Source organism: Comamonas aquatica NBRC 14918 (genome assembly GCF_000739875.1).
GTDB classification, from domain to species: Bacteria; Pseudomonadota; Gammaproteobacteria; order Burkholderiales; family Burkholderiaceae_C; genus Comamonas; species Comamonas aquatica.
In genome coordinates this window covers 111,842-162,423 of sequence record NZ_BBJR01000025.1, presented here as the reverse complement: position 1 = coordinate 162,423, position 50,582 = coordinate 111,842, and the positions used below count along the sequence as shown (strand labels likewise).

The window sequence follows — 50,582 nt, the reverse complement described above, 5'->3', positions numbered from 1 at the left end:
TTTGGGTGGCTGTCACAAGCTTCCAGGTCAGGCGCGATAGCAAAGCGGTTATGCAACGGATTGCAAATCCGTCTAGTCCGGTTCGACTCCGGATCGCGCCTCCAAAATGCGGGAATAGCTCAGTTGGTAGAGCGATACCTTGCCAAGGTATAGGTCGTCGGTTCGAACCCGATTTCCCGCTCCAATTTTAAAAGGGAAGCAGTAGCTTCCCTTTTTTTCATGTGTGTGCAGTCCGAAGCATGGCTGGAAGATCGGTTATGCTCGCGGGCTTGTAGCAGTGCCCCGGTGGTGAAATTGGTAGACACATCGGACTTAAAATCCGCCGCCTCTTAAAACGGCATGCCGGTTCGATTCCGGCCCGGGGCACCACGAACAATCAAGGCTGAAAAAGCCTGAACAGCACTCAAGCCCGCTTTCTCCTCTGAAAGCGGGCTTTTTTCTTGCCTAAACTGTCCTCTCTGTTCGTACCGAACGGCACCTAAAAACGGCGTAAATTACCCAATCGTTACGCAGGTTTTACGCATCGCATTACGCACGATGCTCTTGGAGAGGGGGGGCAGTGGCCTACTACAGAAAGCTCAAGACTGGTTGGCGCGCAGAGGTTGTGCGCGAAGGTGTGCGCAAGTCCGCCGTGCGGCCTACCAAGGCAGAGGCACAGGCCTGGGCTGTGGCCGAAGAAGCCGCCATCCTGGCAGGTGCACGCGGTCAATACCCCAAGCGCACTCTGGAAGAAGCAATCGATAAGTACCGGCAAGAGGTTGTCAGCAAGAAACCTGCTGATCGACAGCGCGCAGATAACCTGCGTTTGGATGCTTTGGTGCGTGATTTTCCCTGGCTCACAGGCAAAACATTCCATGAAATCAGCGGTGCCGACTTGGCCAAGTGGCGTGACACCCGCTTGAAAACGGTGCTTCCCAACACCGTGCTGCGTGAGGCACAGCTTTTCCGCCCTATCTGGACGATTGCTATCCGAGAGTGGAAGTGGGCCGGAGAGAGCCCGTGGAAGTCCATCAAGCTGCCGGCGAAGGGGTTTGCCCGAAAACGCACCAGCGCATGGACAGAGATCCGCTTGATGCTGCGTTCTGCTGGTGTGACGCGTGACACTGCACCACTGGCGCCAACACAAGAAACGGCATGGGCGATGTGGGTCTCCTTGCACACAGCCCTGCGCAGCGGTGAAATTCTGCGCATGAGCCGCAGCACAGTCGACTTGAAGCGAAAGATCTACACGCTTACCGAGCACAAGACCGCAGGGGTGGTTGGCGCTCGCAAGGTCCCGTTGACCACACGTAGCTTACGTCTGCTTCGCGTGCTGGATCAGGCAGCAGCAGCAGCCGGCCGTGACAACTATTTCACGATCAGCGATGACAGCAGGGACGTGCTTTATCGCAAGCTGCGTGATCGGGTCATGATCGATGGCCTTCACTTTCACGACCTGCGTGCCACGGCATTGACTTGGCTTGCTAAACGGGTGGACGTGATGACCTTGGCACGGATCAGTGGGCACAAGGACATCAATCTACTCTTCAACACCTACTATCGGGAAACTGAAGAGGACATAGCTGCCCGACTGTAATCGCGTCCAAGAGAAAGCCCGCGTTTGCGGGCTTTGCTGCTGCACTTATTCGATCGTCTAAATTTTGGCCATTAATGCACTGATTACATCTCTGGCCACTGGGGGGCATACAGCGTTGCCCAGCAAATGCACAGCTTGGTGGTGCTGCGGTGGCAGTTGGTAGTCGGCCGGAAAGCCCATGGCGGCTCGGCACTCGCAGGCCGTCAGCATTCGCATGCGCTCGCCATCAATAACGGACCATCGGTCCTTGGTAGTTATGGTTCCTATGGGACGCTGCAAGCTGCGGCCGGTGGCTCCGCTGCCACTGCCGTAATAGGGGGCTAGGAAGCGGTGTCCATGGGCTGCGCGTCCAGCGGCTACACGGGCCAAGGTGCGCGGCGACCTTCCTGGCTTGTCGATCACGCTCCAGCGGCCTGCGCCAAAGTCCACAAAGGTGCTGGCAGGCACCGGATCGCGCCGTTGAAGCTGCAGCTGCAGCGCTGCCTTGCTGCGCGTGGCCACGATGAACAGGCGCTCTCGGTGCTGCGGTACACCGTGGTCGGCAGCGTCAAGCACATGCGGGGCCAGCGTGTAGCCCAGCGCTTCCATGGCCGATTTCCACGCCGGATACAAGGCCCAGCCCATGAACTCTGGAACATTCTCTATGACTGCGCCTGCCGGTCGATGTTGTTCTGCGGCACTGACCACGGCCCAGGCCGTGCTGCGGCTTGCGTCGTGTTGTGGATTTCCATGGGCTTTGCCACGCGCAGGGCTGTGTCCCTGACAGCATGGGCTGGCCAGCAGCAGGTCGTGGGCTGGCACCTGGCTCCAGTCCGCTTGCTGCAGATCCTGACAGGCGTGGTCAGTCCCTGGGTGATTGGCTGCGTGGTACTTCACTGCCAGAGGCCAGTGATTTGCCGCCCAGACCACCTGGGCGCCAGCCATGGTGGCACCGGTACTGAAACCACCGGCGCCGGCGAAAAGGTCAACACAGCGCATCACTTACCCCCCATCCACTTCAGCACATCACTGGTGCGCCAGTAGCGCGTGCGGCGGCTGACGTTGATATAGGGCCTGGGAAAGTCCACCCGCTTGGTGACGCGGCTGGTGACGTGCTGGCGTGTGCAGCCCAGCAGCGCGGCAATGCCCGCGGTGTCCAGGCGCGGCACGCTGCTGGCCATGGTGCTGTGGGTGGTGGTTGCGGGTGTGGTGGTGCAGTTCATTGTTTTTACTCCTAACTTTATAGCTTTAAGCGCTTGATCAGCAGGCGCTCAGGCACTCTTCATCCAGTTTTTCACGGCGTGGCAGCGCTGGCTGTGCGGCCGCCAGCTGCTGCAGCTGCTCCTGCAGTACGTCTTCTTGCCGGGCGTGCTCATGCACTTGCAGGCCCAGGCGCTGGGCGATCAGGTATTCCAGGCTGGCGCCCTTGGATTGCTGCCAGCCGGGCAGCAGGTAGATGGCGTGGCAGGTCATGAGCTGGCTGACGCCCATGCGCATGTAGGCGTTCCAGGCGCAACTGGCATCCACGTGGGGCGGTGGGTTCTCGGCCGGGTTCTCTACGTGCCAGCCGCGGTTGCGCAGGCGCTCGGCCGCGTCGTTGAAGGCAGCGTGGTTGTTGTCTGGCAGCCCGGTCATGGGGCCGGCGATGTAGATGCGCTGGTGCGCGCATTCGTGCATCAGCCACATCTGCATGGTGCTGATGCAGCGGAATTCCTTGCCGCCGGCCAGAAAGCCGCCGAAGCGCTGGCACTCGTCCACCACCATGCGCTTGGCCATGCGCCAGCCGGTGAAGAAGCTCAGGAACAGCATGGCGGGCATCAGCACCGCGCGAAAAATCATCATGTACATGGCGGGCGCTCCGGGTCAGTGGGTGGGCTCTGTGATCTGGGCAGGCTGCTGCGTCAGGCGCTGCAGCACGTCCAGGGTGATGTGCAGCTCCTGCTCGCGGTTGGCCAGCGCGCGGCCGCGCACGTTCAGCCAGGCGTCGGGCGGCATCGTGGCCAGCTCGGCGGTCACCTGTGCGTGCTCAGCGGCCAGGCGCTGGATGACGGCGGGCAGCGTGGGTGCTTGGCATTCAGTTTTGATAGCTGTTGTCGCTTGCATATTCTTGGGTTTCACAGTTTTTGATATTGAATTCATTGCGTGGCGTGCGCTGATTGCTCTGTTTTCTGAATCAGTCCGGTGAACACCGCCTGCAATCCCTGCGTCAGTCGCCCCTGGCGGCGTCTGGCCGTTCCGTTGCGCTGGCGTTCGTAGCCGGCGCGGCAGGCTTTGCACCTGCACGACAGGCCGTCGCTGTTGCCGGGCTCACGGTGAAAAAATTCCGTATCGGCTGGCCAGGCTTCGCCGCAGGCGTTGCAGACCTTCTCCGGGGTGGCGATGGCGGTGGTCATTGCGCGCAGGCCTTGCGGTGGATGGGCAGCACCACGGCGGCTGGTGCCAGCTCCAGCTGGGCCTGGGCTTCGGCTTCCTGCGCCTTGACCGCGTCGCGTGCGGCTTTGGCCTGGGCGCGGCGGATCTCGGCAAAGCGCTTGGCCAAGTTGGTGCTGTTGGACGGCGTGTACTTGAAACCGTGCGCCGGATTGAGTGCGCTTCGGCTGGGTTCGGTGCGTTTTGCAGGCATCGGTCAGTCCTCCTGGGGGCTTCAGGTCAATAAAAAGGGATGGGGGAGGGGCCGATGGAGCGCCATTCGGCGTCTGTTCGGCCAGGGAAACCGGGTATGCAGTCCTCGGCCTCGTGGCGGCCGCGGCCTAAAGCGGCCCTGCGCAGCTCGCCTGTCAGACGGGCTCTACAGTTATTGAAACCAGTCCAAGCGCGCGGCATGGCCGCGCGTGCCTCGCCGATGGCGAGGGAACGCCCCGCATCGCTATCGGTGCAGGCTTCCGGGTCGAATGTCTCGGTCTCTGCGGCCACCGGCGTCCATGCCATGCGGCGGCTCACCAGCCACTGGCCACGGCGGGTTTGCAGACCCACCACGCGGCCCACGGTCAGGGCCTCGCCGTACTTGTTCACCTGGCCAGGGGCCACCGGGCGGTGCGCCATCTTCAGGTGCCACTGGCCACGGCCCAGGCAGTGCCCGCCCATGGCTTCCATGTACACGCGCCAGTTGGCCTGTGCGTTGCCTTGCTTGTGGCAGGCCACCCAGGCGCGTTGCGTGGTCTGGTCGCCGTCACGGTGCAGGCCGTCGATCTGGTCCTGGCCCACGCGGCGCAGCTCACGCCACACGCACACGCTGGGCATGCCGATGGCCTGGAACTGGCGGATGCCCCAGCACGCGGCCCAGGCGTCCACGCGGCGGTGGCCGGGCATGTCGTTTTGCTCCACATCCCACAGCTGGCCCTGCACCACGTCCAGGTGGTCGGCCAGGGCGGCATGGCCCACGCTCTTGGCGATGTACTTGGCCACATAGCCCGCAGCGCCGCCGCCCACCATGCGCTTGATGTTCACGCGGTTCTTTTCTGCGCCGCGTTCCTCGCCGTCCTCACTCAGCCACCAGGCGCGAATCGCCATTTCGATGTACTGGGCCTCCATCTCGGATTCGGCCCACACCAGGGCGTGCCAGTGCGGCGTGGCATCGTGGTGGGGCTCGGCCACGCGGATGCCGTACATGTTCACCTTCTGGGTGTTCAGGTGCGAACGCACCCGCGCCCACATCGTGCGCAGCCACATCTGCGCATCGCGCGGCGTGCTCACGCCGTCATATTTCGGGTTGGGGCGGGGGCGGCCACCGCTGCCCAGCGTCACCGGGTGGAAGCGGCTGGGCGCCGTCAGCGTCAGGAACAGGCCCACATGGTTGCGCGTATCGGCGTACTCTTCGGCGCCGCGGATGCGCGTCATCAGCTCCCCGCCGCGAATCACCGGGTTGGACGGCGACAGGGCGGCCAGCTCGGACAGGGTCCACACCTGGCCCGCCTCGTTCTTGAACAGGCTGCGCTTCAACGCATTGGCGTTGCGCTCGATCTGCGCTTCGCGGCGGCGCACCGTGTGGTCACTGGCGTAGCCGCCTTGCTGGCGGTTCACCACGCCCAGGCGCACGGCCCCGGCTTCCACCACGCGGGTCACATGCTTGCGCAGCAGGCGCCGCCACCAGCTTTCATCGTGGGCGCGCAGCACATCGGGCTCACCCTTCAGCGCATGGGGCTCACGCACACCCAGCATGCGCAGCAGCAGGCGCACCACATCCAGGCGGGCCGACACCTCCACGGATTCCGCCTGCACGGCGGCGTCCAGCTCCTGCGCTTCCTGCACCATGCGCTTGGCCATGGCGCAGATTTCCCAGTCGCTCAGGTTCCAGCTGCTGGCCTTGCCAAAGCGTTCATCAAACTCCCGGATGGCCTGGATGGCGTCCCACGACTGCAGCCACAGCGGTGGCGGGTCTTGGGCATCGCCCAGCAGGCGGCCCAGGCCGGCCGACTTGATCGGCTGGCACCACTGTGGCGGCACCGCGCGCATCAGCGCATCCAGGGCACGCTTGACCATCCAGGGCGCAGGCTTGGCGCGCTGCCAATCCTTGAGCGATGCCGTGGGCAGCGTGCGGGCTGGGGAGATGGGCTTGCGGGCCATGGTCACTGCACCCGGCTGCACAGCGCAGCCAGGCCCACAAAGGCGCGCTTGGCCGCGCGGATTTCCGACTTGATGGCGCTGCGCTCGGGCGGCGTGAACTCGCGCCAGGCACGGGTGGCCAGGGTCTGCAGATCACCGTCCAGGCCCGCCAACAGCATCAGCATCACGCGCTGCTCATGGGCAATGCGCGACCATTCCTTGGCCTCACCGTCATGCCAGCGGCCTGCGCTGGCGTTGCGCAGCAGCTCGTTGCGCAACTGCACCAGGTAGGCACGGTTTTCTTCCACGGTGTGTTCGATGGCTGGCTTGTTGCGCTTGGCCGCGCAGGCCACAGGCGGCTTGGCAGCTTTCAGCGCCTTGCCCGCTTGGCGCAGCGCAGCCATGCGGGAGGCCTGTGGGTTGACGGCCTGGGCCTTGTCAGCCATGGGCCACCCCCATGCACACCACGGTCATGCACCAGCCGGCACCAAAGGCGGTTTCCACCTCGGCCACCGCCTGGGCGCGGCTGGTGGCCAGCACGCGCATGCGGCGGAGGCGACGCCCGGCGTCGATGTGGGTAATGCGGTACAGGCTCATGCTGCACCGCCTTGCTTGTCGTACACCGCGCGCAGGTAACCGGCGTACTCGACCATGTTTTCCAAAAGCAGGACGCGGCTGTCATCAGCGCCTTTGAATGGCAGTCCTGCATCACGGCAGGCGCAGCTGTAGGCATTCAACGCATCGCAAGCCTTATCCAAGGCATCAGCCAAGCGGATGGCTTTCTTTTGCACGGCGATCATCTTCTTGCTCATGCTGCACCCCCAGCCTTCCACACCAGCTTCAGCGGCTCCACGGGGTGCAGGAATTCCTTCTTGCACTTGTCCCACTTGGCCTTGCGCGCCCACATGTGTGCCAGGTGCTCAAAGCGCATACCGAAGTCGTTGCGCCCGAACAGGTGGTTCAACCAGTCATGCACCTCCTTTTGCAGGTTGGCGTCGAACTCCAGCAGCACCAGGGCGTCGGCCAGGTGCTGGCTATCGAGGCACCGCAGCTCGTCCAGCTCAAAGGGAAAGCGGCGCGAGTTGTACAGGCTCAGCAGTAAGCGGGCCGCCACGCGTGCACCGCCGTGGCTGTGGCACCAGGCCAGATTGAAGAACTCGCAAAGCACCTGCAGCGGCTCTTTGTGGTGGGTGGCAAGCGTCATGGTCAAACCTCCGTGGGCAAAAAATGGCGTAAGCAATCCCGCAGGGCCTGCAAACAGGCTCTGTCGGTGGGGGTGTGAAAAAGGGAGAGGTCAGCGCGCTAGGCGCTGGTGGGGTCAGTCAGCGGGCGGCGCGCCCTGCATGAACAGGTCGCCCGTCACCGGGGCGGTGCTGCGGGTCACATGCTCAGAGGTGCCTGCATGGTCCAGCTGGGCGCGCAGCATGTCGCGGCGCACGTGGCTGGACAGGGGCAGGTTCACGCTGGGGTCTGGCGTGGCAGAGGGGGACAGGGTGCGGGAAATTTCCAGCGTGCCCACAAAGGTGTGGCCGCACTCTGGGTTCACGCAGCAAAACACGTACTGGCGCATCAGGGCCGTCATCTGCTCGCTGGTGCGGATCACGCTGGGGTGCCTGCAATGCGGGCAAGGCAGGCGCATGGCTTCCTTGTTGATCCCCTTGAATTGGTGCTTGGCCTGTGCTGTTTGGTTACAGCCATGCACGCCCCGGCCTTCAAGGGCACGCGCCTTGTCGGCGGCCTCGTTCAGGTGCCTGCTGGCAACCAGCGCGGCCTTGGCCCGCTGAGAATTGCTGTCAATGAAGTTGATGCGCCCGCCCATGGCCTGCTCCTGCTCAGCCCTGGCCGGCAATGTCGGCGGCGCCCAGCTCCACGCGGCCCAGTTCACGGTAGCGGGCCATGCCCATCAGGTGGATCAGCCGGCAGAAGTTGCTGGAGCTGCGGCCCTCTGCCCGGGCCTTGTCGTGGGCCTCGGCCAGCTCGTTCTTGGCCAGGCGCAGGGGGATGGGTTTTTCATGCACCAGGCGTTCGACCGAACCGGAGTGCTTGCGTGTGAGTTGCGCAGAGGTAGTCATGTACTATTGGGCATAGATTGTTACAACGTACTCGCATCATTGCTGGAAATTTCCAGCATGTCAATAAATGTCTGCTGGAAATTTACAACAAATAGGCGAAAGACTGAAATCTGAGCGCGCACGCGTTGGCCTCTCTCAGGTCGCCTTGGCTGATGCCTGTGGTGTAAACCGTGGCACGTTGGCTACATGGGAGAAGGGCGAGCAAGGCGCATCAGCTCAAATTCTTTTCGCCATGGCTGAGCAAGGCATTGATGTCCTGTTCGTTGTGACCGGCAAGCGATCTAACGAGTCCGAGGCAACGCTGGCGCCTGCTGAGCGCGCACTGTTGCAGGCATGGCGTGAAAGTGGCGACAAGGGCAGAGCCCTGCTGTCAGCCGCTGCCGAAGTTTTGAAGCCGGAGTAAGTCACCGGTGATTGATGACAACTGACGGCGCATAGATGCCGTGTTGGGGGGGGCTTTTAATGGATGCGTTGCTTGTTCTTCTCAGCATGGCTGGTGCTTGGTGGTTGGCATGGCGCACCATGGCAAGGCTTGCCAGGCTGAAGAGCTGGGGTGCGTTTGCTCGTAAAGCCGCGTGCACGGCGACGGGGTGTTTGGCTAGCTTCTCAGCCTTTTGCATCAGCGGAGGCTTGCTACTTCCCGATCCGACAAATGGGGGGCCAGCTGTAGCAGGACTTGGCGTTTTGCTGTCTGCATCCTTGGTTTTTGCACTTTGGCGAGCTTCTCGACCAGCGAAACAGATCGCAAACACAACAGCCGTTGCTCAGCGTCCAGACGACCAAGTAGCGCCAGTGCCTCAATCGATTGGCAGTACCTCAGAGGTACCGCTATTGCCCCGCGAGTTCTTGTTTTCGTATACCGACCATGAAGGGCAATCCTCACGCCGCCGGGTGCGTGTGATGGGGATTGCCAGCAACGATGGTCGGCAGTACCTCGATGGTTACTGCCTGGACAGAAATGCCATGCGCACGTTTCGAGTCGATCGCATCCAGGGTGAGATGACCGATGCTGAAACCGGTGAGCTGGTCAATGTTTATCGGTTGCTGGCTGGGACCGACAAACGTCGGCACATGGATTACACCCCTGCCAAGCCTGATTTCTCATCGCCAGAAACCGGGGAAGAGTTTGACGCCGAAGAACCGCCGATCACCGTTCTTTTCACCGGCTTTGCCAAAGCACGCAAGGCAGAACTGGAAGCTGCCGCAGAAGCTGCAGGCTTGGAAGTGCGCTCCACCGTCAGCAAGTCTTTGGACTATTTAGTTTGTGGCCCCAAGGCTGGGCCAGCGAAAGTGACCAAGGCAGAGGGGCTAGGGGTTGAGGTGATTGATGAATACGTGTTTGAGGCAATTACTGAGCAACGCCCAGAACGACACCATCAGCGGCAGCAAGCAGGTTCGCCACCAAGGTAGCCCGCAGTCAGCCCACATCTTCAGCGGCGTCGGCCGCGTCGCCGCCTCTCTCCATCTGCACCTTGCTGGTCCAGCCACTGCCTTCGTTCAGGCTGTGCATTACTTCCTTGACCAGCCAGCCCTGGCCGTCGATGTCTTCTTTCCAGCCGCTCACGGTCACAGGTGACTGGGGCGTGACCTCTGGGCGGCCCACCGCCAGCGTCAGCTCAAACGTGGCCAGGCCGCGCTCCAGGCGCTGGCGCTCGGCCCGGGCAGCGGCCAGGGCGTCCTGCTCGCTGGCATAGGTTTCCTTCAAAGTTTTGACGTTGCCGGTTTTCTTGCCGGCCACCACGCCGCTGCGCTTGCCGTTCACGCTGTCGGACCAATAGGCCTTCACACCATCAAACGCATCGCGGGTGCTGCTGCTCCAGCGGTGCTGGTCGCCGTCCTGGCGGGTGATATGGATGGCCGGCAGGCTTTGCCCCTTGCTGTTGCGGGTGCCGTTGATGGGCATGAACAGCAGGTGCTTTTTCTTGACCGTGGCCACGGCGTCGTGCTTGCGGGCCAGCCGGGTCAGCAGGTGCATGTCGCTTTCGTTGGTCTGGGTCAGGTGGTCGATGGCGATCTGGGCCAGGCGCTCGTCCACCTTGTGGGTCAGCTGGCTGCGCCGGGCCAGGTCGGCAATGATGGCGCCCAGGGTGGTGGTGCGCCAGCTTTTCTCGGCCCGGGTGCGGATCTGGCCGCCCAGGTCAGCGGCCCGGGCGCGAATGGTGACTTTGTCCGGGGCGCCGGTGTGTTCCACCTCGTCCACCACGAACAGGCCTTTGTCGATCAGGGGCTGGCCCACCCAGCCGATGTGCAGCTCAATATCGGCTTCTTTGCGGGGCAGCTCCAGGCGGCCGTCATGGTCGCTCAGCTCGATGTCCAGCTGGTCGGCGGTGTTCTCGCGGCCTTCGGTCAGGGTCAGGCTGACCAGGCGCGGCGCGATCTTGGGGGCAATGTCCTGGCCGGCCACTTTCAGTGCGTAGGTGGGGGCAGGGTGGGTGCGTGCGGTGTCCATGTGCTCACTCTTCCCCGGGGGCCACAAACTGGCCTTGTTCGTTGACGTGGACTTGCTGGCCGCCGGCGTCGTCGTCGGTGCGCACCAGCTGGATGTCAAAGCTGACCCGCGTGGGGTTGCCCCAGCGGTCGTGCAGGGTGCCGGTTTCTTCCAGCCGCTCGATCGCGTACTGGCCAAACACTTCCCCGTTGCCACTGACCAGGGCGAAGGCCTGGCCGCTGTCGCCCATGGCGCGCAGCTCGGCCAGGCTGGTGTATTCGCCGATCTGGCCGGGGGCAATCCAGCCGTTGAGCGAGAAGGTTTCATCACCCACGCCCACAAACTGGCGGGCAGGGCGGGCGCCCACCCGGCTGGTGCTGGGGTGGCGCCAGCTGTTGCTGCGCTTGAGTTCCTGGAACGCCAGGGTGTCCAGCGAGAAGATGAATTGCCCAAGGGCCATGAGCATGGAGCCTTGCATTGCGGTGCTGCCTCTGTCTGTTAGCTGCGGTCGTACATGCCACTGTGGGAGCGGCTGGACTTTTGGCGCTCGCGCTTGTCCAGCTCGGCCGCCACGGCGCGGGCCACGGCCTGGGCGTCCATTCCCGGGGCCGCGTGGATGGTGATGCTGATGCCACCGCCGCCGGCGGGCGCAGCCCCTGCGGCCGATGCGCTGGGGGCGATGGCCGCGCCAGGTGCCACCACCTGCGCAGGGCCTGCCGCCGTGCCGGTACCGGCCGATGCCACTGGGGCCAGTGCCGCCCCGGCCATGGCCAGCGCCGCGGCGCGCACGCCGGCCTGGCCGGCCTCGATGCCCACGGCCGCGCCTTCGCTGATCCAGCCGCCAAACTGGGTGAAGACCTTGGAGGGGCTGGCGATGCCCAGCTTTTCTTTGAACCAGCTGGCGGCCGACGTGGCGGCCCCCACCACGGCGTCCTTGAGGGCGGCCAGCTTGCCGGTGATGCCGCCGATCAGCCCATCCATGATGAAGCTGCCAAAGTTGCGGAATTGCTCGGGCACCTGGATGCCCAGCGCACCCAGCGCCGCGGTGATGGCGTTCCACAGCACGCCGAAGGGCGAGAAGTTGAGCAAGGCCGTGATCCATGTGCCCACGCCGCCTTCCAGGACGCTGCGCACGCTGTCCACAAAGGTGCGGATGGCGCCGCCCACGGTGCTGGTGATGCCGTTCCAGGCGCTGAGTGCCGCGTTGGTGATACCGGTCCACACCCCGGACAGGAAGGTGGACAGGTCTTGCCACAGCAGCTTGCCACCCGCTGCGATGTTCTCCCAGTTGCGCCAGAGCATGTAGCCAGCGGTCGTCAGCGCGACGATGCCCAGGATCAGCAGGCCAATAGGGTTGGCGCCGATGGCGGCGTTGAACAGCCACTGCGCCGCGGTTAGCGCTTTGCTGACCACCACGGCGGTGCGGCTGGCGGCCGTGCCCGCCACCAGGGTGCCTGTGTGCAGCATCCAGGCGGTGCGCAGGGTCAGCAGCACGGCCTGGCCGGACAACCAGGCCCCCTTCAAGAAAGTGAAGGCATAGGCCCCGGCAATCGCTGCAATCTTGAATGCCATGATGGCGGCAATGATGGCCACCACGGTGGTGACCAGCCCCTGGTTGGCTTGCATCCACTGGCCCACGCCCAGCGCCATGGGCGCGAACGCGGCCAGGCTGGCATTGATGGAGGGCAGCAGGCCGGCGCCCAGGGCGGTGGTGACCACCTTGACGCCTTCGCCCGCTTTCTTCATCTGCTGCTGGGTGGTGTTGCCCATGCTGTCGAACTCGGCCTGCAGGCTACCCATGGTCTTGGCGGTGTCGCCGGCCATCTCAAACGCGGCCACCAGGCCGTCCACGCTCTTGACGATCTGCGCGGCCGGGCCGATGGATTCATCACCAAACAGCATCTTCATGGCCGGGGCCAGTTGGTCGGGCGCCAGCTTTTGCAGGCGCTGCATCACGTCCACGATGGCCTGCTCCGGTGCCTTTTGCATTTGCTTGGCCAGCTTTTCGGGGTTGAGCTTGAGCATGTCAAACACTTCCAGCTGGCTTTTGCTGGCGGCAAAGCCCACGGTCAGGGCCTTCATGAAGTTCTTGCTGGCCGTGGCGGCGATCTCTTCGGTGGCGCCACCGGACAGCATGGTGGCGGCCAGGGCGGCGGACTGGGTTTGCGTCAGCCCCATGGCGGACAGGTAGGCGCCCTGGCGCTGCAGCACGCCGCCAATGTCCAGGGCGGTGGCGTTCATGCTGTTGGCGATGTGGTTGACCGTGCCGGCCAAGGCGGCGGCCTGGTCCATGCTCAGCCCCATGCCACTGCGCCAGGCCTTGAGCATCTCGCCCGCCTTCTCGCCCGTGGTGTCAAAGGCCACGCCCATCTTGGCGGAGACCTCGGCAAACTGCGCCCACTCGCTTTCGGCAAAACCAGCCTGGCTGGCGGCGATGTAGGCGCCAATGATTTCCTCGCGGGCCACACCAGTTTCCACGGCCAGCTGCTGGGCGGCGGCCGCAATCGCGTTCAGCTCATGCGGGGTTTTGTTGGCCACCTTGTTCAGCTCGGCCATGCGCTGTTCCCAGTCCATGGCCATCTTGATGGGGGCGCCCAGGGTGGCGGCCAGGGCCACGCCATCCAGCAAGGCGCCGCGGGCTTGGGCACGGTTGCCCACGTTGGTGTTTTGGGCGGCCTTCAGGCTGGACGCTCGGCGCTGCATGTCGCCCTGGGCTTTGAGGGCCTGGGTTTGCTGGACGATGTCCAGGGTGGTGGCGGCAATGCTGGCGCGCAGTTGCTTGTCGTGGGTCGCCAGGTTGCTGGTGCTGATGCCGGCGGCGCTGAGCTTGTCGCGCATGCGCTGCAGGCTTTGCTGTTGGCCGTTGAACTTGGCACCCAGCTGCGCCGCTTCATTGCGGGCGGCAGCCATGGCCGCAGCCATTTGTTTGGTGGGTGGGCCTGCTTGGGCATGGCTGGCCGCCAGTTGGCGCACGCTGTCGCGGGCCGACTTGAGCTTGGCCTCGGTTTCGCCCAGCTGGGTGTGCATGGTGCGAAACGAAGCCACATCCCCCTGGACCGCCTGCAGCTGCTTGAGCTGGTCACGGGCGGCCTTGAGGGTGTTGACGGTTTCGTTGCTGCCCTGGCTGATGCGCTTGAGCGGGCCCAGCGCCTTGTCTGCCAACTCCAGCATGACGCGCAAGCGCAAGTTTTTATCAGCCATGGGGGATCAGCTTTCCGGGGCGTTGATGCGGTTGTGGATGCCTACGGCACGTTCGCGCCAGTCCAGCAGTTCTTCCAGGGGCATGGCATCCATGCTGCAGAGGGACCAGTGGAAGAAATAGGCCACCTCTGCCATCACCTGGGTGATGTCTACTGAGGGATGAAGGCCTTTTGTTCCTTGGTCAACAAAAAACCCACCACCTCGCCGCCCAGCTTGAACAGATCTGCCGGGTCCATGCTCTCGATGTCCTGCTTGAACAGCGTGGGGGTGGACACGCGGGGCAGCACCTGGGCGACGGCGTCGTACTTGCAGGCCACCAGGTCACCCATGGCCACGCCGCGCAGGGCGCCGGCCAGGGGTTTGCGCAGGGTGACTTCGGTGATCTGCTTGCCGCCAGCGCGGGCGATGGGGGTATCCAGTGTGACGGTGACGATGTCGCCGGTGGGCTTGTCGGTGGTGGTGTGTTCGGTGTCGGGTGTTTGCATAGCGGGAAGGGGGGTTGAGGTGAATGGATGGGAGGGCCAGGGGCGCCAGCCCCTGGGCGGTCGGAGGGCGGGCGCTTAGATGCCCAGGATCTGGCGCACCTTCTCAGTCAGGTCGACGCCGCCAATCTTTTCAATCAGGCCGGTCGCGTCGATCTCAATCAGGTCTTCGTCGTCCCAGACCAGGCGGTAGTAGCTCAGCGTGGCCTTGGCTTTGAACTCGGTGTCGTCGCCAGCCTTGGCGGAGCCCATGTCCAGCTCTTCCCAGCGGCCACGCATGAAGATCTCGACCTTGCTCCATTCGCCGGTGTCGTCGTTCTGCACAGCGCCGGCAAAGCGCAAGGGCACGGCGCCGATACCGTTGGCCCCCCACTGCTTGAGGGCGTCTTTCATCCAGCCGCCGGCGGTGACCTCCAGTTCCAGGGCTTCGGTGCCCAGATCCACCTTGACCGGGGTGCGCATGCCGCCGGCGCGGAATTCCTCCATCTTGCGGGTGAGCTTGGGCGGTGTGAGCTCGGGCACTTCACCGGCCCAGCTGACGCCGTCGACGAAGACGGCAAAGTTTTTGAGTTTGGATGGCATACCCATGTGGTTGCTCCTGAGATTGAATGCCAGGGCTTAGCCGCCGCTTTGCACGCGGGTGGCGAAGTCTGCGAAGTAGCGGTCGGTGATGCGCTGGCGGAAATTGATGTTTTCCAGCGGGGGCACGGGGGTGTAGTCGTAGTCGATGAAGGACTGGCCTTCCTTGAGCGTGGCCGCTTCGTTGGCTGCTGCATCGAACCAGGCCTGGCCGCCCAGCAGGTAGCCGCCAGCGGTCAGCTCGCGCATCTTGGCGTTGACGCCTTCCAGGATGTCCTTGATCAGGCTGGGGTGCAGGGGCTTGTCGACGGCCCACATGTGGGCATCGGCAATGCTGTCGGCCAGCACATGGGCGGTGCGCACGGCCGATTCAAAGCTGAACAGGGGCTCGTCGCTGCAGGTGCGGCTGCCCCAGAAGCGGTAGCCGTCCTTGTTGATCAGGGTGGTGACGTCGGCCGCGTTGAGCAGGCCGGCATCGGTGGCGGGGTTCTGCAGATCCCAGTAGATGTCCTTGTTGATGCCGGTCACGCCGTTGACGGCCACGTTGGACAGGGTCTTGTGCCAGCCTTGGTCCAGGTCGATCTTGGCGCGCAGGCCCAGGGCATAGGCCTCGGACCAGGCGTCCACGGTGGCGTTGGCCACGGTGTCCCAGCGCCGGAAGTCGCCGTGGATCAGCATCAACTCACGCTTGCCGAACTCGCCGCGGTACAGGATGGCATCGCCCACGGTGTCCTTGTAGGTGCCGCAGTAGGCCATGGCGCGCAGTTGCTCGCCCAGCGTGGCCAGGGCGGTGGCCACAGGTTGGGTGGACAGGCCGGGGGCACCCAGGATGCGGGGCTTGACGCCCAGCTTGCCCTGGGCTGCCAGCAGGGCCTTCATGCCGGTGTAGCTGCCGTCCTCGGCCACACCGCCGATCACATGGCTGGTCAGGCTGGCGGCTTTTTCTTCGTTGGTGGCGCCTTCGCCATCGGGCACCCGGACCACCACGCAGATGGGCAGGCATTGCTCGGCAATCGCGTCCAGCGAGGTGGCCAGGGTGCCCAGCTTGCCCGCCTTGGCGATGGCATTGCGGGCATGGGTGATCAGCACGGGCTTGTTCAGCGGGAAGGTGGCCGCATCGGCGTCAGATGCGGTGGCAACCAAGCCGATGATCGCCGTGGAGACGGTGCGGATGGTGCGCATGCCCTCGGTCAATTCGAGGACGCGCACACCATGGTGGTATTCGGTAGACATGGGCGCTGGGTGGGTGAAGTTGGCGACCCCTCAAGGGTGCCAAGCCCCCCTCGCGCACGCCAGCGCGCGCACATGTAGCGGCGGTGGCTACAGCAAAAAGCCCGCGCGAGGCGCGCTTGGGCCGACCATGTGACCGGGTTAGGTGGCCAGTTGCTCTTCAGTCCGCTCCCATCCCTGCAGGTGGTCGTAGGCTTGCAGCTCGTCGCGCGCCTCTTCGCCCCGCGTCAGCAGCAGGTCAATGCAGTCCTCATGCCACTGGCGCACCCCACTCAGGAAACCAGAAGCTGTGCGGTAGCCTTCGTCCTTGGCAACGATGCGTGCTGCCAGCTCCATGCGATCCATCCCGCGCTGGTGCGCGCACTGATCGATCCATGGGGTCTTGACTGTCTCTGGAATAGGCGCCACATCAGCATACGAAAGCAGCAGGTTTGCCTCTTGGAGCTGTACCGGCCAGCTTTCGCGCTCATGCAGCGGGTACACCTCGGCAATCGCACCCATGCGCTTTGTGTACTCGGCATTCACTTGCGCCATTGCTTCGATTGCAAGCTCTTGCAGGGTCTTTGGCGGATTTAAAAGCGCTTGCTTTTCTGCTTCGGTTAGCTCTTGCAATCCCTCTGCAAAACCCTCTGCGATTTGCAGCGGGTTAAACGCAACCACACTACCGAGATGGTGAAAGTATCTGTTTTGCATCTTTTATTCCCAGTTATCTCATCTCAGAAATAGTTTCGATGGCGCTCGATCCCGTCGCCACGATCTTGTAGGAGCTGCCGTTAGCCACCATCGAACTCGCACCAGCGCCCGAGAATGCAGGCCCTGTAAAGTATCCGGCGACGTCTATCCCGCCCACCTCCAGCAAAACATCCGCTTCTGCAGCCGTGGCATAGCCAAGCACTGCGACACCAATACATCTTTGGGTGGTGTTCGGGTGCAGCGTGCTCAGCGCACGGAACGCTTTTACTTTTACCCAATCCTGCCCAAGCCCCAAAGGGGCGTTGTACCACTTTGCAATTCTCTTAATCGTCACAGGGCCTGTGAAGTCTTCCAGCTTTAGCGAGCCATTACCGCGCGCTCCGCAGTGCTCGTAATTCACCTGCACTTCATTGCCGTTTGTGTGCAGGCTTTCAATCGTTCGTAGCTTGGCATTTTGTGCTCCTGCGCCTTCGATTTGAATTACGTCGCCTTTTTCCAGTGCAATCGCCGGGACGACCCCCGTCATCACAATTTTGTTATCTGTGGCGGTCAGTGTTGCGTTCCCTGAGAAGACCAACTGACCGAAGCCGCCCTCCAAAACGGAAACTCGATCGCCAATCCCGTCCAATGCCGCATCCAGTCCTTCAGGCGTCACGGCCACATCACCGCGCAGGCCTTCCTTGGCTTCATCCACGGTGGCCAGCTTGACCAGGCCCGCCTTGGCCGGGGTGGCCACCAGGCTTTCCACCCACTTGCGGCTGGCAATGGCCACGGCGGGGTCGATCACCAGCTTGACCGTGGCCACGCTGCTGACCTCGATCACCATGCGCATGACCATTTCACGGGCGGCACCTTCGGCCAGCACAGGCTTGTAGGTGGCCGGGTAGTTGCCCACGGCGATGCAGCTGCCGCCACCGGCGCCGCCGTACAGCGCCGTTTCGCGCACGGTCCAGCCGCCGACATCGCTGGGCACCACGGCTTCCACCACGATCCAGTTGGGGTTGTCCGGGTGCTGCTCCAGGCTGGTGATGGGCAGGCGGTGGACTTCACGCACCAGGCCGGCTTGCGTTTGCTGGGGCACCACGGGATTGCCGTTGCCGTCCCCCAGGGCCATGTGGGTCCAGGCGACAGTGGTTTGCTGCACCTGGGCGTTGGCGTGCAGCGCGGCGCCAATGTTGGTGAGGATGGTGTAGAAGTTACTCATGGCATGGGGTAAACGGTGGTGGTGATGGCGTCATGGGCCGCGAATGCCCAGGCGGTGGCCGCAGCCGGGGGCTGGATGTCCTGGGGCTGCAGCGGGTAAACGGTGGTGGTGTCGCCGGCCAGCAGCTGGATACCGATGTGCAGAGCGCCTCGGCTTTGCAGCGAAGTGCGCAGGGTGCGCATCACGCTGCGTACAGGCTTGTTCTCTTCAATCAAGGCCGCGGCACGATCCATGGCCGATTGCGTCAAGGGCCGGTCCACCACGGCCACGTCCACATCGAACTCGGCCCAGTGGCCGGCGCCGGCGGGGCGCTCGATCACGCGCACGTTTTCCAGGCCGCTGCGCAGCAGTGCATTGCGCACGGCCCAGGCGGTGCCCTTCTTGCGGTGCAGGCGCCGGGCATCGGCCACCATGGCGCGCTGCTGGCGTTCGGTCCAGGCGGGGTCCCACTCGTCCATGCTCCAGGCCCAAGCCAGCCACGGCAGCAAAGGCAGGGGGCAGGTGGTGGGGTTCCACAGCTGGCGGATGACTTCCGGGCGGTGCGGCAGGTGGGCAGCCTTGGCCATGGCGCGTTCCAGCGGCGTGGCGTTGGGGGGCAGCAGGTGAGCCTCAGACATAGGTGCCTTCGGCCAGGGTCACATTCATGGCGGTGCAGTGGGCCACCTGGTGCGGCGCCACGGCAATGTCGGCGGCGGGGGTGGCGATCTCCACCCGTTGCACACCCTGGACATGCAGCGCGGCCGTGATGCCGCTGCGCGTGACGTCATAGCCCAGACGGCGGCAGCGGGCCAGGTACTCGGCCAGGGCCATCTGCGCACGCTCCAGCACGGTGGCCACCACAGGCCCCGGGTAGGGGTAGAGCACCGCATCCACCGCAAACGGCAGCACCTCGGCAGAGGCCACCTCCACGGTGTCGTTCATCGGGCGCATGTCGTCGGGGCTCAGGACGGCCTTGACGGTGTCCAGCAGATCTTGCGGGGCGGTGCCATCGCCCTCGGTGCTGAGCACCACCACCCGCACGGTGCCCGCGGTGGGTGTCAGTGGCATGGCGTCCAGCACACGGGCATCGGCGCTCAGCGCGTGAAAAATGTAGCTGCCCTTGCTGCCGGCGACTGTCAGCCCCTCAAAAGCCATCTGGGCGCGGCGGCGCAGCTGGGCATCGGTCTCGCCCGCCAGGCGCTGCACGCCGTTGTTGGCCGCGGCGTTGTCCAGGTCTTCCTCCACGGCATAGGCCAGCATGCAGGCTTGGGCACTGTCGTTGATGCGGGCCTGCATGGCGACGTTCTCATAAGCCCAGCGTTGCAGCAGCTTGGTGGCGGGCTCGGATTCCAGCTCCAGGACTTCGGCCAGCTCTGGCATGTCTTGCACCACCAGGGCCTTGAGGCGGCCAAACTCGGCCTCAAAGTCCAGGGGCTGGACGACGTTGGGGGCGGGCAGCTGCGAGAAGTCCACACTCATGCCGAACCCCGCATCTGTAATGCCGCGGACAGGCTCACGGCCTGGCCCAGGTAGTCGCCTTGCAGATCCACGGTGGCCTGGCCGGGTCGGTCGCCGGCGGTCATGCCCACGCGGGTGACGCGCAGGCGGGGCTCCCACTTCATCAGTGCGCTGGCGATGGCGGCATAGCAGCGCAAGCGGGTGTGGGCGTTGTCAGGCTGGTCGATCAGGCTGGGCAGCAGGCTGCCGTAGTTGCGCCGCTCCAGCCGGCTGCCCAGCGGGGTGGTCAGGATGTCGGCCACGGATTGCCGGACATGGTCAATCCCGGAGATGCGCCGGCCAGTGGTGCGGTCCATCAGTTGGGCACTCCCGTATTGCCGCCATGCGGGTCGGGATGGGTGTGACCATCGTCGATGCGCTTGCCGTTGTGCGTGATCTGGCCGTCCTCGAACTGCATGCCACCCTGAACGACATTGCTGCCGCCGGCGCCGGCTTTACCGGCGATGCCGCCGTTGAAGCTGAGCAGCTTTTGAATAGTCACTGCGCCGGTGAACTCGGTGTTTGGGCTGTCCACCTTGTAGTCTGAGGTGGTCAGCGTGGTGCCTTCGGGGGTGATGCGCAGCATTGAGGCACCCACTTGCAGCTCGATCGCGGAGGTGATTTCAAACCGCAGGGTGCCCGTGGGGCGGTGGTGTTCCCAGAAGTCGGTGCTGCTGAAGTCGTGGCGTTCCACGTCAGTACTGGCGGCGCCCTGGGGCATGTCGATGCTGAACAGGCCAGGGAAGGCGATGGCCTGGTTGAGGTCGCCTTCGGGAGAGAACAGTACGCAGGGTTCGCCCTGGGCTGGGGTGCGCCAGTGCCGTGTCTGTCCGGCGCCGCCCGCGGCCAGTGCGTACCAGGGCACCCAGGTGGTGACCAGCTCTTCGCCCAGCCGCACGGTGCAGCGCGCGGGGCTTCCGGCACGCACGTCTTGCACGCGGCCGGTGCGGATCATGTTGGCAATCAGGCGGTACAGCTCAACCGGGCTGAGTTCGGGGGGCGTGAACATGCCAGGGATGGTGCCCAAGCGCTCACACACGCGCCAGCGCGCGCGCATGTAGCGGCGCGTGCTACACAAACTGATGCTAGAAGTCGGTCAGGCGCTGCAAGATCAGGTCACACAGCGCATCCATCTGCTGGTCGTTGATGCCCAGCAGCTCGCGCACGGGGTATTGGTATTCGGCGCCTGTCTCGGTCACCCGGTCCCGCAGGCCATAGTGGTGCACACGGGCAATGCGGGCGGCGCGGCCCACAAACTCCACCACGGCTTCGCTGGGCGTGGCCGCCAGGCGCAGGTGGCGGGCCAGACGCAGCTTGCGGAACATAGGGCCTTGGCGCAGCCGGCCCCTGGCGTCGCGGCTGCGGTGCTTGCGGGGCTCCCAGGCCTGGCCGTCCGGGCTTTGCTGGGCGGCCATGTGCTTTTGGTTGGCCGCGCGGGCATGGCGTGCCACTTCGCGGGCCAGCTTGCGCTGCTCTCCGGGCTGCAGCTTGGCCAGCAGCGGGGACAGCCAGGATTCCAGCCGGGTCAGATCATCCATGGCTTACTGGCCCACTACGTTCACGGGCGGCCACGCGGCCAGCTGCTGGCCGTTGAGGTACAGAGCGGTCACGGCATCGTGCGGTGAGCCATCCAGGGAGGGCGGCTCCAGCCGGTGCACCAGCTCAAAGGCACCGGCCGGCCCTTGTGGCACGGGGCGGGCGCTGACGCTTTCGGACAGCTGCAGGTCCAGCACCAGATCCATGGCCTGGGTGTTGAGGTATTCGGCCTGGATCTGGATGGCCTGTTTCCGCCGCTCGGGGTGGTGCAGAAGGTCTGGCTGGTGGGCGCGCAGCCACACCAGCGTGGGGCCGATCACCGCATCCGGGTGGCCGGTGAAGTCGCAGAACACCAGGCGCAGCTGGTATTGCCACTGCCAGCCCAAGGCGGCGGTGCCGGTGGTGGCCACATGCCCGCCGGTCACAAACATCAGCAGGTTTTCCGGGTTGCGCCGGTACTCGGGCAGGGCGGCGGTCAGGTGGTCACGCAGGCTAGGGGGTTTGCGCATGGGCCATGCCCTCCAGCTTCAGCCGCCAGGCGTCGTGGGTGTCTTTGACGGCGTTGTACTGGGCGATGCAGTAGTTGAGGTCACGGATGGAGGCATCACCTTCGTGGGGGATGGTTGCAAGATCTGCTGCTGCCGCTGGGTCAAGTTGGGCGTGCGCGGCTGCAGGTTCAGCGCTGGAAACGCCGGTGCCTGGTAGTCCGCTGGGCTGACAGCTGGCGGGCACGATGGGGACGCGCACGCTGACAGTGCCAGCACGCACGCCAGCGACATGGGTGTGGTGTTTTTCATTGGCTTGGCCTTGCTCTTGGCTCAACTGGGATTGCAGCGCGCTGATCTGCGCCTGCATGCTGGTTTCGCTGGCGGTGCGCTCGCCGCGCAGCCAGGCGGTGGTGATGGCGGTGCGCCGCTGCAGGTCTTGCAGCTCTTGCTGGGCAGCCGCCGCGGCGTTGCGAGATTCGTAGAAGATGCCGGTAAAGCCACCGGCGGCCAGCAGCACGGTGTACAGCAGTGCATCGGCCAGCAGTTCCTTGGCTTGGGTTTTCATATGGGCACCCCCTGGCGGCAAAAGCTGGTTTCGGCCTGGCGGCGGTTGGCCAGGCCCTGGACGAAGGTGAAAACCTTGGCGCCCGTGGCGGGATCGATGTGGCTGACGAAGCTCCAGACCGGGCGGCCTGCATCGGACATGGACAGGCGACGGCAACCGGTGGCCCAGTCGCCCCGGTTGAAGCTGGCCATGGCCTGGCTGGTGCAGGTGCTGGGGTGCCCAAAATTCCAGGCATGGCTGCTGGCCCCGTCGAACACGTACTGCGGCGGCAGCACCTTGAAGCACTGGGCCAGCGCGGTCTGCACGCGCTGCAGGGCGGCAGTTTCTTCGCGCTCGCACTGCTCGGGGCTCCAGCGCTGGCCCACGATGATGGGGGTGGTGGTGACATGGCGGGTCAGCCCCTTGCACACGGTGGGCAGGCCACCGGCCAGCTTGTCGGCGTACACGGTGTACTGGGTCTTGCCTTCCCAGGTACCCAGGAAGCCCAGCAGCGCAGCGCTGGCCAGGACCAGGGTGCCACCCAGGTGCGGGAAGTACTGCTTCATGGCTGCACCTGCCCGGTCTTGGCGGACTTCCACCAACGCCACAGCAGCCACAGGATCTGCAGGACCAGATACACGATGGTCAGCATGGTGATGGTGTCGGCGCTGGACCACGCCTGGCTTTGCGCCGTGGTGGCAACGATGACGGGTGGTGTGCCCTTGGCGGCTTCGACGGCCGCCGACTGCAGTAGTTCTTGCTTACTCATGCTCACTCCCAGAGCGTGACGGTGGTTTTGGTGGGGGCGGCCACCAGATCCGGCATCAGCACCAGCAGCCCCTGGGGCAGCACCAGCCCATGGCGGGCGAGGCCGGGGTTGGCTTGCAGCACGGCTTCCACGGCACCCAGGGTGCGGCCGTAGTGGCGCCAGCACAGGGCATCGACGGTTTCGCCTTGCTGGGTGCGGATCTGGGTGGCCATGGCTTACAGCAGCTCGACGGTGCAGCGGGCAACACCCAGCAGATCCGAGATGGCCCAGCGCTGCTTGCGCCGGTGATCCCCCAGCTGGACGACCAGTTCTTCCATCACGCGATCGGCCTTGCCGCTGCCCGATGGGGTGCTGGAAATGTTGCGGTACATCTCGGCCAAGTCGGCCATCAGGCAGTAGTGCACGGCGCGCTGGTAGTACAGGACCTTGGCGCTGGTGCCGCCGACCTGGGGCGCGGGCACTTCGTCCAAGGTGGCATAGCCCCAGCGGCTGCGCTGCTCGTCGGCCCATGCCTGCAACTCGGCATTGACGCTCAGCATCGCGTCCTGCAGGGCTGGCAGCAAGCGTTCCTTGGTCACGGTGCCGTCCAGGCGGCAGGCATCGCGTACGGCCTGGGGGCTCATGTCGGGGAAGAAGCCGTCATTGCTGACAGTGCCTTCTTGCGGGGCGGCTGGCGGGTTGGCGGTGACGATGAAAGACATGGCGGGCTGGCTTTGTGAATAAGGGGACGGTGGTCAGGGGCGTTGGCCGGTGCGCAGTGAAACTGGCGGGCCGCAGCCCCTGAGCCGTCCGGGTGCGGGGTACGCTCAGTTGGGAGCCTGGTTGCCGCTGTCTTGCGGCTGCAGCTCTTTCAAGCGGCGCTCCAGGCGTTCCACGTCTTTTTTCACACCCACTTGGGCGTGCAGTTCGATGGCGCGCTGCAGGTGGGGCAGGGCGATGCGCACCCGGTCCAGCTGCAGGGCCTTGATTTCTTCGGCATTCAGATCGTGCGTGGCGTGCTTGCCCATGGCAGCCCAGCCGATGGCCTTGTGCAGCTTGGCGCGTGCCTGGTCGTGGGCGTCGTGGTCTTTGGTGAGCTCGTCCACCTTGGCCAGCACGGTCAGGGCGTCCACCCCAGCCAGCTGGCCCTTGATGGCGGCTTCGCTGACCTCGTCCAGCAGCAAGGTGGGCACGTTGCGGTTGAAGCGGTCGGGCAGCACCAGGCCATGGCGCAGGCAGTACTCGCTCACCTGCAGGGCCTGCACCCACTCGCCCACATCCAGCAGCCAGACCAGCAAGGTGGTCACCACGGGGTCTTGCACGCCGGCGTCAGCCTCCAGCACGCCATCCAGGTACTCGAAGTACTCGGGCAGCAGCTTGCGCTTGGCCTCGATCTTCTTTTCCGTGGCCTGGATGTCCTTGAGCCGGCGCATGTGGGCGTGCAGCTGGGCCAGCATCAGCTCATGCTGGCTGCCGGAGGCTCCACCAAACGGGTCTTGCGCTGCGGCGCGGGTGGCTTCTTGCGCCGCCAGAATGCGTGCGCGATGGCGTTGGGCCGGGGTCATGGGCATAGCGGGTGCTCGCTGTAGGTTGGGGATGCCGGCCGCAGGCAGCGGCGGCCGGGTTCAGCCACGGTCAGGGGGCGGTGAATTCCTGGACGTTTTCCACCAGTGCGCAGCGGTCGTAGTCCTCGATCACGAAGGCGTCATTGCTGGACTCGAAGGTTTCGACGCCATTGCGCTCGGGGCGCTCCAGCACGGCACGGCGGCGGGCGCCTTCCTGGTAGTAGATGGACAGGTTGTCCAGGCTGGTGATCAGCACCTTGCCGGCCGGGAAGTAGGGCACCACCATGGCCTGCATGCCGCCCAGGCGGCGCTGGCTGATGACGATGTCGGCCGCCAGCTGTTCCGTGGGGGCGTCGTTGTTGTCCACCAGGGGGAACAGCTTGTCGTGCATCAGGTCGCTGCCCACGATGACCACCATGTCGGGGTCTTCGCGGTGCGCCTCACCCACCAGCGTCATGCGGGCGTCGTAGACCAGGGCGTCCAGGTTCTTGTAGTCGGCATCGGCATGGCCAAAGGTGATCTTGCCGGCGACTTCGCCTTCGGCCATGACACGATCGGGCGCCTTGGTGCGGATCTTTTCCAGCCAGCCGATGTTCACGTCCTGCAGCAGTGGGTAGGCTTCACGGTCGGTGTCTGCTGCAGCGTGGGTGCCGTTCCAGCCGATCATGATGCGGTCCAGCGCGCAGCGGTCCACGATGACCTTGCTGATGCGGGTCTGGAAGTCGGGGAACTTGGCCCAGGCGTCCAGCTTGGCATAGGGCATGTAGGTGTCGTAGTCGGTCTGCTTGCAGACGTACTCGTTCTTCTCCAGGCCGGTCACATCACGGCCAGAGCGGCGGCCGTTGCCGCTGGTGTTGGTGCGGCCTGCGATGGTGCTCGATGCCACCAGGCCCAGGGCTTCGCCCAGTTGCTCGGTCACGCCGATGATGTTGATGCGGCCCAGGAAGGCGCTGGACTGCTGCAGCTTGACTTCCAGCTTTTGCTGGGCGGTGGGGGTGACGTTGAATTTGTTGCAGACATCGCTGACCGCGATGCCGTTGAGGGCAGCAATCTGGCCCAGGTAGCCGTTGAAGGCTTTGCGGGTTTCGTTACGCATGGTGCGTTCCTTCAAAAAATAGGTTGCGTGTGTGGGTGGGGCGTTGGCTTAGAACTCGGCCAGCTGTTGACCGTGGCCACCGGAGGCAGGAGGGCGCGCGGGGTCTGCGGGCTGCTGGCTGAGCTTGGTGACCAGCTCGGAGTGCTTGGCACTGAGGGCGCTGAAATCGCCTCGAAGCGCATCCATGGCGGCGATCTGCTGCTGGCCGAAGGCTTTGAGCCCTTCCAGTGCCTGGGCGATGGCCGCCTGCTGCTCGGCCGTGAAAGCCGCAGGAGTCGTTGCGGTCGGCGCGGCGGGTGTGGACGCTGCAGGGGCTGCAGACAAGCCCAGCGCCTTGGCAAACGCGGCCACGACGGTGTTGAACACACTGGGGTCCGCCGGGACGGAGGTGGGGGCCGTGGCGTCCTCCAGCTCCAGCGTGAATTCCTGGCCCGCCGTGAAGAGGGTGTTGGCATTGGTCTTGCGGTGGGCCAGCGGGCTGGCGGCGGGATGCTGCTGGGCAAACTGCAGCAGCTCGGTGCCCAGGCTGGCGGGACTGTCGGTGACGGCCAGGCCGACCAGGTAGGCTTCGCCAGTGCCGGCAAAGTTAGGGTCCACCTCGATGGAGGTGTAGAGCTTTTGACCGGCCTTGTTCATGGCGATCAGCGATTCCAGGGGCTTGATCTGGGCAAACAAGGCCAGCTTGCCGTCTTCGACCGCTTCGGCCTTGACGGCGACCACATCGCCCTGGGCCGCGAAGGCGCTGTCGGGCAGCAGACCGCGCATGTGTTCGATCCACACACGGGCACCGTACTTGGCCTGGCTGAAGTTTTTGGCCATTTGCTCGATCCAGCTGCGCTCGATGGCGCGGCCGTCGGTGGTGGCGCCTTCGGTGGCCACGCGGAACCATTTGGACTTTTGGGGCATGTTCGTTCGGGGTTGGTTGCAGGGGGCTTTGCAGCGGTAGCCTCTATGGTCTGACCGACCCCCTGTCAGCGGCAAACGCTTTGCCATGTAGCGCCGCGTGCTACATAAACGCGTAGGTGCACGCGCGCGAATGCATGCCCAAACTGGCGGGTATGCCAGCCACTGAAGGCCGCAAGGCGCGTTTGCGCCAAGGCCAGCACAACCCTTTTCCCTTCCCCACCACCGAAGCTGCAGCCCCGGAAACGGCGCAGCTGGATGTTCTGCACGCGCTGACCGACCCCACCCAGGACAAGCGCCGCAAAGCCCGGGCGCTGTACTGGATGGGCTGGCGGGTGACGCACATTGCCGAACACATCGACGTGCCGCGCACCACGGTGCACGAGTGGAAGCAGGCCGATGGCTGGGACAAAGCCAAGGCGGTGGAGCGGGTGGAGGGCACGCTGGAGATGCGGCTGTGCACCTTGATCAACAAGGAGAACAAGACCGGCGGCGACTTCAAGGAAATTGACCTGCTGGGCCGCCAGATGGAGCGCTTGGCCCGGGTGCACAAGTACGCGGAGACGGGCAAGGAAAGCGACCTGAACCCCAACATCAACGCCCGCAACGCCGGTCCGAAGCGGCAACCGGACCGCAGCAACCAGCTGGGCGGCGAAGAGGGGCTGGAGAAACTGAAGACGGCCTTCATCGACAGCCTGTTCCAGTACCAGCTGACCTGGTGGCGCAACAGCCAGGAGCGAACCCGCGCCATCCTCAAAAGCCGCCAGATCGGTGCGACCTGGTACTTTGCCCGCGAGGCGCTGATTGATGCGCTGGAAACCGGGCGCAACCAGATCTTCCTGTCGGCTTCCAAAGCGCAGGCGCACATCTTTCGCGGCTACATCCTGGCCTTTGTCAAAGAGGTGCTGGGCATTGAGCTCAAAGGCGACCCCATCGTGCTGCCCAACGGGGCGACGCTGTACTTTTTGGGGACCAATGCCCGCACTGCGCAGGGCTACCACGGCAATTTCTACTTCGACGAATTCTTCTGGACGCAGTCGTTCGACCAGCTCAACAAGGTGGCCAGCGGCATGGCCATGCACAAGAAGTGGCGCAAGACCTACTTCAGCACGCCCAGCAGCCTGCAGCACCAAGCCTATGCCTTCTGGAGCGGCAGTCGCATCAACAAGAAGCGGGCCAAGGCCGACCGCATTGAGCTGGACCTGAGCCACGACCGCCTGGCGGGCGGCTTCACGGGCGAAGACAAGATCTGGCGCCAGATCGTGACGGTGCTGGACGCGGCCGCCGGCGGGTGCGACCTGTTTGACCTGGACGAACTGCGGTTTGAGTACAGCGACGACGAATGGGACAACCTGCTGATGTGCGGGTTTGTGGACGAATCGTTCGCCGTCTTCCCGCTGACCGAGCTGATGCGCTGCCATGTGGACAGCTGGGAGGCCTGGGCGGCCGACTGGAAACCGTTTTCGCTGCGGCCGTTCGCGTTCAAGCGGGTGTGGATCGGCTACGACCCCAGCCACACGGGCGATGCGGCCGGCCTGGTGGTGCTGGCACCGCCCGACAAACCCGGCGGCGCGTTCCGGGTGCTGGAGCGCATGCAGTTCAAGGGCGCGGACTTTGAGGCCCAGGCGGAGGTGATCCGCAAGCTGACCGAGAAGTACCACGTGGAGCACATCACGATCGACACCACGGGCCTGGGCACCGGGGTGTTCCAGATCGTGCAGAAGTTCTTCCCCGCGGCACGGGCGCTGCAGTACAGCGTGGAGGTCAAGACCCGCTTGGTGCTGAAGGCGCAAAGCGTGATCCGCGGCGGGCGGCTGCAGTTTGATGCGGGCGATGTGGACCTGCAACGCAGCTTCATGGCCATCAAGCGCGAGATGACCGCCAGCGGGCGCAGCGTGACCTACGCCAGCGGCCGCAGCGACGAGACCGGCCACGCCGACCTGGCCTGGGCCTGCATGAATGCACTGGACAACGAGCCCCTGGAGGCGGCCGCAGTGGGCGGCATGACCGATGGCGGCGTGATTTTGGAGATTTTCTGATGACCGATTCGGCGACCGTAGCAACGCCCCAGGCGATCGAGGCATTCACTTTTGGCGATCCGGAGGCCGTGCTGGACCGCCGGGAGCTGTTCGATTACTTCGAATGCAACCTGATCCACAACGAGTGGTACGAGATGCCCATCAGCGCTGACGGCCTGTCGCGCATGCTGCGGGCGGGAGTCCACCACGCCAGTGCCATCCAGTTCAAGGCCCAGGTGCTGGCCAGCACCTTCAAGCCGCACCCCATGCTCAGCCGCAGCACCATGCTGAAGGTGTGCAAAGACTACCTGGTGTTTGCCAACGCCTACCTGGAGCAGCCGCGCAACGTGCTGGGCAGCGGCATGCAGCTGACACATAGCCTGGCCAAGTACACGCGGCGGCACCGGGATCTGCAGCGCTTTGGCTTCATGCCCAAGTGGAACGAGGTGCACACCTTCCGCCGCGGCAGCATCTGCCACATCATGGATCCGGACGTGGACCAGGAAGTCTATGGGGTGCCGCAGTATCTGGCCTCGCTGCAGTCCAGCCTGCTCAACGAATCGGCCACGCTGTTCCGCCGGCGCTATTACACCAACGGCAGCCACGCGGGTTTCATCCTGTACATGACGGACCCCAGCCCCAACCAGGCCGACGTGGACAGCCTGCGCGCCGCCCTCAAAAGCAGCAAGGGGATCGGCAACTTCCGCAACCTGTTTTTTCACAGCCCGAAAGGGGAGAAGGACGGCATCAAACTGATCCCCATCGGAGAGGCGACGGCCAAAGACGAATTCCTGAACATCAAGAACGTCAGCCGCGATGACCAACTGGCCGCGCACCGGGTACCGCCGGAGTTGATCGGTGTGGTGCCCGGCAATGCTGCGGGCTTTGGCAACGTGGTCAACGCGGCGCGGGTGTTTGCCCGCAACGAGATCCAGCCCCTGCAGACCCACCTTGCCGCAGCGATCAACGATTTTGCGGGGGAAGAGATCTGCCGGTTTGACACCTACAGGTTGCCCGGAGTGGACGAACCCCAGGCGCAAGAGTTGAAGTAAGCAGCAGCCCCCGCCAAAACAAAAGCCCCGCAGTGCGGGGCTTTTTTTTGTATGGGCCCGGCTACTGGTGGTTCAGCGATGCGTCGGCAATCGCGCCTGCAGCGTGGTCCAGCTGTCGCGCGATCGGTTTAAGGATGGAGTGGATACAGGACGCACTCACCTTGTTGTGCTGCGCTGCTTCTAGAAGCTCGCACAACGCGCCAACGCGCTCACTGGCCTGATCAATCTCTTTCTGGATCTTGTGCTTGCTCTCTGTAGGCATGGTCACCTGCTCAATACTGTATGCGCATACAGTATATGCCCTGTAACACACTGTGTGCAAGACATATCGCGGCACCTGCTCAGCCCCCTCAGCGCGCGCTCGAGACCCCGCCTCGCCCGCCCGCTTCGTGTGTCGCTTTCGACGGCACTGTCGGCAGTTCCTACAACCAAGCCCATCAGTACTTGCCGCGCAAGTTTTGGGATCTAGCAACCGACGGGATTCGACGGATTTATATCTAATTAATAGCTTCCACGAGATGAATATAATCAGCGGTGATATTCGGTATTAATCAGCATGCTTCGGTATTGTTTGAATTGCTGATTCCGGTTACGCATTTATTACGCATATTGATGTCAAGATATTGATTTTATTTGTGTGTAGATCCCGGCCCGGGGCACCACGCACATGCAAAGCTGTGCGGCAATTTGCACAAGCCAAACCAGCCAAGGCCCCAGTAGGGGCCTTTTTTTGCGTCAACGGTCGCTGCAGACGCTGGTGTGCGTCCCCATTTCCCATTTGACCTTCTCAATTTAGGGCTGCCTTAACAAATGGTGGCGAGAAACTGGTGTATTTGAAGGAGGTGGCGCTCACCGAGTGGTGCCGACACGCTGGCCGCATCGCCATGAGGCCTTGCTGCTTCCATGCGAGATGGGAGCGTTTTGCGTGTCACGGCATCTTGACCATGTGGTGGCTCGTGGTGTGCAGGTGGAAATTGCGGGCAATCTGCAGATCGCTCGGTGAGGGTGGGTAGGCGTGCGACAATCCTCCACAGATTATTTTGTGCGTCCGCGTCTTGCAGGCGCACGCTCGTGTGAAGAAAACAATGCCAAGCTATAACGCGCCCTTTGAAATCCATGTGCATGGACAGGTGCAACTGCGTGCAGATGTGACGTTTGACCAGTTGCAGGAAGCGCTCAAGCCGCTGTGGTCGTATGCCGGGGCACGCTCTTTGGCGGCTGGCGCGGCCAGTGCGTATGAAGAAGAGCCGGGCATCCAGTTCAACATCAAGGATGCGCTCTTGCAAATCTGCTGGACGGTGTCTGGCGACGAGGACTTCCGACAGTCTCTGGACGATATGTGCATGGGGCTGAACGAGTTGGCCGAAACGGGGGCGGCGATTGAAGTGACCTTCTACGATGCCGAGTTCGACGAGGAGGACGGCGACCGCTCCGACGAGGCCCGCGATGACTTCGTGATGCTGTTTGTGGGACCCAATCCTGCTGCCATCATGAAAGTCCAGCGTGACATGCTGGTGCAGGACGTGATTCACACCATGGAGCGTCACTTCGATGCCTCCGAGCTGGTGGGTGTTGTGGCCGAAATCGACAAGCTGTTCATGCAGCGCTTCGACAACCTGATCAGCTCGCTGGAAATCGGCAAGCTGCCCCCCCGCGGTGGCAACAACGGTCCTCGCAATGGCGGGGGCAGCGGTGGTCGTCGTCCGCGCCACTTGCATTGATCCATCCCCTGACACATCCAACCCGGCTGAGCCGGGTTTTTTCTTGAGGCACTTTGGTGGCATCTTCATTGACCTATCTGCAGGCCTACCCTGTGGGGCTGCAGCAACAGGTGGCCCAGTTGCTGGCTGTGCCGCAGGGCATTGAGCAGTGGCTGCTGCGGCGCCATCCGCAGGCCCATGCGTTGCGCTCGGACAAGGCACTGTATGCCTATGTCGATGCGCTCAAGACCTCCCGCCTGCGCAAGGCGGGCGTGCTGCACAGTGTGGCGTATGACAACAAGCTGCACGTGATGCGCAATGCCTTGGGCCTGCACACCCGCAAGGCGGTGGTGCAGGGCGGGCGCTTGAATGCGCGGCACGAGATCCGGATCGCATCGCTGTTCAAGCAGATGCCCGAGCCGTTCCTCAAAATGATCGTGGCCCATGAGCTGGCGCATTTGCGCGAGCCGGATCACGACAAGAATTTTTATGCCTTGTGCTGCCACCTGGAGCCTGAGTACCACCAGCTGGAATTTGAGGTGCGGGTGTACCTGACGCACCTGGATGCCGGCGGTCCGCGTCTATGGGCGCCGCTGGAAGCCAGCCCCTGACCGCTCTGTCCGTCGCTGCCAGTCCGGCCTGCAAGGGCATGGGGTGCCTGTGCTGTTAGGGGCAAACGGCGTTCAACGCGCCTGTGTGTTCGACGCTTGGGGTGTGATCCAGGGCTGGTAGGAGCTCAGCAGCGCGTGAATCTGCGACGCTGGCAGGGGGCGGCTGAACAGGTAGCCCTGGGCCTCATCACAGCCTTGTTCGCGCAGGAACTCCAACTGGGCCGCGGTTTCCACGCCTTCCGCTGTGGTCTGCATGCCCAGTGCCTGTGCCATGCGGATGATGGCGCTCACGATGGCGCGATCGTTGCTGTCATGGTCCAGGTCGTGCACGAACGACTGGTCGATCTTGAGCTTGTAGATCTGGAAGCGTTTGAGCTGGCTCAGTGATGAATAACCGGTACCGAAGTCGTCCATCGACAGCCAGACGCCGCGCTCCCGCAGGGCGTCCATGGTCTGGGTGGCCGCCTGGGGGTCGTGCACGGCAACGCCCTCGGTTAGTTCCAGCTCCAGGGCGGTGGCGGGAATGTCGGACTCCTGCAGGATGCGCCCCACCAGCTCTGGCAACTGGGGCTGGTGGAACTGGATGGCCGACAGGTTGACCGCCACTTTCAGGTGCGGGAAGCCTGCCTGGTGCCAGGCTTGCAATTGCGCAATCGCATTCTTGAGGACCCATTCCCCGATCTGCAGAATCTGGCCACTGTCTTCGGCCACCGGAATGAATTCGGCCGGAGAAATGGCGCCCAGCTCGGCCTGTTGCCAGCGCAGCAGGGCTTCGACGCTGCGTATCTCCCCGGTGTGCAGGCAGATTTGCGGCTGGTAGTGCAGGGTGAACTCATTGCGCTCCAGCGCCCGGCGCATGGCGTTTTCCAGTTGCAGGGCGCGCACCGATTTGGCATGCATCTGCGGCGTGAAGAAGCGGTAGGTGTTGCGCCCCTCTAGTTTTGCGTGGTACATCGCGACATCGGCAGATTGCGTCAGGCTGTCGATGTCCTGCCCATCCTGCGGAAACAGCGCGATGCCCATGGAGGGGGCCATGCTGAGTTCGTGGTGGCCGATCTGGTAGGGCTGGCGCGAGGCTTCCTGCAACTTCCCAGCCACGCGGGCTGCCCCCTGGGCGTTGGCGCCGGGCAGCAGCAGCACGAACTCATCGCCGCCCAGGCGGGCCACGGTGTCTTTTTCGCGCACCACGGCCCGCAGGCGCTTGGCGATCTGCTCGAGCAGGGCGTCGCCCACCTTGTGGCCCAGCGAGTCATTGACGTGCTTGAAGCGGTCCAGGTCCAGAAAGATCACTGCCAGGGGGCTGCTGTTGGCCTGGGCCGTGGCGATTGCGGCCTTGCTGCGCTCTGCCAGCAGTGCCCGGTTGGGCAGGCCGGTCAGCGGGTCATAGTGCGCCATCCAGTGGATGCGCTCCTGCACACGCTTGCGGTCCTCCACCTCCTGGTGCAAGGTCTGGATGGTGACGCTGAGCTCGTTGGTGCGTTCGTGCACCAGGCTTTCCAGCTCGGCCTGCGTCTGTGTGAGGATGGCCTGGATGTGCTTGCGTTCGGTGATGTCCACCAGGATCCAGACTTCGCCCTGGCTGTGGTCCAACGGGTCCACCCAGCGGCTGCGTGCCTCGCATTCGATGAGCTGCCCCTGCTTGTGGCGCAGGGTGATTTCCCCTTCGAAGTTGCCGTGGCTGCTGGCGGCCACCTCGCTCAAGACTTCCAGGGGCGAGGTGGCATGGCGCAGGGTCGCCGGCACATTCGCGAGCTGGATCAGCTCTTCGGCCTCGTAGCCCAGCATGCTGGCCAGGTGCGGGTTGCAGCGGCTGGGGGTACCGCGACGCCAGTACACGATGCCGACGGCCGCGGTCTCGAACAGCAACTGCTTCTCGCGCAGGGTGGCGGTCAGCAGGGCCTTGCGACGGCATTCTTCATCGATGTCGTCAATGATCCAGATGGAACCTTCCTGTGGGGCCGTCGGGTTGATGAGGTGGCCGGTCAGGCTGGCCCAGAACAGGTGACCGCTGCGGCGTCGCAGCCGGCGTTCGGTCTTGAAGGTTTTTCCATCGATGAGGCTGTCTACGGCGGCACGCCCCAGGGCTTTGAAATCTTCCCGTGAGGCATGCAGGGTGGTGCTGCTGATGCCGATCGCCTGCTGCGAGTGCGCAAAGCCAAAAATCTTGGCGAAATGGTGGTTGCAACGGGCCACCACGCGGTGCTTGATGAAGGCAATGCCAACACCCGCGCTGTCCAGCAAGGTCTGCTGCTCGCGCAATAAGCGCTCGAGATCGGCATGTGCGGTCGCAAGTCTGGAGCTTTGCTGGACCGCATCCAAGGTCAGTGACATGGCAGACGCAGAGAGGAGATGGAAAAAGAACCGACACAAATTATTGCAAATTGGCCGTGTGTGGTGTTTGCGCAAATGCAAACCTGGGGCCTGCAGCGTGGTTGTTCACGGCCCACGCATCAAAAAAGCCCCGCATGGCGGGGCTGGGCACGGGGCCAGATGGCAGCTTACATGCCCAGGGATTTGAGCAAGGCCTCGGTTTCCACGTCGGCGGTATCGGCGGCGGCGCTGCTGGCATCGCGGCTGGGCTGTGCGGCCTGGGCAATGATGGCGTCGGGATCGACCACCTCTGCGGCATCAAAGTCGTGCAGCTTGATGAATTCCGTGCTGTCCACGGCCAGTTCCAGATAGAAGATGTTGTTGCTGGCGGTGTAGAAGGTGACGCGGCGGGCTTCCGGGTTGTCCAGATTGGCATCCACGCTCAGTTGCACCTGTTTGTTGAGCACCAGCATCTTGGGCTGGTTCTGCGTGATGTGGGTCTGCAGTTCGCGGCGCACCTTGCCCGTGAAGTCGCCCACCACCTGGTTCATCAGTTCGCCCATCACATTGCTGACTTCATCCGAGGTGTGGGAGCTGGCCAGATCACTTTCCGACATGCCCATGTTCAGCAGGTAGCTGCGGTACAGCTCCATGGCGGCTGCGGCCGAGAAGTTGATGATCACCAGGCCGGAGAACCCCCCGTCAAACAGCACGAAGCAACCGATATCGGGCTTGAGGTAGGTTTTCTTGATGCGTTGCACCATGCCGGAATACTGGATGTGGCAGGTGGTGGCGACGTTCAGGACGCGTGTGACGGAGTTGCACAGGCTGACCAGAAGTTCGTCAGTGCCTTGCACCAGGGAAGGGGTGTCGCTCATGGGGATGTGAAGGGAGGCTGGGTAACAGAGGGTGACCGATTATGGGCGCATTCTTCCCGGCTGCCCACACCAGCGGACGACGCAGGTGGGGTGCATCAAAAAAGGAGGCCGAAGCCTCCTGAAATCAGCGTGCTGCGGCACGGGCCTGTTGCAGCCAGCCGTCGAAGGTGGACTGGTGGGCCTTGATCCAGCCGTTGACATGGCGCTCGATGTCCGCGGGCTTTTTCTGGCCCTGGTTCATCATGTGGTTCTGGGCATTGATGTCGCCCACGGGCACTTGCATGACCTCGAACAGCTTGGCCGCGGCAGGATTCTGCTCGGCCCAGGCCTTGTTGGCCACGATGTGCTGCTTGTTCACCACGAAGCCGTAGTTCTTGCCGTTGGGCAGCTTGGTGTCCACGCCCTTTTGTGCGCCCGGGGCCGAGGAGAAGGGCACCTCCAGCCAGACCACGTCCTTGCCAGGTTGCAGCACGTTGCTGACCCAGTACGGGGTCCAGGCGTAGTACAGGATGGGGTGGCCGGCCTTGTAGCGCGTGATGGTGTTGGCGATCAGGGCCGAGTAGGTGCCCTGCTGGTGCGTGACCGTGTCGCGCAGCTTGTAGGCGTCGAGGTGGTGCTCAATCATGGCTTCGCAGCCCCAACCAGGGTTGCAGCCGGTCAGGTCGGCCTTGCCGTCACCGTCGGCATCGAACAGCTTGGCGATCTTGGGATCCTTGAGCTGTTCTACGTTGGTGATCTTGTAGGCGTCGGCAGTCTTCTTGTCGATCAGGTAGCCCTGGGCGGCATTGTCGGAGTACACGCCCTTGCGGTACAGCTTGGCATCGCCGCCGGCGTTCTTGTAGTAATCCGCGTGCAGGGGGTTCCAGTGCGAGGCGATGAAGGTGGCGTCACCATTGCCGATGGCCAGGTGGGCCGTGGGGTATTCAACTTCCTTGATCGGCTGCACGTCGTAGCCCAGCTGTTCCAGGGCTTTCACGACCAGCAGGGTCTGGAAGGTTTCTTCGGCGATGGAGCTCTTCAGGGGCTGCACCTTGACGCCTTGGCCCGGCCGTTCATTGGCCTGGACGCTCAGGCAGCTCAGGGCCAAGGTGCTGGCAGCGACAGCAGTCAGGGTGCGCGTGGCGTGGGTGATGGATGTCATGGTCTCGTCCTCCTGGTTGAAAAATAGGTCAAAAGTGCTGCTTGCGCTCATGGAATAAGCGCAGGCAGCTATCGTTTTAGGAATTTTTGCGGGGCTTGAGCAACCAGCCCAGCGGGCCGCGGTGCCACCAGCGCAGGCCGCCACGTTGGGGTTCGCCCATGGCCTGGGTGATGCGGTCCAGCACGATGGCCAGCAGCACGATGCCCAGGCCGCCGACGGTGGCCAGGCCCATGTCCAGGCGGCCGATGCCGCGCAGCACCATCTGGCCCAGACCGCCGACGGCGATCATGGAAGCGATCACCACCATCGACAGCGACAGCATCAGCGCCTGGTTGATGCCGGCCATGATGTTGGGCATGGCCAGCGGCAGTTGCACCTTCCACAGCAACTGCCAGGGCGAGGCACCGTAGGCGCGACTGGCCTCGATCAGGTCGGGGCGGACCTGGCGGATGCCCAGGTTGGTCAGGCGCACCAGCGGCGGCAGCGCGAAGATGATGGTCACGATGACCCCGGGCACGTTGCCGATGCCAAACAGCATCACCACCGGCACCAGGTAGACGAAGGCGGGTGTGGTCTGCATGGCGTCCAGCACCGGGCGCGTCCAGCGCTGGGCGCGGTCGCTGGCGGCAATCAGCACGCCCAGCGGCAGGCCAATCACGATGCAGAAGGCCAGCGAGGTCAGCACCAGCGACAGGGTGACCATGGCCTCGGGCCAGATGCCCAGGGCTGCAATCGCAATCAGCGACAGCGCGGTGCCGATCGCCAGGCCGCGCCCGGCAAACTGCCAGGCCACCAGGGCCACGAACAGGGTCAGCAGCGGCCAGGGCAGGGCCAGCATCAGTTGTTCCACCCCCGACAGGGTGGCATCGATCGGGGCGCGCACGGCCTGGAAGAAGGGGCGGAAGTTGTCCACCACCCAGCCCAGGCCCTGGTTGATCCAGGCCTCGATCGGCAGCCCATCGGTCTGCAGTTGATCCCACAGGGACAGCGGTGCATCAGGCGTGGCGCTGGCCGGGCTGGTCAGCCAGTCGGTGGCGGGCACAGCAGCATCGGGCGCAGCGGCTGCGGCGCCCCAGGGATCGGTGGCGGCGGCCGGGGTGCTGGCGGCCGACCAGGGATCGGCGGCGGGTGCGGCGCTGGTGCTCCAGGGGTCCTGGGTGGCGGCGGTGTTTGGGTTCACTTCACTCATGCTTGTTCTCCTTGTCGGTGGCGGGCGCGTCCGAATGCTCGTGCAGCATCGCGGGGGTGTCCGCCTCTCCCGTGGGGAACATGGGGTTGAGCGTGACGGGCGGCTGCACCGGTTGTGGCGGTGGCACCGGCGGGGTGTCGCGGTCCAGGAAGCGCATCATGGTGGTGCGGCTGATGACGCCCAGGAATTTGCGGTCCTCGCCCAGCACCGGCAGCGGGCAGGGCGCGGAGGCCATGGGGCCGAACAGGTCCGCCACCGGCGTGGCGGCATCGATCGGCACCACGTTGTCGATGAAGGCGTGCTGCAGGCCCAGCATGCCCTCGCGGCCATGCAGGGCGTCGCGCAGCGACTGGGCGGAGACCACCCCCAGCAGGCGCCGGCGCGCGTTGAGCACGTAGGCGTGGTCGCGGTCCGAGTCCTCAATCAGGCGCAACGCCGCGCGGCACCCGCGATCGTTGTGTTCGGACACGATGGTCAACGCTTGGCGCGCAATGTCCGACGCCTTGAACACGGCGGCGGCATCCACGCCCTTGATGAAGCTGCGCACGTAGTCGTTGGCCGGGCTGCGCAGGATCTCGTCGGGCGTGCCGACCTGGATGACTTGGCCGTCCTTCATGATGGCAATGCGGTCACCGATGCGCATCGCCTCGTCCAGATCGTGCGAGATGAAGACGATGGTGCGGCGCTTGGATTCCTGCAGGCGCAGCAGCTCGGACTGCATCTCGGTGCGGATGATGGGGTCCAGGGCGGAGAACGCCTCGTCCATCAGCAGGATGCTGGGGTCGGAGGCCAGGGCGCGGGCCAGGCCCACGCGCTGTTGCATGCCGCCGGACAGCTCGTCCGGGTAGCTGGTGCCCCAGGCGCCCAGGCCGACCTGCTCCAGGGCTTCCTGGGCGGCCTTCTGGCGCGTGCCCTTGTCGACGCCGGCCATCTCCAGGCCGAAGGCCGTGTTGTCCAGCACGCTCATGTGCGGCATCAGGGCGAAGGACTGGAACACCATAGAGATGTCCTTGCGGCGCAGCGCGCGCAGGTCCTTGTCGTTCAGCCCATTGATGTCCTGTCCGTCCACCACGATGCGGCCGCTGGTGGGCTCAATCAAACGGTTGAGCATGCGCACCAGGGTCGACTTGCCGGAGCCGGACAGGCCCATGACGACGAAGATCTCCCCGGCTTCGATGGTGAAGTCGGCGTCGAACACGCCGATCGATTGACCGGTACGTTCGAGGATTTGTTGCTTGGAAAGCCCTTGGCGCACCAGGTCCAAGGCCTGTTTTGGCTGATCGCCAAAGACCTTGAAGACGTTTTCGATGCGAATTTGTTTGGCCACTGGTTGTCCTCCCTTGATTTGTTCTTGGGGGTTACACACAGTGCAGCCGCGTCACAAGCGAGGCTTGGACGGCCTACACGCGAAGCCGAAAGTCATGCCGACCGATGCACGGGCCGGGTTGCAGCAACCTGGCCGTCATGAAGGGTTTTAGACTGGGCCCGAATGGCACGCTGAAAGGTGCGCAAGGGCCGCAAGAGAGGGCAGAGGCCGCGCACCGACAGGCGCGCCACATGATCCAAACATGTCCGTGCATCAGGGCCGAAAGTTCGGCGCTGTGGCAGTTGCACCGTTGCGGAAACAGGCAACTGCCGGGTTAATCCGAGCCATCAAGATTCGGATTACCTGCATGGCAGGTTGTTAATAAGCTGCTTATTCTAACTATTCGGCATATGGATGTCAAGAGTTTCCACATGCCTTGGCGAAAGCCTTGGCGATATCCGCTGGCAATTGGTGGCAAGCGGCTGCGAGCCGGTGTCAAAAGCCGATAAAAGCAAAAAGCCCGGAGTGGAGGCTCCGGGCTTGGCGGGATCGAGGCGGAAATGCCTCAGTGGCTGGGGTGGTGGTTGCTGTGGATCAGCTTGTCGGTGTAGGCAATCGCCAAAGCGCTGAGCAGGAACACCGCATGGATGATGGTCTGCCACATCAGCACCTTGACATCGTAGTTGCCGGCGTTGATGAAGGTCTTGAGCAGGTGGATGGAGCTGATACCGATGATGGACAGGGCCAGTTTGACCTTCAGCACGGAGGCATTCACGTGGTCCAGCCATTCCGGCTGGTCCGGGTGGCTGTCCAGGCCCAGCCGGCTCACAAAGGTTTCGTAGCCGCCGACGATCACCATGATCAGCAGGTTGGAGATCATGACCACATCAATCAGGGCCAGGACCACCAGCATGATGATGGTTTCGTTCAGGCCCGTCATGGGGGCCTCGGGCTTGTAGCCGATGTTGTGGATCAGGGCCTGCAGCGCCGTCTGGCTGCCAAAGGCGGCCTCAATCAGGTGCCACAACTCCACCAGGAAGTGCCAGACATACACGCCTTGGGCTGCGATCAGTCCAAGGTACAGGGGCAATTGCAGCCAGCGGCTGGCAAAAATCAGACTGGGCAGGGGGCGCATGGGCGAGTTGGGTGAGGTGGAGACAGGCGACTCAGAATGAGGGTCTAAGGAGGCCATGATGGTGGGTGGTTGAAGGAAAAGACGCAAAAAAGGCGCCAAGGCGCCGGGCAGGCATTGTATGCGCTGCCTCCAAGGGGAAACCCTAGCTAAGCCATTATTTTTGCTTGACTAATCGACTGGGGGACGTCAGTGGTATGTAAGTGCTGAAACCGACATTTGCCCCAACAATCACCAGATAGCAAGGAGACAAAACCATGAATGCACCCAGCTCTGCGATCGAGTCCGTATTGGTGGAAAACCGCGTGTTTCCTCCTTCGGAGGCGGTCCAAAAGAATGCCCGTATCTCCGGCATGCCGGCCTATGAGGCCTTGTGCGCCGAGGCTCAGAAGGATTACGAGGGCTACTGGGCCCGCCTGGCGCGCGAGAACGTGGTGTGGAGCAAGCCTTTCACCCAGGTGCTCGACGAAAGCAACCCACCGTTCTATCGCTGGTTTGCCGATGGCGAACTGAATGCCAGCGCGAACTGCCTGGACAAGCACATGGGCACTGCGGTCGAGCACAAGACCGCCATCATTTTCGAGGCGGATGACGGCCAGGTCACCAAGGTCACCTACCGCGAACTGCTGCAGCGCGTGGCGCAATTCGCCAATGGACTGAAGTCCCTGGGCATCCAGAAGGGCGACCGCGTCCTGATCTACATGCCCATGACGATTGAGGGCGTGGTGGCCATGCAGGCCTGTGCCCGCATCGGTGCGACGCACAGCGTGGTGTTCGGCGGCTTCTCGGCCAAGGCCGTCCAGGAACGGATTGTGGACGTCGGTGCGTCGGCCGTGATCACCTCCAACTCCCAGATGCGTGGTGGCAAGGAGCTGCCGCTCAAGGCGATTGTGGACGAAGCCCTGGCCATGGGCGGCTGCGAAGCCGTCAAGCATGTGCTGGTGTATGAGCGCACGGCGACGGCCTGCAAGATGGTGGCGGGCCGTGACATCACCTTCGCGGCCTTGCTGAATGGCCAAAGCACCGAGTGTCCCCCTGTGGCCGTGGGGGCCGAGCACCCGCTGTTCATCCTCTACACCAGCGGCTCCACCGGCAAGCCCAAGGGCGTGCAGCACTCCACGGGTGGCTACATGTTGTGGGCACGCCAGACGGTGAACTGGACCTTCGACATGAAGGACAGCGATGTGTTCTGGTGCACGGCCGACATCGGCTGGATCACTGGACATACCTATGTGGCCTATGGACCGCTGGCGGCAGGTGCCACGCAGATCGTGTTCGAAGGCGTGCCCACCTTCCCGAACGCCGGCCGCTTCTGGCAGATGATCGAGCGCCACGGCTGCACGGTGTTCTACACCGCGCCTACGGCCATCCGTTCGCTGATCAAGGCCGCCGAGTCCGACGAGAAGGTGCACCCCAAGAACTGGAACCTGTCGTCGCTGCGCATCCTGGGTAGCGTGGGCGAGCCCATCAACCCCGAAGCCTGGATGTGGTACTACAAGAACATCGGCGGCGAGCGCTGCCCGATCGTGGACACTTTCTGGCAGACCGAAAACGGCGGACACATGATCACGCCACTGCCCGGTGCCACGCCGCTGGTGCCTGGCTCGTGCACGCTGCCGCTGCCCGGCATCACCGCTGCCATCGTTGATGAATCTGGCAACGACATGCCCAACGGTGCCGGCGGTATCCTGGTGGTGAAGAAGCCTTGGCCGTCAATGATCCGCAACATCTGGGGCGACCCCGAGCGCTTCAAGAAGAGCTACTTCCCTGAAGAACTCAAGGGCTATTACCTGGCCGGCGATGGCGCGGTACGCAGCGAAGACCGAGGCTACTTCCGCATCACCGGCCGTATCGACGACGTGTTGAACGTCTCTGGCCACCGCATGGGGACCATGGAGATCGAATCTGCTCTGGTGGCCAAGACCGATCTGGTGGCCGAAGCCGCAGTGGTGGGGCGTCCCGATGATTTGACCGGGGAAGCCATCTGCGCCTTCGTGGTGCTCAAGCGCCCCGTGCCCACCGGCGAAGAAGCCAAGGCCCTGGCCAACGAGCTGCGCAACTGGGTGGCCAAGGAAATCGGTCCTATCGCCAAGCCCAAGGACATCCGCTTTGGCGAGAACCTGCCCAAGACCCGCAGCGGCAAGATCATGCGCCGACTGTTGCGCTCGATCGCCAAGGGCGAGTCGATCACCCAGGACACCAGCACGCTGGAAAATCCCGCCATCCTGGAGCAGTTGGCCAAGACCAACTGAGATGGAGTGGGCTTGTTGCCCGGTGGGCGCTGCGCGCCTGCCAGCCACCTTCGGGTGGCTTTTTTTATGCCGGCGTGTAGGAGCAGGGCTGAGCCTGAATGTGCCGCACGCTGGCGAATGGGTGCGGCCAGTTGCGGTACAAACACAGGTAAAACAGCGCAAAGGTAACACTCATGAAATCTCGCATTGCACTGCTGACCTTGATCATTCTGATCATCGGCTTTCTGGGCTTCTTCAACTTTCCGTACCTGGCACAAACGGTGCCCACATCCCTGGGCTTCACCACGGTGGACCTCCCGCTGGGCTTGATCCTGATGGGATTAACAGCCCTGATGACCATCGTCTTCATTGCCTATGTGATCGCAATGCAGGGGGCATGGCTGTTGGAAGCACGCGCGCACGCCAAGGAAATGCACGCCCAGCGTGAGCTGGCCGACAAGGCGGAAGCCTCACGGTTCACCGAGCTGCGGGCGGCGATAGAGAGCCTGCACCAGGAGGAAGAGCGGCGCTTGATGGACCGCATGGACACGCTGGAGGCCCACTTGCAGGCCCGTGCGCAGGAAAGCGACAACAGCACGGCGGCCTACGTGGGCCAACTGGAACAGCAGTTGCGCCACACGGCAACTGCGCCCGCGCCGCAAGCGCCCAGGCTTTGAATCTGGGGCAGTGGCGGTTGGAGCGACGGACCAAGACCCCACCAACAAGATCGTGAATGAAAAACAGGCTTCCGTCGGGAAGCCTGTGGTCGTGCCGTGGAGGGCGTTTATTCGCCCAGGTAGGCGGCGCGCACCTTGGGGTCGTGCAGCAGATCGTGCGCCGGGCCCTGCAGGGTGAGTTCCCCCGACTCCAGCACATAGCCGCGCTGGCTCACTTCCAGCGCCAGGCGGGCGTTCTGCTCAATCAGCAAGATGGTCACGCCGCGTTGCGAAATGTCGGCAATCACCTCGAAGATCTTGTCTACCATGATCGGTGCCAGGCCCATGGTCGGCTCGTCCAGCAACAGCAGCTTGGGTTGGGACAGGATGGCCCGGCCCATCGCCAGCATCTGCTGCTCGCCGCCCGAGAGGGTGCCCGCAGTTTGCTTGCGGCGTTCGGCCAGGCGCGGAAAGCGTGTGAAGACGCCTTCCAGGTCCTGGGCCACACCGTCCTTGTCCGTGCGGGTGTAGGCCCCCATGTACAGGTTTTCTTCGATCGTCAGCTGCGGGAAGATGCCGCGCCCTTCGGGCACCATGACCAGGCCTTGGCGCACCATGCTTTGCACGGGCTGGCCCGCCAGGCTTTGGCCCTGGTAATGGATGCTGCCAGCCGCCAGCGGGACCAGCCCGCAGATGGCGCGCAGCGTGGTGCTTTTGCCGGCGCCGTTGGCGCCGATCAGGGCCACCAGCTCGCCAGGGTGGACATGCAGATTCAGCTGGCGCACGGCGCGGATGCCGCCGTAGGCAACATCAATGCCGCGCACATCCAGCAAAGGGGTCGAGGATGTGGCTTCAGTCATGGGTGGACGGGTTCTGTGGGGTGGCTGGGGGATGCAGCAGCAGATCCTGTGCGGCGCCCTTGCCCAGGTAGGCTTCGATTACGCGCGGATCGTGCTGCACGTCGTGGGGCTGTCCATAGGACAGGACCTGGCCGTATTCCAGCACCAGCACGCGGTCGCACATGTTCATGACCAGCTTCATGTCGTGCTCGATCAGCAGCACGGTGATGCCGTCATCACGGATCTTTTCGATCAGCGCGCGCAGCACCACGGTTTCTGACGGGTTCATGCCGGCGGCAGGCTCGTCCAGTGCCAGCAGCGAGGGGCCGGTGGCCAGTGCGCGGGCAATTTCCAGGCGGCGTTGGTCGCCGTACGACAGCGAAGACGCCACTTCGTTGGCCACATGGCCAATTCCCACGTAGTTCAGCAGCTCCAGGGCGCGCGCTTCCGTGCGTGCCTCTTCGGCGCGGGTGGCCTGGTTGCGCGTGACCGCGCCCCACAGGCCGGCCTTGGTGCGCAGGTGCTGGCCGATCATCACGTTCTCCAGCGCCGTGAGCGAGGCGAACAGACGGATGTTCTGGAAGGTCCGAGCCATGCCTTGCGCGGCAATCTGGTAAGGCTTGAGGCGGGTGAGCTCGACGCCGTTGAACAGGCAACTGCCCGACTCCGGGATGTAGAGCGCCGTCATCACGTTGAACAGCGTGGTCTTGCCGGCACCGTTCGGGCCGATCAGGCCGAAGATTTCACCCTTGCGGATCTCGAAGCTCACGTCCTTGAGGGCCTGCAGGCCGCCAAAGCGTTTGCTCAGCCCCTTGGCGACGAGCAAGGGCTCTCGCGGGGTTGTGCTGGAAGTGGGTGGCACTGCACTCATGCTTTCTGCTCCTTGCCACGGTTGAGTTCACGTTTGCGCACCTGCGAGGGCCACAGACCTTCGGGGCGGAAAATCATCACGGCCACCAGCGCGATACCGAACAGCAGCATGCGGATGGCATCGGGATCCACGAGCACATCGCCAAACAGGGTTTGCTGAATCGGCACCACCACATTGCGCAGGATTTCGGGAAAGATCGACAGCAGCAGGGTGCCGGCGACCACGCCAGGCACATGGCCCATTCCGCCCAGCACCACCATGCACAGGATGGCGATGGATTCGCTCAGGCCGAAGCTCTCGGGACTGACAAAGCCCTGCATCGAGGCAAACAGGCAGCCGGCCACACCACCAAAGCTGGCACCCATGCCAAACGCCATGAGCTTGATGTTGCGGGTGTTGATGCCCATCGCCTTGGCGGCGATTTCGTCTTCGCGCACGGCTTCCCAGGCGCGGCCAACGCGCGAGTTCTGCAGGCGTATGCACACGAAGATGATCAGAATCACCAGCGCCATCAGCAGGTAGTAGTACTTCTCGGGGCCGGTGATGCGGAACCCGAGGATGGTCTCCGGGCGGCCCAGTGCCCATTCACCCACCTTGATGGTGTCGATGCGGTTGATGCCTTGCGGGCCGTTGGTGATGTTGACCGGCGCATCCAGGTTGTTCATGAAGATGCGGATGTTTTCACCGAACCCCAGCGTCACGATGGCCAGGTAATCCCCGCGCAGCTTGAGCACGGGAAAGCCCAGCGCGATGCCCGCCATCGCAGCCAGCGCCACACCGATCGGCAGGACCACCCAGAAGGGCAGGTGCAAATCGAAGTGGGGGGAGGCCAGCAGGGCCCAGGCATAGGCACCCACGGCGTAGAAGGCGATGTAGCCCAGGTCGAGCAGGCCGGCAAAACCCACCACGATGTTCAGGCCCAGGGCCAGCATCACATACAGCAGGGCAAAGTTCAGGATGCGGATCCAGCCCTGGCCGGCGGTCGCGCCCAGCAAGAAGGGCAGGATCAGCAGCACGGCACCGATGGCGAAGGCCCCCAACCAGACTTTGACCGGCGTGCGGTCTTTGGAAGCAAGTGTGTGGTTCATGCGCGGTCTCCCGAACGTTCGCCCAGCAGGCCCGAGGGACGGAAGATCAGCACCACGACCAGCACGATGAAGCTGAAGACGTCCTGGTAGTGACTGCCGAAGACGCCATTGGTCAGGCTGCCGACATAGCCGGAGCCCAGGGCCTCGATCAGGCCCAGCAGCAGGCCGCCCAGCATGGCGCCGCCCAGGTTGCCAATGCCGCCCAGCACCGCGGCCGTGAAGGCCTTGAGGCCCAGCATGAAGCCCATGGTGTACTGTGCCACGCCGTAATAGCTGGTGATCATCACGCCGGCGACGGCGGCCAGGGCCGAGCCGATCAGGAAGGCGGCCGAGATGACGGTGTTGATGTTCACGCCCATCAGGCCTGCGACTTCACGGTTCTGTGCCGTGGCGCGCATGGCCATGCCCAGGCGGGTCTTGTGCACCAGCAGCAGCAAGGCCACCATGATCAGGGCCGAGCCCAGCATGATGGCGATCTGCAGCATGCTCAGTCGCGCATCGCCGAGCTGCAGCACGCTGGGCTCGATGATGTGTGGGAAGTTCAGATAGTTGCGGCCCCAGAACATCATGGCCACGTTCTGGATGATGATGGACACGCCGATCGCCGTGATCAGTGCTGCCAGGCGGGGTGCGCGGCGCAGTGGGCGGTAGGCGATGCGCTCGGCCGTCCAGCCCAGGGCCATGCACACGGGAATGGACACCACCAGGGCAGCGCCCACGGCCACGAACACAGAGACGTCACCATAGTGGCCGACCAGTGCCAGCACGACGCTGGTGGCGATCATGGCGCCGACCATGACCACGTCGCCATGGGCGAAGTTGATCAGGCCGATGATGCCGTAGACCATGGTGTAGCCCAACGCGACCAGCGCATACACGCTGCCCGCCGTCAGGCCGTTGATGATTTGTTGCAGAAAAATATCCATGACAGGCGCGCCTTGGGCGTGGTCAGTCGGAAAAAATGGCCTTGCCGCGGGGCAAGACCGAGGTCAGCAGCGGGGCTGCTTGGGGGGAGGGCGTTGTCACCCCGAGTGGGTTGCAGCGCCCTTGGCGCTTACTTGGCCGAATCAACGATGGTCTTCACTTCTTCCCACTTACCGCCCTTGACGGTGTAGATGGTCACGGCCACTTCGTTCAGGTCGCCATTCTTGTCGTAGGCGATGTTGGCGCTGGTGGCGCCGCTGCGCTTCAGGCTTGCCAGCTTGGGCAGGTACTTGGCTGCCTTGGCGGAGCCAGCCTGTTCCATCGCGGTGATCATGTTCCAGGCACCGTCGTACGCATAGGGGGCATAGACGCCGGGGTCGGCCTTGAAGCGGGCCTTGTAGGCCGCGGCAAACTTCTCGCCCTGGGCCATGGTCTTCAGGGGCACGCCGGCCAGCGAGGCGTAGGTGCCATTGCCGGCTTCACCGGCCAGCTTCAGGAAGGTGTCGCTGCGGGTCATTTCGCCAGACACCAGGGGCTGCTTCAGCCCCAGGGTTGCCATCTGGCGGCGCATCGGGCCCGACTGTGCGTCCTGGCCGCCGAAGAAGATGGCGTCGGCGCCCTTGGCCTTGATGCTGGTCAGGATGGCGGTGAAGTCGCTGGCCTTGTCGGTGGTGTACTCACGCGCCACCACGGTGCCGCCGGCGCGCTTGACGGCCTGGATCACCTGGTCGGCCAGGCCTTGGCCGTAGGCGGTACGGTCGTCGATGATCGCCACTTTCTTGGCGTTCAGGTCCTTCACCATGAAGACGCCCACGGCTGCACCTTGCTGGGTGTCGCTGGTCATCATGCGGAAGGTGTTGTCATAGCCCTGCAGGGTGTACTCAGGCGACGTGGCCATGGCGATCTGGGGGATGCCAGCCTCGTTGTACACGCGGGATGCGGGGATGGTCGTGCCCGAGTTGAAGTGGCCCAGCATGCCTTGCACCTTGTCGTCGGCAATCTGCTGCGCCACCTGCACGGCGGTGCGCGGGTCGGCCTGGTCGTCCTTGGAGACCAGCACGAACTTGGCCTTGTCGCCGTCCAGCTTGATGCCCTTGGCGTTGGCTTCTTCCAGCGCCAGCAACAGGCCGTTGCGCATGTCTTCGCCGTAATGGGCCTGGGGGCCGGTCAGCGGGGCGGCGAAGCCCAGTCGCACGGTGGTGTCTGCGTGGGCGGCGCTCATCAAGCCGCCGAAAGCGCAGGCCAGTGCCATGGTGCTGGCCACGGTCTTGAAGGATGGAGAAGATGTCATGCTGCGTTGCTCCTTGGTGGGTGAAAAAGAGGACTGTAGGAAGGCTGTGGGCCCAGGGGAATGCGGGCTTAACCCACCATCATCAAACTGGCGTTGCCGCCAGCGGCTGTGGTGTTGGTGCTGATGCTGATCTCACGCAATAAGCGTTCCTGGCGGTAGCGTTCACCGCTGCGGATCTCTTCGGTGGTCAGGCCCTGCACCAGCAGCAGCGGACCGCTGCGGGCGCTGAGTTGCTGCTGCAGCGCATCGGTGTCGCTTTCGGCCAGCGCCGCCTGCAGGGGCGATTGTGCAATCTGTGCTGCATCCGCCCAGTGCAGGGCCGCGGCTTGTGCCGCCGGCTGGGCCTGCTGCCATTGGGCGACCAGGGCGCGCAGGGCGGGTGTGTCCTGCAGCAGCAGGGTGTTGCCCGTGGCCTGGCAGGCCTGCCATTGGGCCTGCAGCCCATCGACGGTCTGCGGCAGGCACCAGATGGCGCCACGTGCTTGCAGCAGGTACTGGTCGGTCTCGCCCGTGGGGCCATCCAGCAGTACCTGCTGGCCGGCCGCCACGTTCAGGGTTTGGGGGCCGCGTGCGGTCAGCACTGGCAGCTGTTCCAGCGCAGGGGCCTGGGCCAGCAGGCGGAACAGGTAGAGCGGGCCGCCCGCCTTGGGGCCGGTGCCCGACAGGCCCTCGCCGCCGAAGGGCTGCACGCCCACGACGGCGCCCACGATGTTGCGGTTGACGTAGATGTTGCCGGCATGGATGCGCTCGGACACATGGGCTACGGTTTCATCCAGGCGCGTGTGCACGCCAAAGGTCAGGCCAAAGCCCAGGCTGTTGATGTCCTGCAGCAGGGCATCCATGTCCTTGCGGGCATAGCGCAGCACGTGCAGCACCGGGCCGAATACTTCGCGGCTCAGGTCCTGTACGCGGCTGACTTCGATCAGCGTGGGCGCCACGAAGTGGCCGTGGCGGCACTCGGCAGGCAGCTCCAGGCGCGTGACGGTGTGGCCCTGGCCGCGCATCTGTTCGATGTAGGCCTCGATGTCCGCCCGGGCCTGGGCATCGATCACCGGGCCGACGTCGGTGGCCAGCTGGTCGGGGTTGCCCACGCGCAATTCCTGCATGGCGCCGCGCAGCATGCGCAGCACGTGGTCGGCGCTGTCTTCCTGCAGGCACAGCAGGCGCAGGGCGGAGCAGCGCTGGCCGGCCGAGTCGTAGGCCGACATCAGCACATCGCCCACCACCTGCTCGGACAGGGCCGAGGAATCCACCACCATGGCGTTGATGCCCCCTGTTTCCGCGATCAGCGGCACGGGCTTGCCGTGGCTGCCCAGGCGCTGCGACAGGCGGCGGTGGATGTGTTGCGCCACAGGGTGCGAGCCGGTGAACACCACGGCATCGGTGCACGGGTGGGCGACCAGAGCTTCGCCCACGGTTTCGCCGTCACCGGGCAGCAACTGCAGTGCATGCTCGGGAATGCCGGCCTGGTGCAGCAGGGCCACTGCCTGGGCGGCGATCAGGTTGGTCTGCTCGGCCGGCTTGGCGATCACCACGTTGCCGGCGGCCAGGGCCGCGGCAATCTGCCCGGCAAAGATGGCCAGCGGGAAATTCCAGGGACTGATGCAGACCACCACGCCCAGGGGGCGGTGGCTGCCATTGTTCAGGTGCTGCGTGGCCTGCTGGGCGTAGTAGCGCAGGAAGTCGATGGCTTCGCGCACCTCGGAGATGGCGTTGGGCAAGGTCTTGCCGGCTTCGCGGCACAGCAGGCCCATCAGCGGCTGCAGCTGGGACTGCATCAGGTCCGCCGCACGCAGCAGGGCCTCGGCGCGGGCCTGCACCGGGGTGGCCTGCCAGATGGGGGCCGCATGCTGGGCCTGGGCCATGGTGTGGGCCACTTCCGCAGCGCCCGCCATGCGCACTTCGCCCAGGACATCGCCGGCGTGGGCCGGGTTGCTGACGGGCTGCGCCGGTAGATGGGCCGCATGGGCGGGTTCCGCCCGCCAGGGCGCACTGCTGCTGAGCAGGGCGGCCGACAGGGAGGCCAGGCGCTGTTCGTTGCTCAGGTCCAGGCCGGCGGAGTTGCTGCGGCCCTGGGCTGCATACAGCTGGGCCGGGGCGGGAATGCGGTCGTGCGGGCGGCCCAGGGGCGACAGGGCCTGGGCGGCTGCCACGGGGTCGGTCACCAGTTGGGCGATGTCCACCGTCTCATCCCCGATCTGATGCACGAAGGAGCTGTTGGCGCCGTTTTCCAGCAGGCGGCGCACCAGGTAGGCCAGCAGTGTCTCGTGCGTGCCCACGGGGGCGTAGATGCGGCAGGGGCGGGCCAGCTTGCCCTGGGCGATGTCGCCAACCACTTCCTCGTACAGCCCTTCGCCCATGCCGTGCAGGCACTGGAATTCATACTGGCCGCGGTAGTAGTTGTTGCCCGCCATGTGGTAGATGCTGGCCAGGGTTTGGGCGTTGTGCGTGGCGAACTGCGGAAAGATGGCTTCGGGGGCGCCCAGCAGCTTGCGCGCGCAGGCCAGGTAGGACACATCGGTGTGCAGCTTGCGGGTGTAGACGGGGTAGTCTTCCAGTCCGTCCACCTGGGCGCGCTTGATTTCGCTGTCCCAGTAGGCGCCCTTGACCAGGCGCACCATCAGACGGTGCTTGCTGCGGCGGGCCAGGTCAATGATCCAGTCCAGCACGAAGAAGGCGCGGCGCTGGTAGGCCTGGACCACGAAACCGATGCCGTTCCAGCCGGCCAGCGAGGGCGCGAAGCACAGCTGCTCCAGTAGATCCAGCGAGATTTCCAGGCGGTCGGCTTCCTCGGCGTCGATGTTCAGGCCGATGTCGTACTGGCGGGCCAGTTCGGCCAGCTTCAGCAGGCGCGGGTACAGCTCCTGCATCACGCGCTCGCGCTGGGCGCGGCTGTAGCGGGGGTGCAGGGCCGACAGCTTGATGGAGATGCCCGGGCCTTCGTAGATGCCGCGCCCTTGCGAGGCCTGGCCGATGGCGTGGATGGCCTGCTCGTACGACTGC

General features: G+C 64.1%; 58 protein-coding genes and 3 tRNA genes (1 of these 61 cut by a window edge). 12 read left to right on the top strand and 49 right to left on the bottom strand.

Translation table 11 applies throughout. The features are described 5' to 3' along the window. Positions 1 to 30 precede the first annotated feature (30 nt). The 4 genes from CA2_RS04540 to CA2_RS04525 all read left to right on the top strand — a co-directional run bounded on the left by CA2_RS04540 (position 31) and on the right by CA2_RS04525 (position 1,576). A tRNA-Cys gene (locus CA2_RS04540) sits at positions 31 to 104 on the top strand. Between the two features lie 4 nt (positions 105 to 108). Beyond that, a tRNA-Gly gene (locus CA2_RS04535) sits at positions 109 to 184 on the top strand. 95 nt (positions 185 to 279) lie between these two features. Beyond that, positions 280 to 369: transfer RNA gene (locus CA2_RS04530), tRNA-Leu, on the top strand. Positions 370 to 559: 190 nt separating this feature from the next. Next, positions 560 to 1,576: a tyrosine-type recombinase/integrase gene (locus CA2_RS04525; protein WP_042413039.1), complete on the top strand. Its 1,017-nt coding sequence runs from the start codon at positions 560 to 562 to the stop codon at positions 1,574 to 1,576. Between the two features lie 57 nt (positions 1,577 to 1,633). Here CA2_RS04525 and CA2_RS04520 read toward each other — a convergent pair whose 3' ends face one another. The 13 genes from CA2_RS04520 to CA2_RS04465 all read right to left on the bottom strand — a co-directional run bounded on the left by CA2_RS04520 (position 1,634) and on the right by CA2_RS04465 (position 8,169). Further along, positions 1,634 to 2,554, bottom strand: a complete 921-nt coding sequence (locus CA2_RS04520) for a DNA cytosine methyltransferase (protein WP_042413037.1) — start codon at positions 2,552 to 2,554, stop codon at positions 1,634 to 1,636. Next, entirely contained in the window at positions 2,554 to 2,778 is a 225-nt protein-coding gene (locus CA2_RS04515) for a helix-turn-helix transcriptional regulator (RefSeq protein ID WP_245620881.1), read from the bottom strand. The genes CA2_RS04520 and CA2_RS04515 overlap by 1 nt, the downstream gene beginning before the upstream one ends. A gap of 37 nt (positions 2,779 to 2,815) precedes the next feature. Beyond that, positions 2,816 to 3,403 carry a DUF4406 domain-containing protein gene (locus tag CA2_RS17135; RefSeq protein WP_156105956.1) on the bottom strand — a complete coding sequence of 196 codons (588 nt, stop codon included), beginning with the start codon at positions 3,401 to 3,403 and terminating at the stop codon, positions 2,816 to 2,818. A gap of 15 nt (positions 3,404 to 3,418) precedes the next feature. After that, positions 3,419 to 3,658: a hypothetical protein gene (locus CA2_RS04505; RefSeq protein WP_042413036.1), complete on the bottom strand. Its 240-nt coding sequence runs from the start codon at positions 3,656 to 3,658 to the stop codon at positions 3,419 to 3,421. A gap of 32 nt (positions 3,659 to 3,690) precedes the next feature. Beyond that, on the bottom strand, positions 3,691 to 3,948 hold the full coding sequence (locus CA2_RS04500) for a hypothetical protein (protein WP_042413034.1): 258 nt from the start codon (positions 3,946 to 3,948) through the stop codon (positions 3,691 to 3,693). Then, positions 3,945 to 4,178, bottom strand: coding sequence for a hypothetical protein (locus CA2_RS04495; RefSeq protein ID WP_042413032.1), 234 nt, complete (start codon positions 4,176 to 4,178; stop codon positions 3,945 to 3,947). The genes CA2_RS04500 and CA2_RS04495 overlap by 4 nt, the downstream gene beginning before the upstream one ends. 26 nt (positions 4,179 to 4,204) lie before the next feature. Then, positions 4,205 to 6,118: a replication endonuclease gene (locus tag CA2_RS04490; protein WP_042413097.1), complete on the bottom strand. Its 1,914-nt coding sequence runs from the start codon at positions 6,116 to 6,118 to the stop codon at positions 4,205 to 4,207. Positions 6,119 to 6,120: 2 nt separating this feature from the next. Continuing rightward, positions 6,121 to 6,543 carry a hypothetical protein gene (locus CA2_RS04485; RefSeq protein WP_052369825.1) on the bottom strand — a complete coding sequence of 141 codons (423 nt, stop codon included), beginning with the start codon at positions 6,541 to 6,543 and terminating at the stop codon, positions 6,121 to 6,123. Further along, positions 6,536 to 6,694 (bottom strand): hypothetical protein, encoded by a 159-nt coding sequence (locus CA2_RS17910; RefSeq protein WP_156105955.1) that lies wholly within the window; start codon positions 6,692 to 6,694, stop codon positions 6,536 to 6,538. Before CA2_RS17910 ends, CA2_RS04485 begins: the two co-directional genes overlap by 8 nt. Continuing rightward, positions 6,691 to 6,909, bottom strand: a complete 219-nt coding sequence (locus tag CA2_RS04480; protein ID WP_042413030.1) for a hypothetical protein — start codon at positions 6,907 to 6,909, stop codon at positions 6,691 to 6,693. The genes CA2_RS17910 and CA2_RS04480 overlap by 4 nt, the downstream gene beginning before the upstream one ends. Beyond that, the gene (locus tag CA2_RS04475; protein ID WP_156105954.1) at positions 6,906 to 7,301 is read right to left on the bottom strand and encodes a DUF7673 family protein; all 396 of its coding nucleotides are present in this window, start codon (positions 7,299 to 7,301) and stop codon (positions 6,906 to 6,908) included. Before CA2_RS04475 ends, CA2_RS04480 begins: the two co-directional genes overlap by 4 nt. A 114-nt stretch (positions 7,302 to 7,415) precedes the next feature. Beyond that, positions 7,416 to 7,916, bottom strand: a complete 501-nt coding sequence (locus CA2_RS18480) for an Ogr/Delta-like zinc finger protein (RefSeq protein ID WP_245620880.1) — start codon at positions 7,914 to 7,916, stop codon at positions 7,416 to 7,418. 13 nt (positions 7,917 to 7,929) lie between these two features. Then, positions 7,930 to 8,169 carry a hypothetical protein gene (locus tag CA2_RS04465; protein WP_042413026.1) on the bottom strand — a complete coding sequence of 80 codons (240 nt, stop codon included), beginning with the start codon at positions 8,167 to 8,169 and terminating at the stop codon, positions 7,930 to 7,932. A gap of 67 nt (positions 8,170 to 8,236) precedes the next feature. On the opposite strand from CA2_RS04465, the gene CA2_RS04460 reads away from it, so the two are divergent. Together CA2_RS04460 and CA2_RS18225 are read left to right on the top strand one after the other, a co-directional pair. Next, positions 8,237 to 8,572: a helix-turn-helix domain-containing protein gene (locus CA2_RS04460; RefSeq protein ID WP_042413025.1), complete on the top strand. Its 336-nt coding sequence runs from the start codon at positions 8,237 to 8,239 to the stop codon at positions 8,570 to 8,572. A 428-nt stretch (positions 8,573 to 9,000) separates the two neighbouring features. Continuing rightward, on the top strand, positions 9,001 to 9,579 hold the full coding sequence (locus tag CA2_RS18225) for a helix-turn-helix transcriptional regulator (protein ID WP_052369824.1): 579 nt from the start codon (positions 9,001 to 9,003) through the stop codon (positions 9,577 to 9,579). Positions 9,580 to 9,586: 7 nt separating this feature from the next. Here CA2_RS18225 and CA2_RS04450 read toward each other — a convergent pair whose 3' ends face one another. The 23 genes from CA2_RS04450 to CA2_RS04345 form a co-directional block, all read right to left on the bottom strand. Continuing rightward, a complete protein-coding gene (locus tag CA2_RS04450) occupies positions 9,587 to 10,618 on the bottom strand; it encodes a contractile injection system protein, VgrG/Pvc8 family (protein ID WP_042413023.1) in 1,032 nt (343 codons plus the stop codon). 4 nt (positions 10,619 to 10,622) lie between these two features. Further along, positions 10,623 to 11,063 (bottom strand): phage tail protein, encoded by a 441-nt coding sequence (locus CA2_RS04445; protein WP_042413088.1) that lies wholly within the window; start codon positions 11,061 to 11,063, stop codon positions 10,623 to 10,625. Positions 11,064 to 11,095: 32 nt separating this feature from the next. Then, positions 11,096 to 13,798 (bottom strand): phage tail tape measure protein, encoded by a 2,703-nt coding sequence (locus CA2_RS04440; RefSeq protein WP_081888858.1) that lies wholly within the window; start codon positions 13,796 to 13,798, stop codon positions 11,096 to 11,098. Positions 13,799 to 13,804: 6 nt separating this feature from the next. After that, positions 13,805 to 13,933 (bottom strand): GpE family phage tail protein, encoded by a 129-nt coding sequence (locus tag CA2_RS17450; protein ID WP_081888857.1) that lies wholly within the window; start codon positions 13,931 to 13,933, stop codon positions 13,805 to 13,807. A 14-nt stretch (positions 13,934 to 13,947) separates the two neighbouring features. Beyond that, on the bottom strand, positions 13,948 to 14,283 hold the full coding sequence (locus CA2_RS04435; protein ID WP_042413020.1) for a phage tail assembly protein: 336 nt from the start codon (positions 14,281 to 14,283) through the stop codon (positions 13,948 to 13,950). Between the two features lie 75 nt (positions 14,284 to 14,358). After that, on the bottom strand, positions 14,359 to 14,868 hold the full coding sequence (locus tag CA2_RS04430) for a phage major tail tube protein (RefSeq protein WP_042413018.1): 510 nt from the start codon (positions 14,866 to 14,868) through the stop codon (positions 14,359 to 14,361). 30 nt (positions 14,869 to 14,898) lie between these two features. Next, entirely contained in the window at positions 14,899 to 16,092 is a 1,194-nt protein-coding gene (locus tag CA2_RS04425) for a phage tail sheath protein (protein WP_042413015.1), read from the bottom strand. Positions 16,093 to 16,230: 138 nt separating this feature from the next. Further along, on the bottom strand, positions 16,231 to 16,782 hold the full coding sequence (locus CA2_RS04420) for a hypothetical protein (RefSeq protein WP_245620879.1): 552 nt from the start codon (positions 16,780 to 16,782) through the stop codon (positions 16,231 to 16,233). 13 nt (positions 16,783 to 16,795) lie between these two features. Next, positions 16,796 to 17,986, bottom strand: a complete 1,191-nt coding sequence (locus CA2_RS17125; protein WP_052369822.1) for a phage tail protein — start codon at positions 17,984 to 17,986, stop codon at positions 16,796 to 16,798. Next, positions 17,983 to 18,603 (bottom strand): phage tail protein I, encoded by a 621-nt coding sequence (locus CA2_RS04410; RefSeq protein WP_042413013.1) that lies wholly within the window; start codon positions 18,601 to 18,603, stop codon positions 17,983 to 17,985. Before CA2_RS04410 ends, CA2_RS17125 begins: the two co-directional genes overlap by 4 nt. Continuing rightward, positions 18,596 to 19,444, bottom strand: a complete 849-nt coding sequence (locus CA2_RS04405; RefSeq protein ID WP_042413010.1) for a baseplate assembly protein — start codon at positions 19,442 to 19,444, stop codon at positions 18,596 to 18,598. Before CA2_RS04405 ends, CA2_RS04410 begins: the two co-directional genes overlap by 8 nt. Then, positions 19,441 to 19,779 carry a GPW/gp25 family protein gene (locus CA2_RS04400; protein WP_042413008.1) on the bottom strand — a complete coding sequence of 113 codons (339 nt, stop codon included), beginning with the start codon at positions 19,777 to 19,779 and terminating at the stop codon, positions 19,441 to 19,443. Before CA2_RS04400 ends, CA2_RS04405 begins: the two co-directional genes overlap by 4 nt. After that, positions 19,779 to 20,471 (bottom strand): phage baseplate assembly protein V, encoded by a 693-nt coding sequence (locus tag CA2_RS17120; RefSeq protein ID WP_169741442.1) that lies wholly within the window; start codon positions 20,469 to 20,471, stop codon positions 19,779 to 19,781. Before CA2_RS17120 ends, CA2_RS04400 begins: the two co-directional genes overlap by 1 nt. A gap of 76 nt (positions 20,472 to 20,547) precedes the next feature. Further along, complete coding sequence (locus tag CA2_RS04390; protein WP_042413006.1) at positions 20,548 to 21,000, bottom strand: phage virion morphogenesis protein; 453 nt, start codon at positions 20,998 to 21,000, stop codon at positions 20,548 to 20,550. A 3-nt stretch (positions 21,001 to 21,003) separates the two neighbouring features. Then, positions 21,004 to 21,507, bottom strand: a complete 504-nt coding sequence (locus CA2_RS04385) for a phage tail protein (RefSeq protein WP_042413004.1) — start codon at positions 21,505 to 21,507, stop codon at positions 21,004 to 21,006. Next, positions 21,491 to 22,051: a lysis system i-spanin subunit Rz gene (locus tag CA2_RS17115; RefSeq protein WP_052369820.1), complete on the bottom strand. Its 561-nt coding sequence runs from the start codon at positions 22,049 to 22,051 to the stop codon at positions 21,491 to 21,493. The genes CA2_RS04385 and CA2_RS17115 overlap by 17 nt, the downstream gene beginning before the upstream one ends. After that, a complete protein-coding gene (locus CA2_RS04375; protein WP_042413002.1) occupies positions 22,048 to 22,596 on the bottom strand; it encodes a lysozyme in 549 nt (182 codons plus the stop codon). Before CA2_RS04375 ends, CA2_RS17115 begins: the two co-directional genes overlap by 4 nt. Then, entirely contained in the window at positions 22,593 to 22,799 is a 207-nt protein-coding gene (locus tag CA2_RS04370) for a hypothetical protein (RefSeq protein WP_042413000.1), read from the bottom strand. Before CA2_RS04370 ends, CA2_RS04375 begins: the two co-directional genes overlap by 4 nt. 2 nt (positions 22,800 to 22,801) lie before the next feature. Next, complete coding sequence (locus CA2_RS04365) at positions 22,802 to 23,011, bottom strand: tail protein X (protein WP_042412998.1); 210 nt, start codon at positions 23,009 to 23,011, stop codon at positions 22,802 to 22,804. Positions 23,012 to 23,014: 3 nt separating this feature from the next. Next, positions 23,015 to 23,500, bottom strand: coding sequence for a head completion/stabilization protein (locus CA2_RS04360; protein ID WP_042412997.1), 486 nt, complete (start codon positions 23,498 to 23,500; stop codon positions 23,015 to 23,017). 105 nt (positions 23,501 to 23,605) lie between these two features. Next, on the bottom strand, positions 23,606 to 24,349 hold the full coding sequence (gene gpM / locus CA2_RS04355; protein ID WP_052369819.1) for a phage terminase small subunit: 744 nt from the start codon (positions 24,347 to 24,349) through the stop codon (positions 23,606 to 23,608). A gap of 64 nt (positions 24,350 to 24,413) precedes the next feature. Next, positions 24,414 to 25,439, bottom strand: a complete 1,026-nt coding sequence (locus CA2_RS04350) for a phage major capsid protein, P2 family (protein ID WP_042413078.1) — start codon at positions 25,437 to 25,439, stop codon at positions 24,414 to 24,416. Between the two features lie 48 nt (positions 25,440 to 25,487). Further along, positions 25,488 to 26,345 (bottom strand): GPO family capsid scaffolding protein, encoded by an 858-nt coding sequence (locus CA2_RS04345; RefSeq protein ID WP_042412993.1) that lies wholly within the window; start codon positions 26,343 to 26,345, stop codon positions 25,488 to 25,490. A 152-nt stretch (positions 26,346 to 26,497) separates the two neighbouring features. Between CA2_RS04345 and CA2_RS04340 the strand changes: the two genes are divergently transcribed. Both CA2_RS04340 and CA2_RS04335 read left to right on the top strand, forming a co-directional pair. Then, complete coding sequence (locus CA2_RS04340; RefSeq protein ID WP_081888864.1) at positions 26,498 to 28,381, top strand: terminase large subunit domain-containing protein; 1,884 nt, start codon at positions 26,498 to 26,500, stop codon at positions 28,379 to 28,381. Continuing rightward, positions 28,381 to 29,412 carry a phage portal protein gene (locus CA2_RS04335; protein WP_042412991.1) on the top strand — a complete coding sequence of 344 codons (1,032 nt, stop codon included), beginning with the start codon at positions 28,381 to 28,383 and terminating at the stop codon, positions 29,410 to 29,412. Before CA2_RS04340 ends, CA2_RS04335 begins: the two co-directional genes overlap by 1 nt. Positions 29,413 to 29,473: 61 nt before the next feature. Here the strand turns inward: CA2_RS04335 and CA2_RS04330 are convergent, their stop codons facing one another. Further along, positions 29,474 to 29,674, bottom strand: coding sequence for a hypothetical protein (locus CA2_RS04330; protein WP_042412989.1), 201 nt, complete (start codon positions 29,672 to 29,674; stop codon positions 29,474 to 29,476). A gap of 823 nt (positions 29,675 to 30,497) precedes the next feature. Between CA2_RS04330 and CA2_RS04325 the strand changes: the two genes are divergently transcribed. Both CA2_RS04325 and CA2_RS04320 read left to right on the top strand, forming a co-directional pair. Continuing rightward, positions 30,498 to 31,133, top strand: coding sequence for a DUF6806 family protein (locus CA2_RS04325; protein WP_042412987.1), 636 nt, complete (start codon positions 30,498 to 30,500; stop codon positions 31,131 to 31,133). A 56-nt stretch (positions 31,134 to 31,189) separates the two neighbouring features. Next, positions 31,190 to 31,723, top strand: a complete 534-nt coding sequence (locus CA2_RS04320; protein WP_042413074.1) for a YgjP-like metallopeptidase domain-containing protein — start codon at positions 31,190 to 31,192, stop codon at positions 31,721 to 31,723. A gap of 72 nt (positions 31,724 to 31,795) precedes the next feature. Here CA2_RS04320 and CA2_RS04315 read toward each other — a convergent pair whose 3' ends face one another. From CA2_RS04315 to CA2_RS04290, 6 genes are all read right to left on the bottom strand, one after another. Next, positions 31,796 to 34,054 carry a sensor domain-containing protein gene (locus CA2_RS04315; RefSeq protein ID WP_042412985.1) on the bottom strand — a complete coding sequence of 753 codons (2,259 nt, stop codon included), beginning with the start codon at positions 34,052 to 34,054 and terminating at the stop codon, positions 31,796 to 31,798. Between the two features lie 167 nt (positions 34,055 to 34,221). After that, a complete protein-coding gene (locus CA2_RS04310) occupies positions 34,222 to 34,911 on the bottom strand; it encodes a DUF3334 family protein (protein ID WP_042412984.1) in 690 nt (229 codons plus the stop codon). 124 nt (positions 34,912 to 35,035) lie between these two features. Continuing rightward, positions 35,036 to 36,052, bottom strand: a complete 1,017-nt coding sequence (gene proX / locus CA2_RS04305; protein ID WP_081888863.1) for a glycine betaine/L-proline ABC transporter substrate-binding protein ProX — start codon at positions 36,050 to 36,052, stop codon at positions 35,036 to 35,038. 76 nt (positions 36,053 to 36,128) lie between these two features. Beyond that, positions 36,129 to 37,241, bottom strand: coding sequence for a glycine betaine/L-proline ABC transporter permease ProW (gene proW / locus CA2_RS04300; protein WP_042412982.1), 1,113 nt, complete (start codon positions 37,239 to 37,241; stop codon positions 36,129 to 36,131). Continuing rightward, positions 37,234 to 38,568, bottom strand: a complete 1,335-nt coding sequence (proV, locus tag CA2_RS04295) for a glycine betaine/L-proline ABC transporter ATP-binding protein ProV (RefSeq protein ID WP_042412980.1) — start codon at positions 38,566 to 38,568, stop codon at positions 37,234 to 37,236. Before proV ends, proW begins: the two co-directional genes overlap by 8 nt. Before the next feature lie 544 nt (positions 38,569 to 39,112). After that, entirely contained in the window at positions 39,113 to 39,739 is a 627-nt protein-coding gene (locus tag CA2_RS04290) for a TIGR00645 family protein (protein ID WP_042412978.1), read from the bottom strand. Between the two features lie 197 nt (positions 39,740 to 39,936). On the opposite strand from CA2_RS04290, the gene acs reads away from it, so the two are divergent. Then, a complete protein-coding gene (gene acs / locus CA2_RS04285; protein WP_042412976.1) occupies positions 39,937 to 41,931 on the top strand; it encodes an acetate--CoA ligase in 1,995 nt (664 codons plus the stop codon). 173 nt (positions 41,932 to 42,104) lie between these two features. Next, the gene (locus CA2_RS04280; RefSeq protein ID WP_042412974.1) at positions 42,105 to 42,587 is read left to right on the top strand and encodes a hypothetical protein; all 483 of its coding nucleotides are present in this window, start codon (positions 42,105 to 42,107) and stop codon (positions 42,585 to 42,587) included. Between the two features lie 107 nt (positions 42,588 to 42,694). Here the strand turns inward: CA2_RS04280 and CA2_RS04275 are convergent, their stop codons facing one another. The 6 genes from CA2_RS04275 to putA form a co-directional block, all read right to left on the bottom strand. Next, positions 42,695 to 43,426: an ABC transporter ATP-binding protein gene (locus tag CA2_RS04275; RefSeq protein WP_042412972.1), complete on the bottom strand. Its 732-nt coding sequence runs from the start codon at positions 43,424 to 43,426 to the stop codon at positions 42,695 to 42,697. Beyond that, entirely contained in the window at positions 43,419 to 44,276 is an 858-nt protein-coding gene (locus tag CA2_RS04270) for an ABC transporter ATP-binding protein (RefSeq protein WP_042412971.1), read from the bottom strand. Before CA2_RS04270 ends, CA2_RS04275 begins: the two co-directional genes overlap by 8 nt. After that, on the bottom strand, positions 44,273 to 45,364 hold the full coding sequence (locus CA2_RS04265) for an ABC transporter permease subunit (protein WP_042412969.1): 1,092 nt from the start codon (positions 45,362 to 45,364) through the stop codon (positions 44,273 to 44,275). The genes CA2_RS04270 and CA2_RS04265 overlap by 4 nt, the downstream gene beginning before the upstream one ends. Beyond that, positions 45,361 to 46,290 carry a branched-chain amino acid ABC transporter permease gene (locus CA2_RS04260; protein WP_042412967.1) on the bottom strand — a complete coding sequence of 310 codons (930 nt, stop codon included), beginning with the start codon at positions 46,288 to 46,290 and terminating at the stop codon, positions 45,361 to 45,363. Before CA2_RS04260 ends, CA2_RS04265 begins: the two co-directional genes overlap by 4 nt. Before the next feature lie 128 nt (positions 46,291 to 46,418). Further along, positions 46,419 to 47,540, bottom strand: a complete 1,122-nt coding sequence (locus CA2_RS04255) for a branched-chain amino acid ABC transporter substrate-binding protein (protein WP_156105958.1) — start codon at positions 47,538 to 47,540, stop codon at positions 46,419 to 46,421. A 107-nt stretch (positions 47,541 to 47,647) separates the two neighbouring features. Further along, a protein-coding gene (putA, locus tag CA2_RS04250; RefSeq protein WP_042412964.1) for a trifunctional transcriptional regulator/proline dehydrogenase/L-glutamate gamma-semialdehyde dehydrogenase crosses the window boundary here: on the bottom strand, positions 47,648 to 50,582 show its 3' portion. It continues 896 nt past the right edge of the window; only the last 2,935 of its 3,831 coding nucleotides appear in the window; its start codon lies off the right edge, out of view — the gene reads right to left on this strand; its stop codon occupies positions 47,648 to 47,650.

Bases quoted from the DNA above. Each gene is read 5' to 3' on its own strand.
- CA2_RS04520 (WP_042413037.1), bottom strand. From the start codon at position 2,554: ATGCGCTGTGTTGACCTTTTCGCCGGCGCCGGTGGTTTCAGTACCGGT.
- CA2_RS04515 (WP_245620881.1), bottom strand. From the start codon at position 2,778: ATGAACTGCACCACCACACCCGCAACCACCACCCACAGCACCATGGCC.
- CA2_RS17135 (WP_156105956.1), bottom strand. From the start codon at position 3,403: ATGTACATGATGATTTTTCGCGCGGTGCTGATGCCCGCCATGCTGTTC.
- CA2_RS04505 (WP_042413036.1), bottom strand. From the start codon at position 3,658: ATGCAAGCGACAACAGCTATCAAAACTGAATGCCAAGCACCCACGCTG.
- CA2_RS04500 (WP_042413034.1), bottom strand. From the start codon at position 3,948: ATGACCACCGCCATCGCCACCCCGGAGAAGGTCTGCAACGCCTGCGGC.
- CA2_RS04495 (WP_042413032.1), bottom strand. From the start codon at position 4,178: ATGCCTGCAAAACGCACCGAACCCAGCCGAAGCGCACTCAATCCGGCG.
- CA2_RS04490 (WP_042413097.1), bottom strand. From the start codon at position 6,118: ATGGCCCGCAAGCCCATCTCCCCAGCCCGCACGCTGCCCACGGCATCG.
- CA2_RS04485 (WP_052369825.1), bottom strand. From the start codon at position 6,543: ATGGCTGACAAGGCCCAGGCCGTCAACCCACAGGCCTCCCGCATGGCT.
- CA2_RS17910 (WP_156105955.1), bottom strand. From the start codon at position 6,694: ATGAGCCTGTACCGCATTACCCACATCGACGCCGGGCGTCGCCTCCGC.
- CA2_RS04480 (WP_042413030.1), bottom strand. From the start codon at position 6,909: ATGAGCAAGAAGATGATCGCCGTGCAAAAGAAAGCCATCCGCTTGGCT.
- CA2_RS04475 (WP_156105954.1), bottom strand. From the start codon at position 7,301: ATGACGCTTGCCACCCACCACAAAGAGCCGCTGCAGGTGCTTTGCGAG.
- CA2_RS18480 (WP_245620880.1), bottom strand. From the start codon at position 7,916: ATGGGCGGGCGCATCAACTTCATTGACAGCAATTCTCAGCGGGCCAAG.
- CA2_RS04465 (WP_042413026.1), bottom strand. From the start codon at position 8,169: ATGACTACCTCTGCGCAACTCACACGCAAGCACTCCGGTTCGGTCGAA.
- CA2_RS04460 (WP_042413025.1), top strand. From the start codon at position 8,237: ATGTCTGCTGGAAATTTACAACAAATAGGCGAAAGACTGAAATCTGAG.
- CA2_RS04450 (WP_042413023.1), bottom strand. From the start codon at position 10,618: ATGGACACCGCACGCACCCACCCTGCCCCCACCTACGCACTGAAAGTG.
- CA2_RS04445 (WP_042413088.1), bottom strand. From the start codon at position 11,063: ATGCTCATGGCCCTTGGGCAATTCATCTTCTCGCTGGACACCCTGGCG.
- CA2_RS04440 (WP_081888858.1), bottom strand. From the start codon at position 13,798: ATGGCTGATAAAAACTTGCGCTTGCGCGTCATGCTGGAGTTGGCAGAC.
- CA2_RS17450 (WP_081888857.1), bottom strand. From the start codon at position 13,933: ATGGCAGAGGTGGCCTATTTCTTCCACTGGTCCCTCTGCAGCATGGAT.
- CA2_RS04435 (WP_042413020.1), bottom strand. From the start codon at position 14,283: ATGCAAACACCCGACACCGAACACACCACCACCGACAAGCCCACCGGC.
- CA2_RS04430 (WP_042413018.1), bottom strand. From the start codon at position 14,868: ATGGGTATGCCATCCAAACTCAAAAACTTTGCCGTCTTCGTCGACGGC.
- CA2_RS04425 (WP_042413015.1), bottom strand. From the start codon at position 16,092: ATGTCTACCGAATACCACCATGGTGTGCGCGTCCTCGAATTGACCGAG.
- CA2_RS04420 (WP_245620879.1), bottom strand. From the start codon at position 16,782: ATGCAAAACAGATACTTTCACCATCTCGGTAGTGTGGTTGCGTTTAAC.
- CA2_RS17125 (WP_052369822.1), bottom strand. From the start codon at position 17,986: ATGAGTAACTTCTACACCATCCTCACCAACATTGGCGCCGCGCTGCAC.
- CA2_RS04410 (WP_042413013.1), bottom strand. From the start codon at position 18,603: ATGTCTGAGGCTCACCTGCTGCCCCCCAACGCCACGCCGCTGGAACGC.
- CA2_RS04405 (WP_042413010.1), bottom strand. From the start codon at position 19,444: ATGAGTGTGGACTTCTCGCAGCTGCCCGCCCCCAACGTCGTCCAGCCC.
- CA2_RS04400 (WP_042413008.1), bottom strand. From the start codon at position 19,779: ATGGACCGCACCACTGGCCGGCGCATCTCCGGGATTGACCATGTCCGG.
- CA2_RS17120 (WP_169741442.1), bottom strand. From the start codon at position 20,471: ATGTTCACGCCCCCCGAACTCAGCCCGGTTGAGCTGTACCGCCTGATT.
- CA2_RS04390 (WP_042413006.1), bottom strand. From the start codon at position 21,000: ATGGATGATCTGACCCGGCTGGAATCCTGGCTGTCCCCGCTGCTGGCC.
- CA2_RS04385 (WP_042413004.1), bottom strand. From the start codon at position 21,507: ATGCGCAAACCCCCTAGCCTGCGTGACCACCTGACCGCCGCCCTGCCC.
- CA2_RS17115 (WP_052369820.1), bottom strand. From the start codon at position 22,051: ATGAAAACCCAAGCCAAGGAACTGCTGGCCGATGCACTGCTGTACACC.
- CA2_RS04375 (WP_042413002.1), bottom strand. From the start codon at position 22,596: ATGAAGCAGTACTTCCCGCACCTGGGTGGCACCCTGGTCCTGGCCAGC.
- CA2_RS04370 (WP_042413000.1), bottom strand. From the start codon at position 22,799: ATGAGTAAGCAAGAACTACTGCAGTCGGCGGCCGTCGAAGCCGCCAAG.
- CA2_RS04365 (WP_042412998.1), bottom strand. From the start codon at position 23,011: ATGGCCACCCAGATCCGCACCCAGCAAGGCGAAACCGTCGATGCCCTG.
- CA2_RS04360 (WP_042412997.1), bottom strand. From the start codon at position 23,500: ATGTCTTTCATCGTCACCGCCAACCCGCCAGCCGCCCCGCAAGAAGGC.
- gpM (WP_052369819.1), bottom strand. From the start codon at position 24,349: ATGCCCATGACCCCGGCCCAACGCCATCGCGCACGCATTCTGGCGGCG.
- CA2_RS04350 (WP_042413078.1), bottom strand. From the start codon at position 25,439: ATGCGTAACGAAACCCGCAAAGCCTTCAACGGCTACCTGGGCCAGATT.
- CA2_RS04345 (WP_042412993.1), bottom strand. From the start codon at position 26,345: ATGCCCCAAAAGTCCAAATGGTTCCGCGTGGCCACCGAAGGCGCCACC.
- CA2_RS04340 (WP_081888864.1), top strand. From the start codon at position 26,498: ATGCCAGCCACTGAAGGCCGCAAGGCGCGTTTGCGCCAAGGCCAGCAC.
- CA2_RS04335 (WP_042412991.1), top strand. From the start codon at position 28,381: ATGACCGATTCGGCGACCGTAGCAACGCCCCAGGCGATCGAGGCATTC.
- CA2_RS04330 (WP_042412989.1), bottom strand. From the start codon at position 29,674: ATGCCTACAGAGAGCAAGCACAAGATCCAGAAAGAGATTGATCAGGCC.
- CA2_RS04325 (WP_042412987.1), top strand. From the start codon at position 30,498: ATGCCAAGCTATAACGCGCCCTTTGAAATCCATGTGCATGGACAGGTG.
- CA2_RS04315 (WP_042412985.1), bottom strand. From the start codon at position 34,054: ATGTCACTGACCTTGGATGCGGTCCAGCAAAGCTCCAGACTTGCGACC.
- CA2_RS04310 (WP_042412984.1), bottom strand. From the start codon at position 34,911: ATGAGCGACACCCCTTCCCTGGTGCAAGGCACTGACGAACTTCTGGTC.
- proX (WP_081888863.1), bottom strand. From the start codon at position 36,052: ATGACATCCATCACCCACGCCACGCGCACCCTGACTGCTGTCGCTGCC.
- proW (WP_042412982.1), bottom strand. From the start codon at position 37,241: ATGAGTGAAGTGAACCCAAACACCGCCGCCACCCAGGACCCCTGGAGC.
- CA2_RS04290 (WP_042412978.1), bottom strand. From the start codon at position 39,739: ATGGCCTCCTTAGACCCTCATTCTGAGTCGCCTGTCTCCACCTCACCC.
- acs (WP_042412976.1), top strand. From the start codon at position 39,937: ATGAATGCACCCAGCTCTGCGATCGAGTCCGTATTGGTGGAAAACCGC.
- CA2_RS04280 (WP_042412974.1), top strand. From the start codon at position 42,105: ATGAAATCTCGCATTGCACTGCTGACCTTGATCATTCTGATCATCGGC.
- CA2_RS04275 (WP_042412972.1), bottom strand. From the start codon at position 43,426: ATGACTGAAGCCACATCCTCGACCCCTTTGCTGGATGTGCGCGGCATT.
- CA2_RS04270 (WP_042412971.1), bottom strand. From the start codon at position 44,276: ATGAGTGCAGTGCCACCCACTTCCAGCACAACCCCGCGAGAGCCCTTG.
- CA2_RS04265 (WP_042412969.1), bottom strand. From the start codon at position 45,364: ATGAACCACACACTTGCTTCCAAAGACCGCACGCCGGTCAAAGTCTGG.
- CA2_RS04260 (WP_042412967.1), bottom strand. From the start codon at position 46,290: ATGGATATTTTTCTGCAACAAATCATCAACGGCCTGACGGCGGGCAGC.
- CA2_RS04255 (WP_156105958.1), bottom strand. From the start codon at position 47,540: ATGGCACTGGCCTGCGCTTTCGGCGGCTTGATGAGCGCCGCCCACGCA.